This window comes from Mesorhizobium sp. BE184 (assembly GCF_031457045.1).
In the GTDB taxonomy this organism is placed as follows: Bacteria; Pseudomonadota; Alphaproteobacteria; order Rhizobiales; family Rhizobiaceae; genus Mesorhizobium.
This window is the reverse complement of sequence record NZ_JAVDVU010000001.1, coordinates 1,463,040-1,519,217: the sequence shown is the minus strand read 5'-3', so window position 1 is coordinate 1,519,217 and position 56,178 is coordinate 1,463,040. Positions and strand designations below refer to the sequence as shown.

Sequence of the window (56,178 nt, the reverse complement as noted above, 5' to 3'; positions counted from 1 at the left end):
GCGGCCCACATCACCAGCGTCGCGGCGAGGGTGGTGGCGGTGCGCAGCAACAGGATGGACCAGGCCTCGCCGTCGCCCAGCCTGATGAGGGGGATGTCGAACGTCAGCGTCAACCCGCCTACCACAGCCAGCAGCAGGCCCTTCGAATGTTCTGTGTGAACGGGCATATCGAGCTCATGAATGGGTTGGGCGCAGTGCGGCGGGTGTCGGCAGATAGCATCAGATGCCTGTCCGGACCAGCGCTGCAGCCGTTGAAACAGATTATGGGTTCTGTCGGAAGGGATCGAAGCGCCGCTAGAGGGCTTCCTCGTCGTAGCGTTCCCAGCCCTTGGGGCCGAGATGCTCCTGGGGGGTGAAGCGCATCTTGTAGTTCATCTTGCGCGAGCCGTTGACCCAATAGCCCAGATAAACGTGCGGCAGGCCCATGGCCCTGGCGCGGGCGATATGGTCGAGGATCATGAAGGTGCCGAGCGAGCGATCCTCCATTTCAGGATCGAAATAGGAATAGACCATGGATAGGCCGTCGGCCATCTGGTCGGTCAACGCCACGGCGATCAATTCGCCCCGGCCCTTGCCGGTGACGAAGGTGTCGGGACCCCGTCGCCGGTATTCGATGACCTTGGTGTCGACATGCGTGTCCTCCACCATCATGGCGTAGTCGAGCACCGTCATGTCCGACATGCCGCCCTTGCGGTGACGTGCGTCGAGATAGGCGCGGAACAGCGAATACTGCTCGGTGGATGGTTCGGCGTCGTGCATGAAGCCGACGAGATCGGAATTTTGCTGCGTCACCCGGCGCATGTTGCGGCTGGGTGTGAAATCATTGGCCAGGATGCGCACCGACACGCAGGCGCGGCATGTCTCGCAGGCAGGGCGGTAAGCGATGTTCTGCGACCGTCTGAACCCGCCCTGCGTCAGCAGGTCGTTCATCTCCGACGCTTTGTCGCCGACCAGGTGGGTGAAGACCTTGCGCTCGAACTGACCCTCCAGATACGGGCATGGCGAAGGCGCTGTCAGGAAGAACTGCGGAGACTGGGTCGGGTGCTGCGTCATCGAGCCTGGAAAGCACTCCCACGATTCACCATACCTTTGGCCCGGTTGGTGAAAAATTCAACAGGATTATGACCGCCGGCGGTGCGCCGGCGTTCACAATTGAGGATAAACGGTGCATAGGGCGGCCCGTCGGGCCGCTCAGGGATCGGAGCGGATCACGACGGTGCCCAAAAGCAGGTCGTGCAAGGTGCGCTTGCGGTCGGTGAAAAGCGTAACCAACAACACCAGCGGCGTCAGGATGACGTTGCCAGCCCAGAATAGGACCGAATGCACCACCGCCGTCAGGCCGTCGATTCGCGTCCCGTCGAGCCGTTCCAGCCGGATGCCCATGGCTTTCATACCAAGGGTGGCCTGGTTCCTGCCGCCAAGCGTGTTCCACACATAGACGATGGCGATGGCGGGAACGAGGGCGCCGAATAGCATCCAGCCAAGCCCGAGCGTCAAGATACCGAGCAAAAACACCAGTATGCCGAAGGGTATGGTGAGCAGTCCGACGATCAGATAGTCGATGACGCAGGCGAATATCCGGCGCGTGCGCACGCCATCATAGGCGCGGGCATCGTCCAGCCTCGTGGTGATGATCTCGCCATCCAGCGCGCGTGCTTCCATTTCCGTCCTCATATCTCCACCGGTCAAAGAAGCCGGCCAGTTATAATCGAAATGGTGCCGGAAAGGTTGCCATTCAAGGCTTAGGCGAAGCTGTTCCCGCTCTATGGGCATCGCGCTCTCCCAGCCAGCGCCGGGCGATCGCCGCATCCTCGGCGCCGAATTCGTGCCCGAGCGGCACGGTCTGGGCTTCCACGGCAGCGCCTTGGCTTTCCAGAAGATCAGCGAGCGCAGGCGTATATTGCCCGTAGGTCTCGTCCGCCGCACCGCCGATCACCAGAATGCGGGTGCCAGCGAGATTTGTGACGGGCGTTTCGTCAAGCACCGGCATCGCGCGCAGTAGAATCGCCTGCCGGATGAGGCCGGGATGGAGAAGCATGGCGCTCGAGATCAGGTTGGCCCCGTTGGAATAGCCGAGGAAGACGGTTCGCGAGAGGTCGAGCCGCTCAGCGAAACTCATTTCCGCGATGAAGTCGGCGAAGTCCGCGGCTTCGGAGCGGATGCTCTTCTGATCAAATCGGGTCGGCGTGATTCGCGCGAACCAGCGCATTCCGCCTTCCTGGGGAACGCGGCCGCGCACCGCCATCAGGGCATCGTCCGGGCCGATCTGGCGAGCCAGCGGAACAAGCGTCGTTTCGTCGACGCCGGAACCGTGAAGCAAAACAAGCGTGCGTCCGCCTGGATCTTCGGCCGGGTAAAGCCGGTAGGCAAAAGCCTCTTCCACCAGCAATTCCGGGGCTTCCAGCGGGATTCCGCCCTCTTTGCCATCATCATGTTTTTGCATCGTATTTCCTCGTTTTGCCGGCTTCAAAACGAAATATTTTCGACATGGCCCAAAGTTGATCCACGCCGACGCAATTCGAGCGGCTTTCGGCTGGATACGGACTTTTCCTTCGTCCGCAAAGCAATATCTGGGCGGAGCGGGATTCGTTCGAGAATGCAGTTTGAGGGAAATCTGATGATCACGACAGTCCCGGCGGAGCGGGACACGCGCATAGACGTGCTGCGTGCCCTTGCGCTCCTGATGATCTACATCGATCACGTTCCCGGAACGATTTTCGAGACCCTCACCTACAAGAATTTCGGATTCTCCGATGCGGCGGAAGCATTCGTGCTGATTTCCGGCATGTCGGTGGCGCTGGCTTATGGCGGCAAATTCCAACCGGGCAACCGGCTGTTCGCGACGCTGAAGATGTGGCGGCGGACCGGCGTTCTTTACGCTTCGCATATCGTCGCCTCGGTCGCGTCCGTCGCGATCTTCTGCGCCGCCGGGATCTTCTTCAAACGTCCCGATCTTCTGTGGCCGAACAATATCGGCGCGCTGATATCGAATCCGCCGGAAGCGCTGCTCGGGCTCGCCACACTTGGACACCAGATCGGCTACAACAACATCCTGTCGCTTTATGCCGTGCTTCTGTTCCTCGCTCCGGCGATCCTGCTGCTGACCGGCTATGGGACCGTGCTCGTGCTGGCGCTGTCAGGCGGCCTGTGGCTCGTTGCCGGCCTTTGGCAGATCGCGCCCCCAAACTATCCGGAACCGGGCTTCTGGTTCCTCAACCCGCTCTCATGGCAGTTTCTGTTCACCATCGGCATGGTGAGCGTGCTGCACGTTCGGCGTGGTGGCCGCATAGGGGTAAACCGCTGGCTGGTCGGCGCGGCGCTGTTTTATGTGGCTGCGGCTCTCGTCTGGGTGCACAGCCCATTGTGGGGCAGGGAGAACTGGCTGGGGCTTCCCGCGGTGATCACCGGCTTCGACAAGACGTTCCTGTCGCTGCCGCGGCTGCTGCACATACTCGCGGTCTCCTATCTGGTCGTCGCCATCCCCGCCATTTCACGGCTCTTCCGGCGCCGGACCGATCATCCGCTCGCCATTCTGGGCAAGCGGTCGCTGCCCATTTTCATCGCCGGCACGGTCATCGCGATGGTGGCTCAGGTCATCCGAATCGTCAGCCCCGGCAACCTCCTGGACGACACGCTGCTCATCGTCACCGGAATCGCGATGCAGTTCGCGCTCGCCTACTATCTGGAATGGGTGTCGCGGCTCGGCTGGTCCGACAAGGTCAAGCCGGTGCGCGAGCCGCATCCGGTCCTTGCAGCGGCCCCTTTGCCGGCGATGACGAGCGTTCGGTAATGCTAGTCAGCCGCTCTGGCGGTAGACCCTCTCACGAGCAATTCCACGGGCAGCATCTGGCGGCGGATTGTCCCGTCGTGCTGCAGGATCGCCTCGACGGCCAGCCGGCCCATTTCGCTGGTGGGCTGCGCGATCGTCGTCAGCGAGGGGTTTGAGACGGCGCTTTCCGGCACGCCGTCGAAGCCGACGATCGAGACTTCACGCGGCACGGAGATGCCGCGCACGCGCAGCCAGTCGAGCGCGTGGAGCGCGATGCGGTCGGACATGGCGAGCAGCGCCGTCGGCTTTGCCGGCTGGCTGAACAGATGCTCGAGACCTGCGTGGACGGTCGCCTCGTCATTGGCGGTCTCATAGGTTGGCACCTTACCCGTATCGACGCCGAATTCCCTCAGCACATCGAAATAGCCGTGGAGCCGGTCGCGCGTGCCTGAATAGATGGCCTTGTCGACGCGGTCGGGCGAAACCGGGCCATAGGTGTCGTCATCCGAAAAGGGCATGGACAGAACGCCGAAGCGCCGGTGGCCGAGCTCGGTCAAATGCCTCGCCGCCAATTGCGCCCCGGCGCGATCGTCGACGCCGATGGCGGCGATGGTCTCATCATCGAAGCCAAAGTCGAGCGCCACGAAGGGCAGCTTGCGTTCGCGGGTGAGTTCCACCAGCCGCGAACCGCCTTCGACGCAGAACACGATGAAGCCGTCCACCAGCGCGCTCTGGATGTTCCAGGCGATCTGTTCGCTGTTGGCGGCCGAGACGAGCGATATGCCGGCCCCGGTGGCGTCGCAGGCCTGGGTGATGCCGGACATGACGGCGCGGGCGAACGGGTCATCGAAGAAATAGGAGAGGGGCTCCGCCGTGGCGACGCCGATGGCGTTGACCTTGCCGGCACGCAGCAGCCTGCCTTTTGGATCAGGACCGTTATAACCCAGCTTGTCGGCCGCGGCCTTCACGCGTTCGCGCACTTCCTCGCGAACGATATCGGGATGGCTGAAGACGTTGGATGCGGTGCCGTGCGATACGCCGGCCTCCTTCGCCACGTCGGCAAGTCGTATCGGTCTGACGGTTTCGGCGGCGTATTTAGGCATCAATGCTCTCTAGCCCCTGCCGCGCTCTAGCACAAATCTTGGATCGATCCAAGTTTTGCTTGACATTTTGCTGAACGGGTCTATTTTTGAATCGATCCAATCGGCGCAATGGCCGATTAAATTGAATCGATCCAATCAGGAGAAAAAGATGCATCCCGTCGATTATCTGTTCGAAGACATCTATCGCAACTATTGGGGCATCTCGCCCGTGAAGGATGCAAGCGCGCCACCGCGCCGTACAAAGCCGGCAAGGCTGGCTGCGCGGTCGCTTTTCAAAAGCGACCGTCGCTGATCGCGACGCTGGTCAGTGCGCCGGATCAGGCCGCCGCAAGGTCCAGTTCGATGGCCACCGGCACATGGTCCGATGGCTTCTCCCAAGCCCGTACATGCTTTTCGATGAACGCCGACGAGAAACGGTTCGCAGCTTCCGGCGACAGCAGCAGATGGTCTATGCGGATGCCGTTGTTCTTCTGCCAGGCGCCGGCCTGATAGTCCCAGAAGGTGTAGGTATCCGGCGCGTCGGTCACGGCGCGGACCGCTTCGGTGAAACCCAAATTCACGAGCCTGCGGAATGATTGCCGCGTTTGCGGCTGGAACAGCGCATCGTTGACCCAGTTCTCCGGATGCCGGGCGTCGATCGGCTCGGGAATGACGTTGTAGTCGCCCGCCAGAACCAAGGCCTCCTCGAGCGCCAGCCGCTCGGCTGCCCAGCGTTCCAGCCGTGCCATCCACGATAATTTGTAGGGGAACTTCACCGCGTCATCGATGGGGTTGCCGTTCGGCAGATAGAGCGAAACGACCCGCAGCGCGCCCTTGGTGGTGGAAAACACGCCCTCGATGAAGCGCGCCTGTTCGTCGGCATCGTCGCCCGGCAGGCCGCGGTTGACCTCGTCGAACCGCAGCTTCGACAGGATGGCGACGCCGTTGAAGCCTTTCTGGCCATGCGTCTCGACATTGTAGCCGAGCGCCTCGATCTCGGCGCGCGGGAACTGGTCGTCGACCGTCTTGATCTCCTGCAGGCAGACGATGTCGGGCGCACTCTCATTCAGCCAGTGAAGGAGGTTGCCGATACGGGCCCTGACGCCATTGATGTTCCAGGTGACGATTTTCATGAAAAACCTGCGAGTATTTCAAATACTTCTTGATAGCGGACGCGGCGGTTGACGGCGATCCTGCACTATCCTTCGCGCGAAGGAAACCGGTTCTGGTCGGCATACCGAAGCGGTCAACAAATAAGGGGAACAATGCCATGTCATCCACGTCACATCCCGTGGACGAGGTGCTGCCCGCACCTCGTCTTGCTGCGCTGGGCATCCAGCATGTGCTGGTCATGTACGCCGGCGCCATCGCCGTTCCGCTCATCATCGGCCGGGCGCTGAAGCTCAGCCCGGAAGACGTCGCCTTCCTGATTTCCGCAGACCTGTTCGTCTGTGGCCTCGTCACGCTGATACAGTCGTTCGGCGCAACGCAATGGTTCGGCATCAAGCTGCCGGTCATGATGGGCGTAACTTTCGCCGCGGTCGGGCCGATGGCGGCGATGGCCGGCTCGCATCCGGGGCCGGACGGGGCGCGGATGATCTTCGGCGCCATCATCGGCGCCGGCATCGTCGCCATGCTGATCGCGCCTGCGGTCAGCCGGATGCTGCGCTTCTTTCCGCCGGTGGTGACCGGCACCATCATCGTGGTGATCGGCGCGTCGCTGATGCGCATCGGCATCAACTGGATATTCGGCAACCCGGTCGGGCCGACCGCGCCGAAGCTGGTGGCGCCGGAAAACGCCGCCTGGCTGAAGGCGGTCGCCGATCTCGCCGCGCAGCCGGGTTCGACCGTGCCGCCGGTGCCGCCTGGCCTGGGTCTTGCCGCCTCGATGCCGAATGCCGCCTACGCGCCCGTGGCCGGCGTCGCCATCTCCGCTGTCGTGCTGGTGGCGATCCTGCTGATCGCCCGCTTCGGCAGGGGCTTCGTCGCCAACATCGCCGTGCTGCTCGGCATCATCATTGGTGGTGTGCTGACCGCTGCGCTCGGCATGATGCATTTCGAGAAGGTCGGGCAGGCGGGCTGGTTCGCGCTGATCGAACCGCTGCGCTTCGGCATCCCGATCTTCGACCCCATCCTTATCCTGACCATGACGCTGGTGATGATCGTGGTCATGATCGAATCGACCGGCATGTTCCTGGCGCTCGGTGAGATGACCGGCAAGAAGGTGACGCAGCCGATGCTTTCGGCCGGCCTGCGCACCGACGGTCTCGGCACGCTGATCGGCGGGCTGTTCAACACATTTCCCTACACATCGTTCTCGCAGAATGTCGGTCTCGTCGGCGTCACCGGCGTGAAGAGCCGCTTCGTCTGCGTCGCCGGCGGCGTCGTGCTGATGGTGCTCGGGCTGGTGCCGAAGATGGGCGCGCTGGTCGAGGCGCTGCCGACCTTCGTGCTCGGCGGGGCAGGGCTGGTCATGTTCGGCATGGTGGCAGCCACTGGCATCCGCATCCTGTCGAATGTCGACTTCCGCACCAACCGCAACAATCTGTTCGTGGTGGCGGTGTCGGTCGGCTTCGGCATGATTCCGCTGGTGGCGCCGGACTTCAAGATGTGGATGCCGCATGTGCTGCATCCGCTGCTCGAATCCGGCATCCTGCTGGCTTCGGTTTCGGCGGTGGTGCTGAATGCCTTCTTCAACGGCATGGCGGCCGACACGCACGATGCCCGTGAGGCGGCAATGGCGGCGGACGCCTAGCGCCTTCGGCAAGGACGCGCGAAAGCGGCTGCGATGTCAGCCGCTTTTGCGTTCCACGAGGCCGATTGTGTTGCCGCCGGGGTCTTTCAGGAACGCCATCCACTCGCTCTCGCCGGCCGGGCCGAAAAGCCCTTCCGTGTCATGGTGGACGAGCGCAGGCGCAGTCGTGAACGGCACTCCACCAGCCGCGGCGGCTGCGTGAAATCCGTCAAGATCGGACATGTCGAGATAGACGGTTCCGGGCTGCACGCCGTCGGTGAACAGCAGCCTTGTGTCTCCGGCTATGATAAACGCTATGCCGGGCGGATCGAAGCGGGAATGGACGCCCATGCCCAACACCGCGCTCCAGAACGCCAGCGTTGCGTCGAGATCGCGCCCGGCCGAGAGCGCGACCTGCCGGACCGCGCCGATGGCCGGCATGGCTACAGGGAAAAACTCGTGCCGCAGCCGCAGGATGCGACAGCGTTGGGGTTCCTGATCTGGAACGACTGGCCCATCAGATCATCCACGAAATCGATCACCGAACCGCCCATATAGACGAGCGACAGATCGTCGATGAGCACGGTTGCGCCATCTTTTTCGATGGCGACGTCGTCGTCGTTGCGGTTTTCCACCAGGTCGAACTTGTAGGAAAAGCCTGAACAGCCGCCGCCTTCGACGGAAACGCGCAGCGCCGTCTTGCCCGGGTCGCCGGACACAATTCTAGCGATCCGCTTCGCAGCGGCATCGGTCATTTCAACTTTCATGGCGGTCTTGGCATCCGCGCCCATCGGCGTCACCTTGCGTTCGGTTGCATCTGATAGGTATGAACCCGGACGGGGCAAGTCAACAGCATCGGCCAGCGAGATGAACGAAGAGCGCAAAGCCGGGGAGGCTCTCGGCGATATCGGATTTGGGTATCGTCCGCGCGCGTCCTATGCTTGCGATCCGGCGCGAACCCGCGGACGCCTGTTCGCCGAGCCCGAAAGCCCGACGCGCACGCCGTTCCAGCGCGACCGCGACCGGATCATCCATTCGACCGCCTTCCGCCGCCTCAAGCACAAGACGCAGGTGTTTGTCGCGCATGAAGGTGACCATTACCGCACCCGGCTCACCCATACGATCGAGGTGGCGCAGATCGCGCGGGCTCTGGCGCGCGCCTTGCGGGTGGACGAGGACCTCGCCGAGGCGGTGGCGCTGGTGCACGATTTCGGCCACACGCCGTTCGGCCATACCGGCGAGGATGCTCTCAACGACAAGATGAAGGCCTGGGGCGGCTTCGACCACAACGCCCAGTCGCTGCGGATCGTGACGCGGCTGGAGCGCCGCTATGCCGAGTTCGACGGACTGAACCTCAGCTGGGAGACGCTGGAAGGCCTGGTCAAGCACAATGGCCCGCTGACGGACGGTCACGGGAAGGGCCTGCACGGCCCGGTGCCGCAGGCGATCCGCGACTATAACGAGCTGGATAGTCTCGAACTGAGCCGTTTTGCCGGAATTGAAGCGCAGTGCGCGGCGATAGCCGATGACATCGCCTACAACACCCATGACATAGACGACGGTCTGCGCTCCGGTTTGCTGACGCTCGACATGCTGGAGGGGCTGGCATTGCCGGGCTCGATCCTGGCTGCGGTGCGGCAGCGCTATCCCGGGCTGGATGACGTGCGCAGCGGTCATGAACTGATGCGGCGGCAGATCACCGCGATGGTCGAGGATACAATCGTGACCGCCGGCGAAAACCTGGCCCGCCTGAATCCGCAGAGCCCGGACGACGTCCGTGGCGCAGGGCAAAAGGTGGTCGGTTTTTCGCCGGCCATGGCAGCAGGCGAGAAGGAGCTGAAATCCTTCCTCTACAAGCATCTCTATCGCCATGCCGAGGTCATGCGGGTGCGGGCCGATGCGGAAAAAGTCGTGACCGACCTGTTCGACGCCTATTTCGCCGACCCGCGGGCGATGCCGGACGGCTGGCGCGAGGGGCTGGACAGGGCCGAGGACCGCATCAAGGCGCGAAGCGTCGCCGATTTCCTGGCCGGTATGACGGACACCTACGCGCTGAAGGAACACCGCCGCCTGTTTGACCGGACACCGGATTTGAGCTAGGGCGGGCCAAAATCCGCATTTAAGTTGAAATCACGGAAAACGTGAAATTTCGGCCTGATATTTTCTACGAAAGCCAGTCATGAACATCTTCGCCGATTTCAGTGCGCGAATCATAAAAGCCGTCGAAGCCTTTGATCTCAAAGGCAAAGATGGCGCTATGCTGGATCTTTCGCGCGTGGCCGTCGAGCCGCCGCGCGATGCCAGTCACGGCGATCTCGCCACCAATGCCGCGATGGTGCTGGCCAAGCCGGCGGGAAAGAACCCGCGTGCGCTGGCCGAGCGCCTCGTCGAAGCGTTGAAGGGGGACGGCGACGTCGCCAGTGCCGAGGTCGCCGGTCCGGGCTTCGTCAATCTCAGGCTGACGGACAGCTTCTGGCAGACGCATCTGGCCGACTTGCTGGCGGAAGGCCGTAATTACGGGCGTTCGACGGTCGGGAAGGGCCGCCGGGCCAATGTCGAGTATGTCTCGGCCAATCCGACCGGCCCGATGCATGTGGGGCACTGCCGGGGCGCCGTGGTCGGCGACACGCTCGCCAATCTCATGGCTTTCGCCGGCTATGAGGTGACAAAGGAATACCTCATCAACGATGCGGGCGCGCAGATCGATGTGCTCGGCCGTTCGGCGCTGCTTCGCTACCGGGAAGCGCTGGGCGACGACATCGGTGAAATCCCTGCCGGCCTCTATCCGGGCGACTATCTTGTTCCGGTCGGACAGGCGCTGGCGCAGGAGTTCGGCCGGGCGCTGCTGCAGATGCCGGATGACGAGGCGCTTGCCATCGTCAAAGACAAGACCATCGATGCGATGATGGCGATGATCCGGGATGACCTCGCCCTCCTCAACGTCAAACATGACCTGTTCGTGTCCGAGCGTTCGCTGCACGCCGACAATGCCAAGGCAATCCGGTCGGCTATCGCCGACCTGACGCTCAAGGGCCATATCTACAAGGGCAAGCTGCCACCGCCGAAAGGTGAAAGGCCGGACGACTGGGAAGATCGCGAGCAGACGCTGTTTCGCTCCACCGACGTCGGGGACGACCTCGACCGGGCGCTGATCAAGTCCGACGGTTCGTTCACTTATTTCGCCGCCGACGTCGCCTATCTCAAGGACAAGGTGGATCGCGGCTTCGATGATCTGATCTATGTACTCGGCGCTGACCATGGCGGTTACGTCAAGCGGCTGGAAGCGCTGGCGCGCGCCGTTGCCGGCGACAAGGTCAAGCTCACAGTGCTGCTTTGCCAGTTGGTCCGCTTGTTCCGCGACGGCGAGCCGGTGCGGATGTCGAAGCGTTCGGGCGATTTCGTGACGCTGCGCGAAGTGGTGGAGGAGGTGGGCCGCGACCCGATCCGCTTCATGATGCTCTATCGCAAGAACGACGCGCCGCTCGATTTCGATTTCGCCAAGGTCACCGAGCAGTCGAAGGACAACCCGGTTTTCTATGTACAGTACGCATCGGCGCGCTGCCATTCCGTATTCCGGCAGGCGGCGGAGCAGTTTCCACGCGACAGTTTCAGCCGCGAGGTTCTGGCGCCGGAGCTGCCATCGCTGACTGACGAAGGTGAGATCGGTCTCATCCGCAAGCTCGCCGAATACCCGCGGCTGATCGAGCAGGCAGCGCTTTCGCTGGAGCCGCATAGGCTTGCATTCTATCTCTACGATCTCGCCAGCACCTTCCATGCGCATTGGAACAGGGGCACGGAAAATCCGGACTTACGTTTTGTTAAGGTTAACGACCGACAATCAACCTATGCCAGACTAGGGCTGGTGCAGGCCGTTTCGGATGTTTTGACATCCGGCCTGACGTTGATCGGGGCTGATGCGCCCACGGAGATGCGTTAGGTCCGACCCCGGAACCCTGACACCTTTTGCCCACATTGCGCTGGTAAAGGCCAACCCTGCGCGACGTCCATGGCGTCCGAATGAGTATGAGTTCGGGAACGATAATGGCAGAGAGAAATCACCTTAAGATCGCCAGTCAAAACGATATCGCGGACGATGATCCGTTCGCCGAATTGACCAAGATCATGGGCTTCGACCCACGCGAGCCTTCCAGGCCGCAGGCGGCCCAGGTACCTGAGGGCGACGGGTTCGATATCGACCTCGAGAAGGAATTGATGGGCGAGTTCGACGCACTCGATGCGTTGGACGAACAGCCTGCGCCTGTCGAAAATCGTGTCGGTGATCGCCATGAACCGGCTGTTTTTGATGCCGCGGACGACAGCGCGGTCGAGGAAGGCGCCGACGAGCTTTCCCTGTCGCTCGACGACGAATTCCTGCTGGATGAGCCCGATGCTGCTGCCGGAGAGATTCGCGGGGCAGCTTCCGATGCATTCGCATTGCCCGAGACTGAACAGGCTGAGACCGGCCCGATCGAGGATGACTTCGAGGACGCAGTCGCCCGTTCGTTTGAAAGCGATTTCAATGCGCCGGCCCAGGCGCCGCTTCAGTTTGATGCTGACGAGGACGATTTCGATGCCGAGCCCGAGGCTTTGGCCGGGCCTGGCTTCGCGCAGCCTGCCGATCCGGCAGCGTCCGAACCGTCCGAGGACGATTTCGACGAAGCTGTCTTTGACGATTTGGAGTTCGACGCCGAACAGCCTGCGCAGCAGGCCGTGCATGCGTCCGTGCAGGGCGACGATCGTTCGCTCGACAGCGCAATGGCCGATGTCGATATGGATTTCGACATGCCTTCGCTTGAGCTTGCCGGGGAATCCGCGCTTGAGGCGGAGGACGCCGTGGCTGAAGGGGACGACGCCATGCTGCCGGCGAACGCCCAATCGACGGAGTTGGCCGACGATCTCGACCTCGGCATGGACCTCGACGATGCCTTTGCCGATCTCGGCGAGCCGGAAGTCGAGCCCGTGCAAACGGTGGCTCCCGTCTATGCCGCGCCAGCCTATGCCGCTCCGGTCGAGCCGGCAGCGGCTGCTGCCGTGACCGAAGACGACAATTCGCTTGAAGACGAACTCAATGCGCTTTTGAACCGCATGAGCGCGCGTCCCGTTGTGCAGCCTGAAGTGGTTGAAGCACCGCCTGTTACCGCTTCCGAGGAAACGGCCGCGCCAGTCGTCGCCGAAGCCGATCCGATCGACGATTTCGATGCGGCGGCCTGGGACCTCGATATCGCAGCCGATCAGGGTGAATCGCGGGCCGACATCGAGGAAGACATTGACCCGGCATTGCTGGTCGATCTGGAAGCGGTCGATTTCAGCGATATGGAGATCGATGCCGCAGAAGCCGATGACAGCGAAGCAGGCGAGGGCGTAGCCCAGGGTGCTGCGGATGCCGATTTCGACGAAAACGATTTTGACGCCGAACTGGACAAGCATTTCGGGTCGGTTGGGGTGGTTGCGCCTGCCGTGGCCTCGGCCGCGGCGATTTCGGCTGCCGCGATGCCTGCCTGGCAGACGCCCACGCAGCCGCGCGCTGACACCTCCTGGCAAACGGCAGCGGCGTCTTCCACGGCAACGCCGCCTGTATCCGCTGCGGCGTCTTATCCAGCAAGCACGCCCGCGGCCAGAGCCCCGCGATATGAAGACATGCCCGATGTCGAGACTATCGACGTTCCCGAGCGTGTCGTGGCGCTGGCCGACGATCTCGACCTCCCCGAAGTCGCCTTCGAGGAAGCCAGGACTGACGCCGCGTCCTATGACGATCTGGATGCGGAGTTCAGCAGCATTCTCAACGAGATGAATGCTGGCGAACCTTCATCTGCCGCGCCAGCTGCCAGCTCTTACGACGACGATGCCTATGGCGCCGGCTACCAGCGTGGCGCTACCGCGAGTGTCTACGCCGGGGCGCCGGATGCCGCGACAGCAAACCGTTCGGCGGCCAACGATCCGCTGGACGATTTCGATCTCGATTCCTTTGGCGGAAATCGCGCCGCCGCGGCCGACGACGATGCGTTCGACTACGATCCGGATCTCGACCAGTCGATGGATATCGCGGCGGCTTCGGAGGCCGAGCAGGCGAGGCCGCGCAACCGGCTGCTCTTGTGGGCAGGGGCTGTCGCTGCCATTGCCGTCGTCGGTGGTGTCGGCGCCTTTGCCCTTTCCTTTGGGGGCGGCAGCGGCAGCGAGGCTCCGGCTATCGTCAAAGCGGACAACCAGCCGATCAAGGTGAAGCCGGAAAACCCGGGCGGCGCCGTTATTCCGAACCAGGACAACAAGGTCTACGACGCAGTGTCGAAGGGTGCTGCGCCGAGCGAACCGTCGCAGCAGAATCTTGTGACCAATACGGAAGAACCGATCGACGTGACGGCCAAGGCTGAACCGCGCATCGTCGGAGCCAATCCGGAGACGGACGAGGCGGCTGCGCCGACGGGCAAGTCCGAGGACCGCATCGAGCAGGTATTGCAGGAAGACGCCGCGAATGGCAGCCAGGAAACAGCGCTGGTAACGCCGCGCAAGGTTCGCACCATGGTGGTGAAGCCCGACGGTTCGCTGGTGCCGCGCGAGGATCCCGCTCCCGCACAGGTTTCCGCCTCGGAGCCTGCCGATCCGGCCCCGCAACTCGTGGCGACCGTGCCCGACGCCACCGGCGCGGTTAACCCGCAGACCAATATCAATGAACTGAAGCCGGCCGCACCGCAGGGCGAAGCCGCACCGCAGGGCGAGGGCGTAGCGCCGGTTGCCGCGAATGCGCCGGAGGCTGCCGGACAGTCGGCCCTGACGCCTTCCATCGCGCCGATTGCCCCTCAGCGTCCGTCCGATCAGCCGATCGATGTGGTCGGTGAAGTCAAGGCGGATCAGGTTGCGGCAATCAACACAGTGGCCTCCACGGCTGCCGGCGGCGCGTGGTCGATGCAGATCGCCTCGCAGCCGACCGCCGACAGCGCCCAGTCGACCTATCAGGATCTGGCCCGTCGCTATTCCAGCGTTCTCAACGGCCGTGGCGTCAATATCGTCAAGGCTGAGATTGCCGGCAAGGGCACGTTCTACCGGGTTCGCGTGCCGGCCCCGTCGCGCAACGATGCGGTCGAACTTTGCACGAGCTACAAGGCTGCGGGCGGCAACTGCTTCGTTTCCAAGTAGATTCTCTTAGCCTCGGCAAAAACCAGACGGCGCGGCTTCGGCCGCGCCGTTTTCGTTTAGGCAACTGATGATTGTTGGATGTCATGCCGCAGCGAGCATCTGCGGTGTGTCCCCAATGCAAACCTGAACCGGCCATGGCCGGAAGCAAGGTGCTTTCGCTTGCTCCGAGCGGCGCTGCGGAGGCCTGGCTGCCAGGCGAATGAAGCACGGTTCTTGAAATGCAGGGCGGGCAGGAGAAGCGAGCCGTCTTCCCTTGCCCAAAGAAAAAGGGCCGGACTTTTGTCCGGCCCTTCGATCTTTCGACGGATGCCTTCCGGAATATTCCGAAAGGCATCGTTCCGCGTCAGGTCAGCTCGGCGCCCTTCTTTTCCGGGATGAGGAAAAGCATTGCCAGGATGTCGATGACGTAAAGAGCCGCAAGCAGCGCGATCGCCAGCTCGAAACTATACGCAGCGGCAATAGCGCCAACGACCAGCGGTCCGAACCCGCCGAAGCCCCGTCCGATGTTGAACAGGACGTTCTGCGCGGTCGCCCGGGCGGCGGTCGGATAGAGTTCGCTCATCAGAGCGCCATAACCGCCGATCATGCCGTTGACGAAGAAGCCCATTACCGCGCCGGCGATCAGCAATGCTGTCGGATCGGTGAGTTGCGAATAGACGATCACCATGACGGCCGCACCGGCCATGTAGCCGACAAAGGTCGGCCGTCTGCCAAGCCTGTCGGCAATGTGGCCGAAGAGATAAACGCCGACGATCATGCCGCCGATGGTTACCGCGGTCCAGATGGCGGATTGAGTGAGGGCGAAGCCGAAACGGGTCGAAAGGTAGTTCGGCAGCCAGATCATGACGCCGTAATAGCCGAAGTTCTGCACCGAACAGAGAATGACCATGCCGATGCTGATCTTCGTCGTGTCCCAGTCTTTCACCAGCAGCTTCAACGGCGATTCGTGGACTTTGCCTTTTACCTTGGCGACGAAGATCTCCGGCTCATGCAGCGAATGGCGGATCCAGTACGCAACAAAGGCAGGAATGATGCCAACGGCGAACATGCCGCGCCAGCCGATATGGGGAAGCAGGAGCGGCGCCGCGATCGCGGCGGCGAGAACGCCGAACTGCCAGCCTAGGCCGACATAGGAGGAGGCGCGGGCACGCTTGTTGGCCGGCCATGCCTCGGCGACCAACGCCATGCCGATGCCGAATTCGCCACCCAACCCGATCCCGGCGACGGTGCGGTAGAAAAGAAGATCCCAATAGCCTTGCGCGAGGGCGCACAGGCCGGTGAAAACCGCAAACAGCACGATGGTCCATGTCAGCACGCGGACTCGCCCGATCCGGTCGGACAGCATGCCGAAAAGAATGCCGCCGAGAACGGCGCCGATGAGGGTGGCGGTGACCAGCGAGGCGGCTTGCGCCTGGGTCAACGCCAGCTCCGCGCTGATGGCCTTGAGCATGAAGCCCAGGATCAGCAGGTCGAAGCCATCCATCGCATAGCCTATGGCCGCGCCCCACATGGCCTTCTTGGCCTTGCTGTCAACCGGCGACGCATCGCCCGGGCTGAACGGAGCGACACTTTCATTGCTAGACATAGTAAATTCCTCCCGTCTGGTATTCCAAAATAGCCCGCAAAATTGTCACGGTGATGTCTCAATCACAAGATAAATCTCAATTTTGCGATTTGGCTGCGTATATTCAGTTGGCTAAATACGCAAGCTCCGTGGCCGACTCTCACGGGAAAGTGCATCGCCAGCAGTGGAAAACCGTCCCGCGTTTTCAGTGGGAAAAGGCCGGGCGATTCCCTTCACGCACATAAGCCCCTAAACTCCCGATATGACCGAATCACGTTCACTCATCCTCGGCTGCGCCGGAAAATCGCTCTCCCGGGACGAGGCATCTTTCTACGGTGGCGAAGCGCCGTGGGGCTTCATCCTGTTCGCCCGCAATATCGGCGAGCCGGAACAGATCAAGGATCTGGTGGCGCATATGCGCGATTGCGTCGGCTGGCATGCGCCGGTTTTCATCGATCAGGAAGGCGGCAGGGTGCAGCGCCTGCGTCCGCCGCTGGCGCCGAATTATCCGGCGGGAGCGGCGCTTGGCGCGCTTTACCGTGACGACGAGGAGGCTGGACTGCGCGCTGCCTGGCTGCTGGCGCGGCTGCATGCTTTCGACCTGCTGCGGCTGGGCATCAACGCCGATTGCCTGCCGGTGCTGGACGTGCCCGTCGAGGGCGCCAGCGACGTTATCGGCGCGCGCGCCTACGGCAAGGAACCCAAGATCGTGACGGCGCTCGGCCGGGCGAGCGCCGAGGGCCTGATGTCGGGCGGCGTCATGCCGGTGATGAAGCATATACCCGGTCACGGCCGGGCTGTTGCCGATACGCATTTCGAGCTGCCGACCGTTACCACCTCACTCAAAGACCTGCGCAAGCATGATTTTGCACCCTTCACCGCCTTGAACGATCTGCCGATGGCGATGACCGCGCATGTCATCTACAGCGCCATCGATCCGAACGCGCCGGCCACGACATCCGGCAAGGTGGTCGAGGAAATCATCCGCGGCGAGATCGGATTCGACGGCCTTCTGGTCAGCGACGACACATCGATGAAGGCGCTTTCTGGGGATTTCCAGACAAAGGCCGCCGCCATCCTTGCGGCGGGCGTCGATATCGTTCTTCACTGCAATGGCGACATGGACGAAATGCGGGCCGTGGCTTCGCGGGCAAAGCCACTCGAAGGCAAGGCTCTCGAACGCGCCAGGCGGGCGCTTTCTTCCGTTCGGGGCGCGGACCGGAAGGACGAAACCGAGCTGCGCGCCGAGTTCGCGGATTATTTCGAGGCGATTGCCTAACAGGAGAACGGACGGAACGGTGGCAGAAACGCCCAACAGCAGGGCCGGGGAGAACAAGCCCGAAAAGGCCGCGCCGATGGACCGCCTCTGGGCGGAGAACGACGATGCGCGCCTGACGGGCGAGCCGGAACTGCTCGTCGATGTCGCCGGCTTCGAGGGGCCGCTCGATCTGCTGCTGCATCTCGCCCGCAACCAGAAGGTCGATCTGGCGCGCATTTCGATCCTGGCGCTGGCCGAGCAGTACCTCTCCTTCGTCGAAAAAGTTCGAGCGCTACGACTGGAACTCGCCGCCGACTATCTGGTGATGGCGGCGTGGCTGGCCTTCCTGAAATCCAAGCTTTTAATCCCGAAGCAGCCCGGCGAGGAGGAAAGCGGCGAGGAATTGGCGGCGGTGCTGCAGTTTCGCCTGCGCCGCCTCGAAGCGATGCGCGACGCGGCGGCGCGTCTGGTGAACCGCAACCGGCTCGGACGCGACGTCTTCCAGCGCGGCATGCCGGAAATGGTCATCGTCGAAAAACGCAACGAGTACTCCGCATCGCTCTACGATCTTCTGACCGCCTACGCCTCGCAGCGCCAGCGGCTGGCGATCACCAATGTCACCATTGCCAAGCGGGGCGTCTGGTCGCTCAAGGATGCCCGCTCGCTGCTGGCGCGGCTGATCGGCTCAACTGGCGACTGGACCGCGCTGGACAGTTTCCTGATCGAATATCTGGCCTCGCCCGAGGAGAAACGCACGGCAATGGCCTCTTCGTTCGCCGCGACGCTGGAGATGGTGCGCGAGGGCAGCCTGGAAATGCGTCAGCAGGAGGTTTTCGCACCGATCTATCTGCGTGGACGGCAGCGCATCAAGGCAGTCGAGGTGGCATCATGAGCGACAGCATCGGCGCTTCGGTCATTCCCTTCAAGGTTGGCGACGAGCCTGAGGGGCAGGAAGGCGAGGGGGCTGTGACCCAGAACCCGGCAGAGCGGCTGCACATCGCCGAAGCCATGCGAATGGCCGAGGCCATTGTCTTCGCCAGCGCCGAGCCGGTGAGCGAAAAGCAGCTCACGGCGCGCCTGCCCGACGGGATAAACATTGCGGCCGCCATGGCCGAGCTGCAGCAAATCTACTCCCGGCGCGGCGTCAATCTGGTCAAGGTAGGCGACGGTTGGGCATTCCGCACCGCCGGCGATCTCGCTTTCCTGATGAGCCGCGACACGGTGCAGCAGAAAAAGCTGTCGCGCGCGGCGCTGGAGGTGCTCGCCATCATCGCCTATCACCAGCCTGTCACTCGGGCTGAGATCGAGGACATCCGCGGCGTCGAGACCTCGAAAGGCACGCTCGATACGCTGATGGAGACGGAATGGGTGCGAATGCGGGGACGCCGTCGCACGCCAGGCCGCCCGGTGACCTATGGCACCACGGAAAAATTCCTCGACCATTTCGCTCTTGAAGAAATCCGCGATCTACCCGGCATCGAGGAACTGAAGGGCGCCGGCCTGCTTTCGGCGCGGATGCCGGCCAATTTCGCCATGCCGCTGCCGCCGGCCGATCCCGACGAACTGACCGAGGACGAAGACCCTCTGACGGATATCGATCTTGAGGAACTCGGCCTGCTGACGCCGCGCGTCACGGAAGATTGAGCGCCAAATCTCTTTTGCCGTTGCCCGCTCGGAGGACATGCGTCATATGGGCGCAACGACATTTGCGGTTCTGTTTGAAACCGGACGCGAAAGCGCATAGATCAAGGTTCAGCAAACCGCTTGGGAGAGATTTGCAATGGGTTCGTTTTCGATCTGGCACTGGGTGATCGTTCTGGTCATCGTGCTTCTTGTGTTCGGCCGCGGCAAGATTCCGGAGCTGATGGGCGACATGGCCAAGGGCATCAAGAGCTTCAAGAAGGGCATGGCTGACGACGAAGAGCCGGTGGCCGAGGACAAGCGCACCGTCGAGCATCGCGCCGACGAGACCGTTTCGACGCCGCGCGAAAAGGCCACCAAGAGCTGAACATCGCCGCTAGCCGGAACGCATAGCCATGTTGGAAGTCGGCTGGACTGAAATGCTGGTCATCGCGATCGTCATGATCGTGGTGGTCGGGCCGAAGGATTTGCCCGGAATGTTGCGCACTTTCGGGCGGTTCGCCGCCAAGGCGCGCGGCATGGCTGGCGATTTCCAGCGTCAGTTCAACGATGCGTTGAAAGAGGCCGAGCTCGACGACGTGAAGAAATCCGTCGATGCGTTGCGTGACCTCAACCCCGCCGCCCAGATACGCAAGCAGCTCAATCCGTTCGAGCAGGCCGCCGCCGACGTGCGCGCCGGGGTGGATTCGGCGATGAAGCCGAAGCCGGCCGAACCGCCGAAGGTGGAATCCGCCGACGCCGCCGCACAACCGGCCGAGCCGGTAAAGGGTGGCGCGACCGCCATGCCCGGCGTGAACGGTCCCGATACGATGCCGCCCCCGGTGGTGTTTCCGGCGATGAGCGATGCTTCGGTGACACCGCCCGCAGCGACAGGCGCCGGTTCTGGCAAGGCGGTTGCCAAACCCGCCGCCGGCGCGAAGAAAAGCGCCGCGGCAAAGCCGTCCAAGGCTGCCGCCTCAAGCGCCAGGGCTTCCGTGAAGACCGCGCCTGCCGTTCCTGCAAAGGCTGTCATGAAGGCCGCGCCTGCCAAGGCTACAAGCGCCAAAGTTCCTGCGACGAAGGCTTCTCCCGTCAAAGCGAGCCCCGCCAAGCCGATTGCCGACAAGAAGACGCCAGCCAAGGCTGTTGCCGCCAAGAAGACTCCCGCCAAAGCCGTTGCCGCCAAAGCCATCCCGCCCAAGAAAACGACGAGGGCGAAGTGAGCCTTTCCGAAAAGGAAGACATGGACAAGTCGGCAGCGCCGCTGATGGAACATCTGATCGAGTTGCGCCGGCGGCTGATCTGGTCGATCGGCGGCTTCTTCATCGCCTTCCTTGTCTGCTTCTTCTTTGCCAAGCCGCTGTTCAATTTCCTGGTCGTTCCGTTCAAGCGTGCGACGGAATGGGCCGGGCTCGATCCGCAGAAGGTCGAACTGATCTATACGGCCCCGCAGGAGTTCTTCTTCACGCAGGTGAAGCTCGCCATGTTCGGCGGCATGGTCATCGCCTTTCCGCTGATTGCGACGCAGATCTACAAATTCATCGCACCCGGCCTCTACAAGAACGAGCGCGCCGCCTTCCTGCCGTTTTTGATCGCGTCGCCGCTTTTGTTCCTGCTCGGCGCGGCGCTGGTCTATTTCTTCTTCACGCCGATGGTGATGTGGTTCTTCCTGTCGATGCAGCAGGGCGGCGGCGACGGCCAGGTGCAGATTTCGCTGCTGCCCAAGGTGTCGGAATATCTCAGCCTGATCATGACGCTGATCTTCTCCTTCGGTCTGGTGTTCCAGTTGCCGGTGGTGACCAGCCTGATGGCGCGCGTCGGGATCGTCTCGGCCAAGGCGCTGGCCGAAAAGCGCAAATGGGCGATCGTCATCGCCTTCGTGGTCGCGGCGGTGCTGACCCCGCCCGATCCGCTCAGCCAGATCGGCCTGGCGCTGCCGACAATCATTCTCTACGAGATTTCGATCATCACGGCGCGCATGATCGAGCGCAGCCGCGAAAAGGAACGTGTCGCCAAGGAACGCGCGGAAGCCGCCGAAGCGGTTGCCGAGAATGCGGCGAAGGCTGAGAAGGCGGCGAACGACAAGGCCGCCGAGAGCGCTTCCTAGCCAGGGACAATGACGTGGCGTGCGCCACGTCCATCCTGGAACTTCAGCGGCAACCCTCATACGCCAAAGAGCAGGTCTTGCATCGACCGCCGTTGCGGTTTACCCCGCTGTGCGCCGTTTCAGGATTGGTTTCCCATGCTCGACATCAAATGGATTCGCGAAAACCCGCAGGCTCTGGTCGATGCGCTTTCGAAGCGTCCGTCCTACGCGGAGGCCGCGCAGTCCACCGTCGATGAGCTGATCGCCAGGGACGAGGCGCGCCGCCAGCACCTCACCGACCTTCAGTCGAAGCAGGAGCGCCGCAACGCCGCCTCGAAGGAGATCGGCAACGCCATGCGCGACAAGGACATGGCGCTGGCGGAGCGGCTGAAAAGCGAGGTCAACGAGATCAAGGCGTTCATCCAGAACGGCGAGAAGCGCGAGCGCGAACTCGACAAGGCGCTGAACGACGAGCTGGCCTTGCTGCCGAACATCCCGCTGGACGACGTGCCGGTGGGCGCAGACGAGAACGACAATGTCGAGGTGCGCCGCTTCGGTGACGAACTGATCACGGCGCGCCAGCCTCGGATGGGGAACATGCCGAAGGAGCATTTCGAGATTGGCGAGCGGCTCGGCCAGATGGATTTCGAACGCGCTGCCAAGCTTTCGGGCGCGCGCTTCACGGTGCTGAAGGGCGGTCTGGCGCGGCTCGACCGGGCGCTCGGCCAGTTCATGCTCGACCTGCATACGGTGGAGCATGGCTACACCGAAGTGCAGGTGCCGCTGATGGTGCGTTCTGATGCCATGTTTGGCACCGGACAATTGCCCAAATTCGAAGAAGATTTGTTTTCCGTGCACACGGATTTGGACAAACTTGAAACCGAACTGACGGTTCAGAATCGAATGGCCGACGTTTACAAGATTGAGTTTGAGCGGTCGTTCAATTTTCTGATGGGCATCATCGAAAACGATTCATTCGATCCAGAAACTCGACTCGCTATAGATAAACTCTATGAAAATACCTTGCGTAAGGAAGCCAGTCAAAATCTGGAAACTATGAAGGCCAATCTGGAGCTGGCCCGAGAGCGATATCAAGAATTGAAAAAAGGGGGGGTGCAAGATCGTTACCTCATCCCCACCGCCGAAGTCCCGCTCACAAACCTCGTTCGCGACGAGATCACCGCGCACGACAAGCTCCCCCTGCGGATGACGGCGCTGACGCCGTGCTTCCGTTCCGAGGCAGGGTCGGCCGGGCGCGATACGCGCGGCATGTTGCGCCAGCACCAGTTCTACAAGGTGGAGCTTGTCTCGATCACCGATCAGGACAGTTCGCTGGCCGAGCATGAGCGCATGACGGAATGCGCCGAGGCCGTGCTGAAGAAGCTTGAGCTGCCGTTCCGCACCGTGGCGCTGTCCACCGGCGACATGGGCTTCGGCGCACGCAAGACCTACGATATCGAGGTCTGGCTGCCCGGCCAGAACGCCTATCGCGAAATCTCGTCCTGTTCGGTCTGCGGCGATTTCCAGGCCCGGCGCATGAACGCCCGCTACAAGGACCGCGACGGCAAGGGCAATCTCTTCGTCCACACGCTGAACGGCTCGGGCACCGCTGTCGGGCGCGCGCTGATCGCCGTCATCGAGAACTACCAGAACGAGGACGGCAGCGTAACGATTCCTGAAGCGCTGCGGCCTTACATGGGCGGTCTGGAAAGAATTGAAGCATGATGGCAGCCGGAGCGGTGCAGCGCTTTACCCTCCCCCTTGTGGGGAGGGTCGGCGAGCGGTCGTTGCGGAGCAGCGATCGGGAGACGGGGTGGGGGTGCGCTGCCGCCGGCGTCTGCTTGCCCCCACCCCGCTCCGCTGCGCGGATCGACCCTCCCCACAAGGGGGAGGGTAAATAATGCGCATTCTCCTCACCAATGATGACGGCATCCATGCCGAGGGGCTTGCCTCGCTGGAACGCATCGCGCGCACGCTGTCCGACGATGTCTGGGTGGTGGCCCCGGAAAACGACCAGTCCGGCTACGCGCATTCGCTGTCGCTGTCGGAGCCGCTCAGGCTGCGGAAGATCGGCGAGAAGCACTTCGCCGTGCGCGGCACGCCGACCGATTGCGTCATCATGGGCGCCAAGAAGCTGATGCCCGGCCTGCCGGACCTGGTGCTGTCGGGCGTCAATTCCGGCGCCAACCTTGCCGACGACGTGACCTATTCCGGCACCGTCGCCGGGGCCATGGAGGGCGCGTTGCTCGGCGTTCGGTCCATCGCGCTCAGCCAGGTCTACCGCTATGTCGGCGACGACCGGGTGGTTCCTTATGAGACCGCCGAGGCGCTGGCTCCGGCGCTGCTCCAAAAGCTGATCGCGGCGTCGCTGCCGGACAACGTGCTCGTCAACGTCAATTTTCCTGTCTGCAAGCCGGAGGAAGTCGCCGGCGCGCTGGTCACCGCGCAGGGCAAGGTGGCGCACAGCGTGTCGGTCGATGAGCGGCGCGACGGGCGCGGCCTGCCGTATTACTGGCTGCGCTTCGCGCGCGAGCCGTCGGAGACGGCGGAGGGCACGGATGTCCACGCCGTCCGCAACAATTTCGTTTCCGTGACGCCGCTGCAGCTGGACCTGACGGCGCACCGGCTGCGCGACGATCTGAGCAAGGCGCTTTCATGAATGCGATCATCGAGGAACGGGAGGCGTTCGCCGCTTTCCTGCTGCGGCTGCGTGGCAAGGGCACCGTCCCCAAGCAATTGATCGCGGCGTTCGAGGCGACGCCGCGCCGCGGCTTCCTGTCCGGCCACCTGCACCCAGCCGCGTGGTCCGACCGCATGCTGCCGATCGAATGCGGTGAAGCAATCGAGGGGGCCGATCTGCAGGCCGCCGTCATCGCGGCGCTTGCCATCGAGCCCGGCAACCGGGTTCTGGAGATCGGCACCGGCTCGGGTTTCACATCGGCCGTCATCTCGCGGCTGGCGGGTCGGGTCGTCACCATCGACCGCTACAGGACGCTTGTCGAGCAGGCTCGCCAGCGGCTCGAGGCGCTCGGCATCACCAACGTCATCGCACGGCAGGCCGACGGCTCGAACGGATTGGGCCAGGAGGGTCCGTTCGACCGCATCGTGGTATGGGCCGCGTTCGAGACGCTGCCGCGCTTCCTGCTCGACCAGTTGTCGAGCGGCGGCATCGTGATTGCGCCCATCGGGCCGGAAGAGGGCGAGCAGGTGGTGGCCAAGCTGACCAAGGTCGGCAGCCGTTTCGACCGCGAGGATATTGGCGTCGTGCGGCTGCAGCCGATCCTTGCCGGGACCGCCGCCGTAATCTGACCGAATGTTTTAAGAAAAATTTCGACAGATTCTAACGGTTTAACCGACCAGTAACATTAACGCGCTTTAATCCAACCCAGTGAGTACCGGGTATATGCGGGTTAGTGCGATGCATCTGAGTGTTTTCAAGGCCAACGGACGCAATCTGGCGCGCGGATGCGCAATGGTCCTGGTGATCGGGGCGGTATCCGGGTGCAGTTCCCAGGTGGCGCGATTCGGCGGGGTCGATGACTACGCCACCGCGTCGACCTCCAACCAGCGCGCCATCATCGACAAGCGGACGCCACAGCCCTATCCGGGCGATGTGGCCCAGGCGGCGCCATCGATCTCACCCGCACCGGCCAACGGCAGCTATTCGCAGTCGGTCACCCGCTCCAGCCTCGAACCGGTGTCGGTCAAGCCGCTGCCGCCCGTCGCGCAGGCCGAGCCCGCGCCGGTATCGAAGCCGATCCGCACGGCGGTCGCCGCGCCGAAACTCGACAGCACGACAACTGGCACCGTCGCTTCGACCAAGCCGTTCAAGCAGGCCGCGCCGGAAGAGCCGCAGATGGCATCCGCCGACAGCGAGCCGCATGGCTGGTCGCGGGCAGGGGGCACCCAGATCACCGCCAAGGAAGGCGAGACGGTGTACAATCTGTCGCGCCGCTTCGGCGTTCCGGCCGATGTCATCATGAAGACCAACGGCCTCTCCAGCGCCAACGGCCTGCAGGTCGGCCAGAAAGTCGTCATCCCGACCTATGTCTATTCCAGCAAGGCGCCTGTTTCGGCGCCGGACAGCGATCCTAATGTCGCCGACGCCAAATCGTCGCGCGGCACGAAATACGACGTGCCTGCCAACAAGGTGCCGCTGCCGGCCAACGCGCCCTCACAGAAAGTCGCCGTTCTGCCGCAGCAGCCCAAGCTCAAGGAAGGGCAGGCCGAAACTACCGCCGGAAACACGGCCTCGGCCAGCGATCCGAAGCAGAAGCCGGCAAAGCAGGTCGCCGAGGCAAGTCAGCCTGGAACCTACAAGGTTCAGTCCGGCGACACGCTCTCTGCCGTGGCCCGCAAGACCGGCGTCAGCGTCACCGCGCTCAAGCAGGCCAACGGCATGCAGGACGGCATATTGCGCATCGGCCAGACGTTGAAAGTGCCGAGCGCCGGAGCCACCACCGTCGCGGCAGCGAAGCCTGTAGCGCTCGACCCGGTGAAGACCGCATCGACCCCGCCGCCCGAAAAGGCGACGCAGACGCTGGCGTCCTATACCCCGCCCAAGCAGGACGCCAAGGTCATCCAGCAGGCCGAGAAGGAAGATGTCGATGCGCCGGATTCGACCGGCATCGGCAAGATGCGCTGGCCGGTCCGGGGCCGCGTCATCTCCGGCTTTGGCGGCAAGGGCGGCGACGGCATCGACATCGCCGTGCCGGAAGGCACGCCGGTCAAGGCGGCTGAGAACGGCGTCGTCATCTATGCCGGCAACGGTCTCAAGGAATTCGGCAACACCGTGCTTGTGCGCCACGAGAATGGCCTGGTCACGGTCTACGGCCATGCCAGCAACATCGAGGTGCAGCGCGGACAGAAGGTCAAGCGCGGCCAGGAAATTGCCCAGTCGGGCATGAGCGGCACGACGGACTCGCCGAAGCTGCATTTCGAGGTGCGCAAGAACTCCGCGCCGATCGACCCTTCGACCTTCCTTGAATAGAAAACAGAAACGATTGCGGGCCGCCTGACCTCCAGTCCGGCCCGCCGGCTTGGCCCGTCTCGCAAGAGGCGGGCTTTTTAGCACTCGCGTCCGGGACGACTTCAGTCCAGCGGCTTGCCGAGCCGGCCGGCGAGGTCCTGGGTGAACTGCCAGGCGACGCGGCCGGAACGGCTGCCGCGCGTGGTCGCCCATTCCAGCGCTTCGGCCCGCAATGCTTCCGGATCGACGTCGAGGCCGAAATGGCTGGCGTAGCCGTTGACCATGTCGAGATAGTCGTCCTGCGAGCATTTGTGGAAGCCGAGCCACAGGCCGAAACGGTCCGACAGCGAAACCTTTTCCTCGACCGCCTCCGACGGGTTGATCGCCGTCGAGCGTTCATTGTCGATCATGTCGCGGGGCAACAGATGCCGCCGGTTCGAGGTGGCGTAGAAGATGACATTGGCCGGACGGCCCTCGACGCCGCCTTCGAGCGCCGCCTTGAGCGATTTGTATGACGTGTCGTCATGGTCGAAGGACAGGTCGTCGCAGAACAGGATGAAGCGATAGGACGCGGCCTTGAGCAGCGTCATCAGCTTTGGCAGCGTGTCGATGTCCTCGCGGTGGATCTCGATCAGCTTGAGCGGGCCGTCGGTCTTGCCCGAGGCGTTGATCTGGGCATGAACCGCTTTCACCAGCGAGGATTTTCCCATGCCGCGCGCGCCCCACAGCAGCACGTTGTTGGCCGCGAACCCCAGGGCAAAGCGCTCTGTGTTGTCGTGCAGGATATCGCGGACGCGATCGACGCCGCGGATCAGGCCGATGTCGACGCGATTGACCTTGGCTATGGGTTCCAGATAGCCGGGTTCGGCCTGCCAGACGAAACAGTCGGCGGTGGAAATGTCGGTCTCCGGCGGGGAGGATGGCGCCAGGCGCGTCACTGCTTCGATCAGCCGGTCGAGTTTCGCGTTCAAGGCGTCGAGGGTACTGTCGGTCATAATCTGTCTTTTTATCGTTGCATCGGGGAGACCTGTGACGCTCTAACACGGGTCAGAGGGCTGGAAAAGCGCCAGAAACCCCGGTTCATCCAGTTGCAATGGTAAGTTTACCGACTATATTCCGGCCAAATTTCACGCAGCCGGTTGCGGCTTTTTCTACGGTCAGGAGTTTGAAATGTTCGTAACACCGGCATACGCCCAGGGCATCGGCGCTTCTCCCGACATGTTCATCAGCATTTTGCCGTTTGTGCTGATTTTTGTGATCATGTATTTTCTGATCATCCGGCCGCAGCGCACGCAGCTGAAGAAGCGCGGCGAGATGCTGGCGGCGATCAGGCGTGGCGACACGGTCGTCACCGGCGGCGGCTTCGTCGGCAAGGTCACCAAGGTGATCGACGACAACGAGCTGGAAATCGATCTCGGCGGCTCGAAAGTGACCGCGCTTCGCTCGACCATCGCCGACGTCAGGGTGAAGGGTGAGCCGGTGGCGAACCAGAACGCCAAGAAATAACCGCCAGGAAATAGCCGCAAAGTGCGCGGACTGCGGCCACTACGGCTGATTGGATAACGGACTATGCTCTATTTTTCGCGCTGGAAGACGATTGGGATCTGGGCCGTCGTCTTGCTTGGCTTGTTGTTCGCGCTGCCGAACCTGTTCCCGCAATCAGTTTTGGCGAAACTGCCGGACTGGCTGCCGAAGAAGCAGATGACGCTCGGCCTCGATCTGCAGGGCGGCTCGCACATCCTGCTCAAGATCGAACCGAACGACCTGATCAAGGACAGGCTGGACACCAGCCGCGATGAGATCAGGACGCTGCTGCGGGACGCCAAGATCGGCTACACCGGCCTTTCCGGTTCGGGCAAGGTCGTGCAGGTCCGCATTCGCGACACCAATCAGGTGGCCGCGGCGAAAGAGGCGCTGAAACAGCTCGTCGCCCCGATTTCTTCTGGCCTGTTCACCGGCGGTTCCGTCGTCGAGATGGAGCAGGACGAGCCGGAACCCGGCCTTCTCCGCTACACGATGACCGACGCCGGCATCAAATACCGGACGTCGACCGCGCTGCAGCAGTCCATCGAAGTCGTCGGTCGGCGCGTCAACGAACTCGGCACGACCGAGCCTGTGGTCCAGCGCCAGGGCGATGATCGCATTCTCGTGCAGGTCCCGGGTCTGCAGGACCCGCAGCGGCTGAAGGACATCCTTGGCCAGACGGCGAAACTGACGTTCCAGATGGTCGACCAGACAATGCCGGTGCAGGATGCCCTCAATGGCCGTCCACCGGCCGGCTCCACCATCATGTATTCGCAGGACGAGCCGGCGGTTCCCTATCTCATCGAAAACCGGGTCATCGTTGCCGGCGAGAATCTGGTTGATGCGCAGGCGACGTTCGACCAGCGCACCAATGAGCCGGTCGTCTCGTTCCGTTTCGACGCCAAGGGCGCGGCGCGCTTCGGCCAGGCGACCCAGCAGAATGTCGGCAAGCTGTTCGCCATTATCCTGGACAACAAGGTGATTTCCGCGCCGCAGATCCGCGAGCCGATCCTTGGCGGCACGGGTCAGATTTCCGGCAATTTCACCGCCCAGAGCGCCAACGACCTGGCCGTGCTGCTGCGCGCCGGCGCCTTGCCGGCGACCCTGACGGTCATCGAAGAGCGGACGGTCGGTCCAGGTCTCGGTCAGGATTCCATCGACGCGGGCAAAATGTCGTCGATTGTGGGTTCGATCCTCGTCGTCGTCTTCATGGTGGCCGCCTACGGTACGCTGGGCTGGATCGCCAACGTCGCCCTCGTGGCGAACGTGGCGATGATCGTGGCGATCCTTTCGCTGGTCGGCGCGACGCTGACCTTGCCGGGCATCGCCGGCATCGTGCTGACCGTCGGCATGGCGGTGGACTCCAACGTTCTGATCTATGAACGAATACGCGAAGAACGGCGAGCGGGACGCTCGATCGTGCAGTCCATCGACACCGGCTTCCAGAAGGCGCTGGCGACGATTTTGGACTCGAACATCACGACGCTGATCGCGGCGGTGGTGCTGTTTTTCCTTGGCTCCGGCCCGGTGCGGGGCTTCGCGGTAACGCTTGCGGTCGGTATCGTCACCACCGTTTTCACCGCCTTCACGCTGACGCGCTGGCTGGTTGCCGTATGGCTTCGCCGCGTCAAGCCGAAGGAACTGCCCAAGGGCTATGTCCGGCTGGTGCCGGAGGTTACACGCATACCGTTCATGCGCATTCGCCTGCAGGCCTTCGTTATATCTATGTTCCTGTGCGTCGCTTCCGTCTTCCTGCTGTTCACCCAGGGGCTGAATTTCGGCATCGACTTCACCGGCGGTACCATTATGGAGGTGCGGGCGAAGTCCGGAGCGGCTGATCTTGCCGACATCCGCGAGAAGCTGACATCTACCGGCATCAAGGAAATCCAGGTCCAGGGCTTCGGTAATGAAAGCGACGTGCTGATCAGGCTTGGCGCCACTGCTGACGAAGGCGATGAAGCTGGCGCCATTGTCGTCCAGAAGGCGCAACAGTCATTGAGCGCGGATTACGACATTCGTCGCACCGAACTGGTCGGGCCGACAGTATCGGGCGAACTTGCGTGGATAGCGGTCCTCGGCGTCGTGGCTGCGTTGGGCGCGATCCTGGTCTATGTGTGGATCCGGTTCGAGTGGCAGTTCGCGCTTGGCTCCATCGTGGCAACGATCAACGATATTCTGCTGACCCTCGGCTTCCTTGTGGTCACCCAGCTACAGTTCGATCTATCGACGGTGGCCGCAATCCTGACGATCGTCGGTTTCTCGTTGAACGATACGGTCGTCATCTATGACCGCGTGCGCGAGAATCTGAGGCGCTTCAAGAAGATGCCGCTCGGGCAGTTGCTCGACCTTTCCGACAACGAGATGCTGTCACGCACGACGATGACCGCGATCACCACCTTCCTGGCTCTGCTGGCACTGTTCCTGCTCGGCGGCGAGGTTATCCGGTCATTCGTTGCCGCGATGCTCTTCGGCGTTTTCATCGGCACACTGTCCTCGATCTTCATCGCTGCGCCGATCCTCATCATCTTCAAGCTGCGTCCGACCTCTGCAGTACCCGCCTCCGACAAGGAAGCGCCGGTCGAAGGTGATATCGGCCGGCAGCTGCCGGCGAAGTGACGAAAGCCGGCATCATCATGCGCGAGGCCCATTTTCCGGGCCGCGCGCAGATCGAGGCCTACGGCAATGGCGGCTTCCGCTTCGCCGACATGTCGCATCGCGGCTCCCTGCTGTGCCTGCCGTCGGGCATTCATGGCTGGAAGCCGGTCGACCCTGCCGTCCTGACCGTCGCCGATTTCGACAAGGTCTTGGCGGAGGCCAACGCGATCGAGATCCTGCTTGTCGGCATGGGCCGGGAGTTGCGTCCATTGCCGGCGGCGCTGCGGGCAGCGCTGAAGGAAGCAGGGATTGGCGCCGACCCGATGTCGACGGGCGCCGCTGTGCGCACCTACAATGTTCTGCTCGCTGAAAACCGCGCCGTCGCCGCCGCCTTCATCGCTGTTGACTGATGGACACGCCAGCCAAGATCGTCATGGAGGCGGTACGAACCGCCGACCATGACCGCTATCTGTCGGCGCTCTATGCGCCAGCGGACAAGCGCGAGGCGCTTTTTTCCCTTTACGCCTTCAACGCCGAGATCGCCGGCGTGCGCGATCGCATCCGCGAGGCGCTGCCCGGCGAGGTGCGCCTGCAATGGTGGCGGGATGTCATTGCGGCCGACGATCCGGAGGCCGGCGCGGGGCACCCGCTGGCGCAGGCGCTGCTACGGACGATCTCCGAACACAATTTGCCGAAGGCCGCATTCGATAATTATCTCGAGGCGCGGATTTTCGACCTCTACGACGATCCGATGCCATCGCGAACGGACCTCGAAGGCTATTGCGGTGAAACGGCTTCGGCGATCCTGCAGCTGAGCGCTCTCGTGCTCGATCCTGCAGCGGCGTCCCGGTTTGCCGAACTCGCCGGCCATGCCGGATGCGCGCAAGGCATAGCGGGGGTGCTGCTGCTGCTGCCGCTGCATCGGAGAAGGGGCCAGTGCTACATCCCCGCCGACATACTGGCGGCGGCGGGAACGTCATCTGACGCGTTTCTTGCGGGAGAAGGCGACCCTGCCGCCGGGCGCGCGGTCGAGGCCATGGTGGCCTTGGGGCGGGAGCATCTGGCGATCTTCAAAGACGGCGCGAGGGCGCTGCCGGCGTCGCTGCGTCCCGCATTCCTGCCTCTGGCGCTAACGCAAGCCTATCTGGCGAAAATGGCTGGTTCGGCCCAGGCACTGGCCGGCTTCGGCGTTCGGATTTCAGCGATCCGGAAGCACTGGCTGCTGTTCCGCTACGCGACGCGCGGCTGGAGCTGAGCGCGGCTATTCGGCCGCCTGAGCCGCACTTTCGAGGCCGAGCCATGCGCGGCAATCCTGAAGCGCCCGCGCCGTCATTGCCTTCTTCCGGGCTATCGACTTGTCCTTGCCGCGGAAGCGTCCCTCGAAACCTTCCGGTTTGAGTTTTGTGCCGGCCTCGAGCGGCGGGAACAGGCCGAAATTGATGTTCATCGGCTGGAAGGAACGCTTGCCAGGCTCGTCATCGGACACGATGTGCCCGCCGGTGATGTGATTGAGCAGCGCCCCGAAGGCCGTCGTCACCGGCGGTGGCGCAACGGGATGGCCAAGGCGCTCGCCGGCGGCGAAGCGCCCGGCAAGCAGGCCGATCGCGGCGCTCTCGACATAGCCTTCGCAGCCGGTGATCTGTCCGGCAAAGCGCAGGCCGGGCCGCGATTTCAGTTGCAGCGTAGCATCCAGCAGGGTCGGCGAATTGATGTAGGTGTTTCTGTGCAGGCCGCCCAGCCGGGCAAATTCGGCGTTCTCCAAACCGGGAATGGTTCGGAAGATGCGCACCTGCTCGGCATGCTTCAGCTTGGTCTGGAAGCCGACCATATTGTAGAGCGTGCCGAGCGCATTGTCCTGCCGGAGCTGCACCACCGCATAGGCCTTGACCGTCGGATTGTGCGCGTTGGTCAGGCCCATCGGCTTCATCGGGCCGTGGCGCAGCGTTTCGACGCCGCGCTCAGCCATAATCTCGATCGGCAGGCAGCCGTCGAAATAGGGCGTGCCTTCCCACTGCTTGAACTCGGTCTTGCCGCCGTCGAGCAGCGCCTGGACGAAAGCCTCGTACTGGTCCTTGTCGAGCGGGCAGTTGATATAATCCTTGCCGGTGCCGCCGGGTCCAACCTTGTCGTAGCGTGACTGGAACCAGGCCTTGTCCATGTCGATCGTGTCGAAATGGACGATGGGTGCGATGGCGTCGAAGAAGGCCAGCGCATCGGCGCCGGTGGCGTCGGCGATGGATTGCGCGAGCGCGGGCGCGGTCAGCGGGCCGGTTGCGACGATCGTCTGCTGCCAGTCGGCGGGCGGCAGGCCGGGAACTTCCTCGCGGACGATGGTGATCAGAGGGTGGGCTTCGAGCCTGGCGGTCACCGCCTGCGAAAAGCCGTCGCGGTCGACGGCCAGCGCGCTGCCGGCCGGCACCTGGTGCGCGTCGCCGGAAGCCATCACCAGCGAGCCAGCCAGCCGCATTTCGGCATGAAGCAGGCCGACCGCGTTGGTCTCGGCGTCGTCGGAACGGAAGGAGTTCGAGCAGACCAGCTCGGCGAGGTCTTGGGTCTTGTGGGCGTCGGTGCCGCGCACCGGGCGCATTTCGTGCAGGATGACGGGCACGCCGGCCTCGGCCGCCTGCCAGGCCGCTTCAGAACCGGCGAGACCGCCGCCGACGATATGGATGGGTTCAAGGCTCATGGGCGGGACATAATCGCTTGCCATTCACAATGCAATTCGACGCAAGCGCTTCGCGACAGCGAGCAGCAAAAACAACAATGCCCGCCGGGGGAGGATCCGGCGGGCATCGTTTTGATGGTCAATCCCCGGGAGGAGGTGAGGACCGACCGTATTCGTCATTGCCGGGGAGGAGGTCGGCTTTGACGAAATTCCTTTCGCCGTTGAAGGGGGCGAAACCCTTTCCGGTAACAACGCCCGCCGAGGGAGGAGGTTCGGCGGGCGCCGTTTCGGTGGTCAATCCCCGGGAGGAGGTGAGGATCGACCGTATCCGTCAGGTCGGGGAGGAGGTCGACGCTGACGAAATTCCGTTAGAGACCCTTGCGGGCGACCTGCTTGATCTCGTCGCGGACGAGGCCAAGATCATGAAGCTGGCGGTTGGACAGGCGACCCAGTTCGTTCACCGTGTCGCGGTAGACGCGCCAATTGCGGTAGTTGCGGATCAGGTTCATTTCAGTATCTCTTCTCAAAAACTCCGGTCCATCGACCGGATTCAGGAACTCTTGCGGGCTACGTAAGGAATGTCGCCGCGGCTGATGCCGAGGTCACTCAACTCGCGATTGCTCAGTTGGCGCAGCTCGGAGACGGTCTCCATATAGCGCCGCCAGTTGCGGTAATTGCGGATCAGGTTCATCTCAGTGCTCGTTTCGTCTTTCTTTCGGATTGTCTTGTCTTTCCGAATGATCAGAAGGTAAGTGCGCTCATATCGATTTAAAAGCGCTATTGGTGCATGGCAGCATTGCGTTTTGTGCAATGCAGCATTAACGGCTTTGCTCTGATCCGGCAGGGGTGAAATTTGTCGTAGCATCAAGCGCTTGCGAGACCTTGGCACCTGCGCTGGATGGGATATCTATGCCATTCACCTGCCAGTGAGCCAAAAATAACGAAAAAGGGCGGCTCAAAGAATCGCTAGCCGAGCCGCGTCTCAGCAGCTTTATTGCGCATGCCGCCGATCTGGCGGCTTTCCTGAAGGGTGAGAGCATGGCTAAGTTCGTCTTTGGAATGAACCAGTCCCTGGACGGCTATGTCGACCACTTGCAAATGCAGACCGGTCCGGCGCTCTTTCGTCATTGGATAGAGCATGTGCGCGACCTGACCGGCAGTGTCTATGGTCGCCGCATATACGAACTCATGCGTTATTGGGATGAAGATCGTCCTGAGTGGAGTGCCGAACAACACGAGTTCGCAGCGGCGTGGCGGAGCCAACCGAAATGGGTTGTGTCGCGCACGCTGAAGTCCGTCGGTCCCAATGCAACACTTGTATCGGATGACGTCGAGGCGGTGATGCGTGACCTGAAAGACCGGCTCACTGGCGAGATTGCAGTTTCGGGACCGGAGCTAGCAAGGAGCCTGACCGAACTTGGTCTTATTGATGAGTATCGACTCTATTTCCACCCCGTCGTGCTCGGTCGCGGCACGCCTTTCTTTGCCGGCCCGCGCCCGCCGCTTCGGCTTGTTTCCATCGATCCTGTTGGCGAGGACACGGTAAGACTGACATATGCTCCCGCCTGATGTTGGGGGATGCGTATTCCATACATTTCAAATCGGGGCGTCACCGCTTCTGGGTTTTGACCCTGGGCTGTATGATGTTTGTGGCAAAGGGAGGGGTGCATGGCGAGCTATTCGTCGAAAGTGCGGCAGGATATCGCGCGCTGGACCGAAACCGGCATGATCGACGCCGCGACGGCGCAGGCGATGATCCGCGATATCGACAGCCGTGAACGCCGGTCGCTGAGCTTCGGCTCGATCCTGGCGATGATGGCGGCGCTGCTGTTCGCCACCGCGTTGCTGATCCTCGTGGCTGCCAACTGGGAGCTCATTCCACGATTGGCGCGCGTGGTGTCGCTGTTCGCGGTCATCCTCGCCGGATATGTCGGTGGCGCGCTCTTGAAGACCCGCGGTCACCCGATGATCGGCGAGGCGCTCTGGATCGTGGCGGTCGCGGCGTTTGGCGGGTCGATCGCCCTGGTCGGCCAGATGTATCATCTGTCAGGCGACGAATCGTCAGCCATGCTGACCTGGTGCGCCGGCACGGCTCTTGCCGCCGCCGTGCTGCGTTCCAATCCCCTGACGGTCGCCGCCGTCGGCATCGCCGACGCCTGGGTATTCATCAAGCTCTCCAACGGGTTCAATCTGTTTCGCAGTTTCGATTTCCCGCATATGTTCGTAGCCGTCGTGGCAGTGTTGTTCGGGCTGTCCTATTGGACACGTAGCCAGCCGGCCCGGCATCTCATCATCCTCTCGCTCATCGCCTATGCGGTGCTTGTCGCCGTCGACAATGGCCTGCCCGGCGTGTCTTTCGCGCTGGCGGCGATATCCGCCGTGTTGTTCCTCGCTGGAGTGCTGGCGCGGGAACCCGTCGACAGGATCGTGCAACTGGGCGGACGCCTGCCGCTGCATGGGCTGATCGGCTTCCTGACCGGCATGGCGCTGATCCAGTTCGAACTGTCAGACAGCGGCCTCTTCGTGCCCGTGGCTGCTATCGCGCTGGCGGGGATAGCCGCCGCCATCGTGCTGGGCGGGCGCGAGAGCCGGAGGCTGCGCTGGGTCGCCTATCTCGGCTTCGCCTTCGAGCTCTGCTTCATCTATGCGGAGACGATGCAGACCATGCTTGGGACGGCGGGCTTTTTCTTGGCGGCCGCGGTCATCCTGGGCATTCTCGCCATCGTCATCATCCGCGTCGAAAAGCGGCTTCGCCCTGCCAGCGAGGGAGCGGTGTCATGAAAGGGAAGGGGCTCATCGTTTCGGCGCTGGTGCTGGCGCTTGTGCAGATCGGCTTCCTGAGCTGGATCATCGCCGGGCGCGCGGCGATCCTGCGCAACGGGCAGGAGGTGCTGCTGAAGGTGGAGCCGGTCGATCCGCATGACCTTCTGCGCGGCGACTATGTTTTCCTCAGCTATGAAATCTCGCGCATCCCGGTCGAAGTGATCGCCGACGTCCCGGTAGGCAAACTGACGACCGACGACGGCCGGCTTACGGTGCGGATCAAGAAGGCCGACGACGGCTACTGGCGTCCTGCCGCCGCCTGGCTGGGCACGCCGTCGTCGCCGCCCGGCGCCGAGGAAGCCGATATTGCCGGCCATATCGCAGCCGGCTGGCAACTGACGCCCGGCACGACCCTCTCGCCCGACTATGGAATCGAACGCTTCTATCTGCCGGAGGGCGAAGGGCTGGCGATCGAAAAAGACATGCGCGTGCGGCCATTCGGCATCCGCGCCGCGATCGCGGCCAACGGCACAGCGCAGATCAAGGCGCTGGTAGATGGTGAGAGGACGCTTTTCGAGGAGCCGATGTATTAGGAGGTTCCGACCCGAAATTCTGGTTCATTTCAGCAGGCGGAGCCGTGCAATAGCCGACGAACGCAAAGGGGTTCGCAAGGGCGGCCGCCAGTCGACCGTCAGGCCGCCCCATCGGAGCGGTGAGCGAAGCGAACTCGCGCGAGATGGGGAATGGTGCGGATGAGAGGACTCGAACCTCCACGCCTTTCGGCACTGGAACCTAAATCCAGGGCGTCTACCAGTTCCGCCACATCCGCTTCCGCACCGGCAATCCCATGCGGCCATCATTCTGTCAATGTCGGCGCGGATACCGGGCTGTGCAGCAGCGCGAAGATGGTTGAAAATTGGGCTCGCGTGTGACAAAAGGCGGGTCGAATGTGACGGGACGCGACTATCCGCTTCTGCAAGATGTGAAAAGAAGTAGGAAAAACAAAGACTTATTCACATTTTGGAGCGTTTTCCGGATGATTTGGACCGCCTAAAAGGGGTCCAGGCGCTGGTTCCCGCACCGAAAGCCATTCCCGGCAGGATATCCGGCAGGCGGTTACGGCAGCAGCCGTTGAACTGCCTCATTGTTGGAAACAAAGGTTAGATGATGCAGGTCACGGAAACGCTCAACTCCGGTCTCAAGCGCGAGATCAAGGTCACAGTGCCGGCCGGCGATATGGAAGCCAAGCTTCTGGCGCGGCTTTCGGATGCGAAGGACAAGGTTCGCATCAACGGCTTCCGCCCCGGCAAGGTGCCGGTGCAGCACCTGCGCAAGGTCTACGGCAAGTCGTTCATGGCCGAAGTGGTCAACGAGATTTTGAACGACGCCCGCTCGATCATCACGGACCGGGGCGAGAAAGCCGCCATGCAGCCCGAAGTCGTCATGACCGAGGACGAGAAGGAAGCCGAGAAGATCCTCGCCGGCGGCGCCGATTTCGAATTCCATCTGAACTACGAGGTCATTCCGCCGATCGAGATCAAGGATTTCTCGGACATCAAGGTGACCCGCCCCGTCTATGACGTGCCGGACTCCGAGATCGACGAACAGGTCCAGCGAGTTGCTGAATCGTCGCGGTCCTATGAGCCGAAGGACGGCAAGGCCGCCGAAGGCGACCGCGTCACCATCGACTATGTCGGCAAGATCGACGGCGAAGCATTCTCCGGCGGCGCCGGCAACGATCAGCCGCTGGTGCTCGGCTCGAAGGAATTCATTCCCGGCTTCGAGGACCAGCTCATCGGCGCCAAGGCCGGCGACGAGCGGCTCGTGACCGTGACGTTCCCTGAGAACTACCAGGCGGCGCATCTGGCCGGCAAGGAAGCCACCTTCGACGTCACCGTCAAGGAAGTGGCGAAGCCCGGCAAGCTGGAGATCAACGACGAGACCGCCAAGACCCTCGGCCTCGAATCGCTCGAGCGTCTGCGCGAAGTCGTGCGTGGCCAGATCGAGAACCAGTTCGGCTCCATGACCCGCCAGAAGGTCAAGCGCCAGCTGCTCGACCAGCTCGACGCGTCCTACGCCTTCGAAGCGCCTTCCAAGCTGGTCGATGCCGAGTTCAACAACATCTGGGCGCAGGTCAACCGCGACCTCGAGGCCGCCGGCAAGACCTTCGCCGACGAGGACACCACGGAAGAAGAAGCGCGCGCCGAATATCTGCGTCTTGCCGAGCGTCGCGTGCGCCTTGGCCTCGTTCTCGCCGAGATCGGTGAAAAGGCCGGCGTCACGGTTTCCGACGAGGAACTGCAGCGCGGCCTGTTCGAGCAGGTGCGGCGCTTCCCGGGCAACCAGCAGCAGGAAGTGTTCGAGTTCTACCGGTCCAACCCGGAGGCGCTCAATACGCTGCGCGCGCCGATGTTCGAGGAGAAGGTCGTCGACCATCTGCTCGGCCAGGTCTCGGTCACCGACAACAAGGTGACCAAGGAAGAGCTGATGGCCGAGGACGACGAAGAGACGGACACCAAGGCAAAGAAACCCGCCAAGAAGGCGGCGGCCAAGAAGGCCGATGACGCCGAGGCGGGCGAGCCTAAGAAGAAGGCGGCGCCGAAGAAGAAAGCCGCTGAAAAGGCGGAGTGATTTCGGACAATCGACTGTGAAAAGGCCGCCCAAGGGCGGCCTTTTTGATTCTAACCCTTATCCGGCCTCCCCGGTGGCTCGGATAGGGGGGAACCAGTCAGATCAGCAGCAGCCCCTTCATCGACGCATGTCCCTTCTTGCCGATGATGATGTGATCGTGCACGGCGATGCCCAGCCGCTTGCCCGTCTCGACGATCTCCCTGGTCATGTCGATGTCGGCGCGCGACGGCGTCGGATCGCCGGAGGGATGGTTGTGGACGAGGATGATCGCCGTGGCTGAAAGCTCGAGCGCCCGCTTGATGACCTCGCGCGGATAGACCGGCGTGTGGTCGACCGTACCGGTCTGCTGTACCTCGTCGGCGATCAGCACGTTCTTCTTGTCCAGGAAGAGAATGCGGAACTGCTCGCGCGCCTCGAAGGCCATGGCAGCGCGGCAATAGTCGAGGACCTGTGTCCAGGACGACAGGGTTTCACGGTCTTTCAGCTCACTGCGCAGCATACGGTGAGAGGCAGCCGCAATCACCTTGAGATCGAGCGCCACGGCGGGACCGATCCCCTTCACCTCCCGCAGGAGCGTTTCCGGCGCGCCCAGAACCTCCGCCAGCGTGCCGAAACGGGCAAGCAGCGCCTTGGCGACCGGTTTGGTGTCGGCGCGGGGTATCAGCCTGAAAAGCAGCAGTTCCAGCAGTTCGTAATCGGGCAGGGCGGCATGGCCGGCGGCGGAAAAACGTTCGCGCAGCCGGTCGCGATGGCCGAGATAATGCGGCCTGCCGCCTTCGGCGTCGTCTCGCCCGGTCTTGTTCTTGTCGAGCAGCGGAAGCGCCTGCTCCGCCAGCCCCCGCCTTTTGTCTTCGCCCACTTGTCCTGCTCCCGCCCCGAGCGAATGATAAGCCAAGTCGAGGTGGCAGTGAAATGCCGGCCGCGCATTTTTCAAATGAGGATTCTGCCAGCGAAGCCTCGGCTCGCGTCAGCCGGGAAGGCCGGGGCGGTCCAGGCCACCGGGCGACAGCGTGAACACCTCGCAGCCTGTCGATGTGACGCCAACGGTGTGCTCATACTGAGCCGACAGCGAACGGTCCCTTGTGACAGCCGTCCAGCCGTCCGACAGGACCTTCACATGCGGACGGCCGAGATTGATCATCGGCTCGATGGTGAAAATCATGCCCGGGCGCATCTCGACGCCCTCATGGGTGCTGCCATAGTGCAGGATGTTCGGCGCATCGTGGAACAGCAGGCCGACGCCGTGGCCGCAGAAGTCGCGCACCACCGAGCAGCGTTCGCCCTCGGCATAGGACTGGATCGCAGCGCCGATGGCGCCGGTGCGGACGCCTGGCTTCACGGCGGCGATGCCGCGCATCAGGCATTCATGCGTGACTTCCAGAAGCCGTTCGGCGGCGCGCTTGATCGTCCCGACCGGATACATGCGGCTGGAATCGCCGTGCCAACCGTCCAGAATATAGGTCACGTCGATGTTGACGATATCGCCTTCGCGCAGCGGCTTGTCGTCCGGGATGCCGTGGCAGACGACGTGGTTGATCGAGGTGCAGGACGACTTCGTATAGCCGCGATAGTTGAGCGTGGCGGGCAGCGCGCCATGGTCCATGCCGTATTCGAAGACAAAGCGGTCGATCGCATTGGTGGTCACGCCGGGCTGCACCATGGCGGCCAGTTCATCCAGGCAACGGGCGGTGAGCTGGCAGGCCTTGCGCATGCCGGCGAAGGCCGCCTCGTCGTAAAGACGGATTTGTCCGGTGTTGCGAAGAGGCGCGGCGGCTGCGTCGAGATAGGTCGTCATTGAGGGTCCAAGATCGTGAAAGGCAGATTTGGCATCTGAACCGGCGCTGTTCAAGCAATAAGTGCCCTTCAGAACCTGCTCTGCCACCGATCACGGCGTTTTGTGCGGTTTCGACTGTGCCGGATCGGGGGCGGCGATACCTTGTGAATTGCCGAAAGATCAAGCCCCGATACCGCAGTCGCGACACAATTCGGAGCCATGGATGGACCAATCCCCTTGCAACCTTAAACCGCCGCCGGCGTTGCCTCGATCTGAGGCCGCTGGTCCGGAGATTTGAAATGGACGAACTGCAATTTGCCATTCCTGTGCGGGTGAAGTTGTCGGATGGGCAACCCGTTGAGGAAGTCTACGGCGTGGATCAGGCTCTGGAAATCCTGAGCGAGTGGCCGTCAGGACGCCAGGGCCCGCTCTACCAGGCCGCCTTCAACGCCTGCTTTGGTGCGTCGGTGGGCGTCACCGGGGCCGAAGACGCATGTCGCGCCTTTTCCGCCTTTTGCAGGGTCAGCGGTATTCTGGCGCCCGAGATGCACCTGCAGGGTGTCCATCGTGAAAAGGAGACCGGGCATCGCCTTCGTGTCTAGCGAAATGCGTTGTCCCCGTTTGGGACGCTGAATATTTGCTTGGAGAGTTGGTACGCCCAAGGGGAATCGAACCCCTGTTACCGCCGTGAAAGGGCGGTGTCCTAACCGCTAGACGATGGGCGCAGCTGAACGAAGCGGGTTATAGTTGCGTTGCGCGCGCCCGGCAACCCGTTCTCCCGCCGGAAAGACAACTTTTTTGCAGGCTATTTCCGGCGCCGGCAGCGCCAGTTCCAATCGCGCTCGGGGCCGACATCCACGTGCACGGAATTGGTGTGGCAATAGGTGCCGACGCCGCCCCGTCCCGGCATGGTGCGCAGGTAGCTCGCCAGTTCCCATTTGCCGACGCCCGGCACCTGCACGTCGGCGGCGGCGCAATACATATGCAGCGAGTTCTTCGCGCCGCGGGCGCGCCGGTTGCGGTCGGGATTGCGGTAACCGGACGTCACAACAAGCTTCTTGCCGTAGTGACCCTCGATCAATTTGAGCACGCGCACGAGCGACGGCTTCAGGCAGGCGACATCGACGCCTTCCGTCTGCTTCAGCAGGCCATTGGGAGCAAGGCGGGCTAGGCCGGCGGCGGATGCCACCTGATAGGCGCCGCCTTCATCCTCATTGAGATCGACGTCGCTGTCGTCGTCGATGCCGGATTTGCGGCGGATTTCGAATAGCGCGGTCTGGCGCACGCCCGGCAGCGAATCGGAACCGATTCCGGACCCTACTGAAGCCAGCGCCAGCGGCTTTTGCGAAGACGAGGCGGATGCCAGCGTGATGAGCGGTTTCGCCGGCTCGTCGTCGTTGGCGATGTTCTCTTGTGCAGGTTTCGGGGGCGTCTTGGGCTGTGGAGCCGGAGCCGCCTGCGCCGGGGTCGCGCCGAACAAGGAAGCCAGGAAGCCCTTCTTCTTTGGCGCTATCGGCTGGGAAGGCATTTCGCCGGCGGTCACATAAACCTGGCTCTCGCCGGTGGGCGCTGCCGCTGCGGTTTCCGTTTCAGCTTTCTTCGGCGCGGTTGCCGCGGCATCGCCGGCTGCGATTTTTGCGGCGGCCTCTGTTGTCTGCGCGGCGGTCTGCAATTGCGGCTGTAGCGCCTGCGGGAGCTTTTCGCCGATTGCCTGTGCGCCATCCGGCGACGCGACCGCCGGGAAACCGGCATCTGGCTTCGACGTCGGCAGATAAGCGACCTGCACCGGCAGTTCAGTGCTGCCTTCGGCGCTCATCAGAGGCTGGGGGGCAGCCGGCGCTGACGAATCAAGGTCCTGGGTCTGGGCGGAGGCCGAGGCGGCCGCTATATCGCCCGGCTTGGCGTTGTAGCCGGCCATGCCTACGGAAAGCGTTGGATCGGTGGTGGAGGTGCAGGACGCGAGAAGCACAGAGAAAAGTGCTGCCGCAACAGCGCGGCACTCCCCCCTCGCGAAACGCGATCCTCTTGATTTCAAAACCAAATTCCCCCTCGCTATTCCGTCCCGAAAATGATTGATGCGGCGCTTGCGCCCCCGCGCCTGTCAATCGTGTCACCGGGCCCGGAAAGGAGACCTGTGTCAAATGCGCAAGCCTTGGACGGAATCGTACGCGAACAAAGGATTCCATCAACTTGGCAGTTGACGTAACCATTTCGCTCGCTTTAGCGCTGAGGTCAACTCACCAGACATTACAGTCTGTTACACACGCGTCCTGACATAATCGCCGGGCGCATTTCCCAGTGTTTTCAAATGCTTGCCGGGCTCGCGCGCGGGAACCCGCTTGTCGTCCCTGGCTTCGATCCATTTCTGCCAGTGAGGCCACCAGGAACCCGGGTGTTCAGCTGCCGCGGTAACCCAATCTTCGAAAGCACCCTCGGGCTGTCCGCCGGTCCAGTACTGGTATTTCTTCAAGCCGGGCGGGTTGACGACGCCGGCGATATGGCCGGACCCGGCCATGACGTACTGAACGTCGCCGCCAAAGTACCGGCAGCCGAGGAAGACCGACTTCGCCGGCGCGATGTGATCTTCCTTCGAGGCGAGGTTGTAGACAGGGATGGTGATGTCGGCGAGCGAAACGGTGCGGCCGGCGAGTTCCATGCGCCCATTGGCCAGATTGTTCTCCAGATAGCAGTTGCGCAGATAGTAGGAATGGTTGGCGGCGCTCATGCGGGTGGAGTCGGCGTTCCAGTAGAGAAGGTCGAAGGGCAGGGGATCCTTGCCGCGCATGTAATTGTTGATGACATAAGGCCAGATCAGGTCGCCCGACCGCAACATGTTGAAGGCGGTGGCCATCTTGGTGCCGTCCAGAAAGCCCTTTTCGCTCATCGCCTGTTCGAGAGCGGCGATCTGCTCCTCATCGACAAAGACCTTTAGATCGCCGGCATAGGTGAAATCGACCTGCGTGGTGAAGAAGGTGGCCGAGCGGATGCGATGGTCGCCTTCCTGCGCCAGAAGCGCCAGCGCCGCCGCCAGCAGCGTGCCGCCGACGCAATAGCCGATCGCGTTGACCTCATTCTCGCCCGTCGTCTTTTCGACTATGTCGAGCCCGTATTGCAGGCCTTCGCGAATGTAGGCTTCCCAGCCCTTGGTTCCGTGGCGTTCGTCGGGATTGATCCAGGAGATGACGAAGACCGTGTGGCCCTGGTCGACCGCCCAGCGGATGAACGATTTTTCCGGATTGAGGTCGAGAATGTAGAACTTGTTGATCCATGGCGGGCAGATGAGCAGCGGCCGCTTGAGCACCGTCTCGGTTGTCGGATCGTACTGGATGATCTCGGCCACGTCGCTGCGGCCGACGACCTTTCCGGAACTCACGGCGATGTTCTTGCCGATCTCGAAGCGGGAATAATCGGCCTGCCTGAGCTTCAAATCGCCCTTGCCGGCGGCGATATCCTCGGCCAGCATCTTCATGCCGCGCACCAGGTTCTCGCCGTTCGAGGCCACCGTCTCACGGAAGATCTCGGGATTGGTGAGAATGAAATTCGACGGCGAAATGGCGTTGGTGACCTGCTTGACGTAGAAGCCGGCCTTGTGGCGGGTGTGTTCGTCCAGGCCGTCAGCGTGCTCTACCAGGTCCGAAGCCCAGCGCGCGGTGACGAGATAGGTCTGCTTGAGGAAGTCGAAAAAGGCGTTTTTGGCCCATTCGGGGTCCTGGAAGCGGCGGTCGCCGCGTTCGGGTTGCACCGGGTTCTGCGGCTCGGCATCGGCATCGCCGCCAAGGCGCTGAACGGCCCCGGCCCATACGCCCATATAGCCCGAAAACAGCCGCGTCTGCGCCTCGAGCGCGCGCTGCGGGTCGGCCAGCCAGTATTCCGTCAGCTTCGAGAAGGTCTTGACCATATCGGTCATGGGCTCGGCGACATGGTCGCGGGCCTCGCCTTTCTCGCGCGGTTGGGCCCATGCCGAGGCGGCCTTGCCGGCCTGCTCGATCATGCGGGCCATGTTCAGCGCGAAGCGCTCCGGGTCCTTGACCAGATATTGCTCGACAGACGAAGTTTCGGATGCTTCCGTTTTGTCCGAATCGGATGTTTTGGACATGATGGACGCTGTTCCTCTGGAAGCGTTTTCTTGACATATTACCATGCGATGCCGAATAGGGTCCAACGCGCTCTATTCGGCCGACGGGAAAACAATATGACACATAGTATTGGTTGGCCTCTTTTTTCGGTTTCCGGGAACTTTTGCCGCACCGTTGCGATGGTGGGGCTGGTCGCCATCAGCGGATGTTCGAGCACGAGCGGCGAGGACAGCGCGGCGCAATCTCTGGAAGCCGGACCGAAGAACACCGGAAGCTTTCCCAATCTGAACATCGTGCCGAAGCCGGCGAGCACCCAGTTCACCGCTGCGCAAAGAGCATCCAAAATGTCTGAGCTGGCCTCTGACCGCCAGCAGGCGCAGGGCAGCGGCGGCGCTGCTCCGCCGCCCGGCGATACGGCGGAGATGAACAAGCTCGCGAAAAATCACGCCAGGGATGCGCTCAAGCAGATCGAGAGCAACTGCGATGCCGCCCTCGACCCGACGTGCAAATAAGTATATATCGCGCGGCTAAATCCTGACCCTGGATAACGCCTCCCATCGCCTGGAACTGACATGGAAGAATTTCACAAGGTCCGCCGGCTTCCGCCGTATGTTTTCGAGCAGGTCAACCGGCTGAAGGCCAGCGCCCGTTCGCGCGGCGCAGACATCATCGACCTTGGCATGGGCAATCCCGATCTGCCGACGCCGAAAGCGATTGTCGACAAGCTGTGCGAGGTCGTGCGCGATCCGCGGACACACCGCTATTCTTCCTCACGCGGCATTCCCGGACTGCGCCGGGCGCAGGCGAACTATTATGCCCGTCGTTTCGGCGTGAAGCTCAACCCCGATACGCAGGTCGTGGCGACCCTTGGCTCGAAGGAAGGCTTCGCCAATATGGCGCAGGCCATCACCGCGCCCGGCGATGTGATCCTGTGCCCGAATCCGACCTATCCGATCCATGCCTTCGGCTTCATCATGTCGGGCGGCGTCATCCGCTCGCTGCAGGTCGAGCCGGACGACAAGTTCATCCCGGCGGTGGAGCGCGGCATCCGCCACTCCATTCCGAAGCCGCTGGCGCTGATCCTGAATTATCCGTCCAACCCGACGGCGCTGGTGGCATCGCTGGATTTCTACAAGGACGTCGTCGCCTTCGCCAAGAAGAACGACATCATCATCCTGTCCGATCTCGCCTATTCCGAGATTTATTTCGACGGGAACCCGCCGCCCTCGGTGCTGCAGGTTCCGGGCGCGATGGATATAGCGGTGGAATTCACCTCGATGTCGAAGACGTTCTCGATGCCGGGCTGGCGCATGGGATTCGCCGTCGGCAACGAACGGCTGATCTCGGCTCTGACGCGGGTCAAGTCCTATCTCGACTATGGCGCGTTCACGCCGATCCAGGTAGCCGCGACGGCGGCCTTGAACGGCGACGGCGCGGATGTCGCCGAAGTGCGCGAGATCTATCACCGCCGCCGTGACGCCATGGTCGAAGCCTTCGGCCGCGCTGGCTGGACGATTCCCGCGCCGGCTGCCTCGATGTTCGCCTGGGCGCCGATCCCGGAGCAGTTCAAACATCTCGGCTCGCTGGAATATTCCAAGCTGCTGATCGAGCATGCGGACGTCGCGGTGGCGCCGGGCGTCGGCTTCGGCGAACATGGCGACGACTATGTGCGTTTGGCTTTCGTCGAGAACGAGCACCGCATCCGCCAGGCGGCGCGGAACATCAAGAAATTCCTCGCCACCAGCGCAAAGCAGCCGAACAATGTGGTGCCGCTGGCCGCGCATCGCTGAGGCTGTTCGCCGGATTTAATCAGAACTGACTGGGGGCTTACATGACCGAAGCGTTGCGTGTCGGGATCGCCGGCCTCGGCACCGTTGGGGCCTCGGTAGCCCGCGTCCTGCGGGACAAGGCGGCCGAGCTGACGCGCCAGTGCGGCCGGCCGGTGACGGTGACGGCGGTTTCGGCGCGCGACGCCAGGCGTGACCGCGGCGTCGATCTCTCCGGCGCGCAATGGTTCGAAGATCCGGTCAAGCTGGCGCAGTCCGGCGACATCGACGTCTTCGTCGAACTGATCGGCGGCGACGAGGGGCCGGCGCGGGCTTCCGTGAAGGCGGCGCTGGAAGCCGGTCGCCATGTCGTCACCGCCAACAAGGCGCTGCTGGCGCGCCATGGCGTCGCGCTCGCCGAAATCGCCGAGAAGAAGGGCGTTCTGCTCAACTACGAAGCTGCGGTGGCTGGCGGCATTCCGGTCATCAAGACGATGCGCGAGGCGATGGCCGGCAACAGCGTCAACCGCGTGTTCGGCATCCTCAACGGCACCTGCAACTATATCCTGACCCGTATGGAAGCCGAGGGCCTGACGTTCGAGGCCTGCCTGGAGGACGCGCAGCGGCTGGGCTATGCCGAGGCCGATCCGACATTTGACATCGAGGGCAACGACACGGCGCACAAGCTGTCGATCCTCACCAGTCTTGCCTTCGGCACGAAAATCGCTGCCGACGACATCTATCTCGAAGGCATTTCCAACATCACGCAGGCCGATATCCGCGCGGCGGGCGAACTCGGCTACCGTATCAAGCTGCTCGGCGTCGCGCAGCGGACGGACAGCGGCATCGAGCAGCGCGTGCATCCGACCATGGTGCCGACCGCTTCGGTGATCGCGCAGGTTCATGGCGTCACCAACGCGGTGGCGATCGAGACCGACATTCTGGGCGAACTGCTGCTGTCCGGTCCCGGCGCCGGCGGCAATGCGACGGCGTCCGCCGTCGTGGGCGACATCGCCGACATCGCCAAGAGCCGCCCCGGTTTCCAGCACGGCCCGGTATTCGGCCGTCCGGCGAAGGAGTTGCGCCCTTACAAGAAGGCGCAGATGCGCAGCCATGCCGGCGGCTATTTCATCCGGCTGACCATGCATGACCGTGTCGGCGTGTTCGCAGCCGTCGCCAAGCGCATGGCCGACAACGACATTTCGCTGGAATCGATCGTGCAGCATTCCGTCGGCGCCGAAGAGACCGACCGCAAGACGGTGATTCTGGTGACGCACGAGACGACGGAAGCGGCGGTGCGCAAGGCGGTTGACGGCATCACCAGGGACGGCCATCTGATCGACAAGCCGCAGGTCATCCGTATCGAGCGCGCCGGCTGACGGCAAAGCCTTGAAAAATTTTGATTTCTTGTGCCCGGCCGTCGCATAGTGCGGAGGATGAGAGTTGTCTGCACGACACCGCGAATGAATGGGCACCGATGACGGGAGACCGGCGTTTCTTTCTGGACGTGCGGCGCTCGGCGACGGGCGTCGCGTGGGTGCATCGTCTGACGGAGCGGCAGGACATGGCGGCGCTTGCCATCGCTCAGGGCCACGGCGTGCCGGATATCGTCGCGCGCGTGCTCGCCGGACGCGGGGTGCTGGCTATGGACACGGCGCGCTTCCTCGATCCAACGATCCGGGAGTTGCTGCCCGACCCTTCCTCGCTGACGGATATGGAAAAAGCGGCTGGGCGCATCGCCGACGCCGTCGTTCGCGGCGAGAAGGTCGCAATATTCGGCGACTATGATGTCGACGGCGCCGCCTCGTCGGCGCTGCTAAAGCGTTTCCTGGCGCATTTCTCGATCGCCAGCGAAATCTACATTCCCGACCGCATCTTCGAAGGCTATGGGCCCAACCCCGACGCCATGCGGGATCTCGTCGCGCGCGGCGCGCAGCTGATCGTGACGGTCGATTGCGGCACCAACAGCGCCGCTGCCATCGACGCGGCGAAAGAGGCCGGCGCCGATGTCGTGGTGCTGGACCATCACCAGGTCGGCGGGGCGCTGCCCGCGGCCGACGCGATCGTCAATCCAAACCGGGAGGACGATCTGTCGGGGCAAGGGCATCTGTGCGCCGCCGGGGTCGTGTTCCTGACACTGGTGCAGACGGCCAAGATCCTGCGGGGCAGACTACCGGACGCCACGCAGCCGGATCTGTTGTCGCTGCTGGACCTGGTGGCGCTGGCGACTGTCTGCGATGTCGTGCCGCTCACCGGCGTCAACCGCGCCTTCGTCGTCAAAGGGCTTCTGGCGATCCGCCAGCAGAAGAATGCCGGCCTGGCGGCGTTGGCGCAGGTGTCTCGCATTGGCGAGCCGATCAGCGTCTTTCACCTGTCGTTCCTGATCGGGCCGCGCATCAATGCCGGTGGCCGCATCGGCGACGCGGCGTTGGGCAGCCGGTTGCTGGCCACCGATGATCCTGTCGAGGCCCGCACCATCGCCGAGACGCTGGACAGGTTGAACCAGGAACGCCAGGCCATGGAGCAGGCGATGCTGGCGGAGGCGCGCGCCGAGGCGGAAGCTGAACTGGCCGGGGGCAACGGCCCAGCCATCGTGGTAACCGCAAGTTCGAACTGGCATCCGGGCATCGTCGGGCTGATCGCTTCGCGGCTGAAGGACCATGCGCGGCGGCCGGCCTTCGCCATCGCCTTCAATGCCAACGGTGTCGGCACCGGATCGGGCCGGTCGGTGCCGGGATTCGATCTCGGCCGTCTGGTGCGCGAAGCCGCCGATGCCGGCCTGATCGTCAAGGGCGGAGGGCACGCCATGGCGGCCGGCATCACTGTCGAGCGTGAGAGGCTGGGGGCGCTGCGGGCCTTCTTCGAGGAACGCGCCGCGGCGGACATTTTCCGGCTGCAGGACGAGGAAAGTCTGCTCATCGACGGAGCCTTGGCGGCGGAGGGCGCGACCATCGACCTTTTGGATGCGCTGGAGAAGGCAGGGCCTTTCGGTACCGGTCATGTTCAGCCGCTGTTCGTGCTGCCGCGCCACCGACTGGCCGATGTGCGCCCGGTGGGGACCAACCATCTGCGCATTGGCTTGACGTCGGAAGGCGGCGGGCGTGTCCAGGCTATGGCGTTCCGCGCGGTCGATACGCCGCTTGGCGATTTCCTGTTCAAGAACCGGGGAAACATGCTGCATGTCGCAGGCTCGCTGTCCGGCAACTACTGGAACGGCAACCGCTCGGTGCAGTTCCGCATCGTCGATGCGGCATTGGCCTGAACCGCTTTCTGGAAGATGCTAGACGAGCACTTCCTGCAGCCGCTTCAGTTCGGCGATATGGACCATGGTGCTTTCGTAGCCCAATCTGATCGCTTCGTCGGCGCGATGGAACTCGGTCAGGCCGATGTGGCTGAGCTTCGGCTGCAGCGACATGTCCGGCGGGTCGCCGGCGAGACGAGCGCGCGAGATGCGATCCTGAATGATGTTGAAGGCCTCGACCATGACGCCGGTGATGCCGAGCTTGGTTTCATGCACCTGCCGGCCGGGTATCGCCGCGGCGGGCGCATCCTTCTCGACGGTCAGTTCGCCGGCATTGTGCTTGATGACGGCTGCGCGGCCGAACAGATCGTAGTGCAGGTTCACCGCCACCACCAATTGCTGCTCATAGGCGCGGCAGACCGAAACCGGGACCGGATTGACCAAGGCGCCATCCATCAGGATGCGGCCATTGACTTTGACCGGTTCAAACACGCCGGGTAGCGCGTAGGAAGCGCGCATGGCCGTCACCAACGAGCCGTTCGACAGCCAGATTTCGTGGCCGGTGCGGATTTCCGCGGCGACGCAGACGAAAGGCTTTGGGAGATCCTCGAAACGGATGCCGGACATGTGTTCGCGCAGCCGGGCGTCGAGCTTCAGGCCACCCAGCAGACCATTTCCGCCAAAGCGGAAATCGAGCAACCCGAAGATGCGCCGCTTGGTCAGGCTGCGGGCGAATTCCTCGAGCTCATCCAACTTGCCGGCAAGATAGCAGCCGCCGACCAGCGCGCCGATCGACGTTCCGGCGATCATCGAAATCTCGATGCCGGCCTCGTCCAGCGCGCGCAGGACGCCGATATGCGCCCAGCCTCGGGCGCACCCGCCGCCGAGCGCCAGCGAAATGCCGGCTTTCCTGAAAGGCCCGGAATCGGCTGTGCCGCCGGGAGAGGAATGGCCGTTGGCCTCCCGAACATCGGTCTTGCTCAGCAATGACGCCCATTCGAGCATCACATTCTCCCTCGTCTCGCCACAAGTCTAACGCAGTGCCGTATCGAAATCATGAATCTGTGTGGTGAGATTGGGGCAGACGGGTTCACGGTATTTTTCGATAGGTTTCCTTGGCGTCGAACATGGGATTGCTGCCGTCATCGACCAGCGTCGCCTTGCCGTCAGTCAGCCCTACTGTCCGATAGAAACATGAACGCCGGCCGGTGTGACAGGTTGCATGGTGACCCGAGACTTTAACGCGCAGCCAGATGGCGTCCTGATCGCAGTCGGTGCGCATCTCGACGACCTGCTGCAAGTTTCCCGATGTCTCGCCCTTTTTCCAGATTTCGCCGCGCGAGCGGGACCAGTAGTGGGCGATGCCGGTTTCGAGCGTGAGCGCCAGCGCTTCGGCGTTCATATGCGCGACCATGAGCAATCCGCCTTCATCGGCATCCGTGACAACGGCAGTCACAAGCCCGGCCGCGTCGAAGCGCGGCGAGAAGACGGCGCCTTCTTCCAGCGAAGCCTTGTTCGCGGAAGGGGTTGCGAATTCGATTGCCGACATGGATGTTCTGCTTTTCCTGCGCTCAGCCAGCGCTGCCGCGAACCATGGTCACGAAGCGCACCTGCTCCTCCGGCGAATCCCGGAAGACGCCGGTGAACGTCGAGGTGAGCGTGGTGGAACCCTGCTTGCGGATGCCGCGCATGGCCATGCACATATGCTCGGCCTCGATCATCACGGCGACGCCGCGGGGATTGAGCACGTCCTGGATGACGCTGGCGATCTGCGCGGTCATCGCTTCCTGGGTCTGCAGGCGATGGGCGAAAATATCGACGACGCGGGCGATCTTCGACAGGCCGACGACCTTGCCGTCCGGCAGATAGCCGACATGCGCCTTGCCGATGATTGGCACCATGTGGTGCTCGCAATGCGAGTGGAACTGGATGTCCTTGACCAGCACGAGATCGTCGTAGCCGGCGACTTCCTCGAAGGTGCGGCCAAGCTCGTCAGCCGGGCATTTGTCATAGCCGCCGAACATTTCCCGGTATGCCTTGGCCACGCGCTGAGGCGTGTCCAACAAGCCTTCGCGGTCGGGATTGTCGCCGGTCCAGCGGATCAGCGTGCGCACAGCGGCCTCGACTTCCTCCTGGCTGGGGCGGTCGGTGACCGGCTTGTCCATGTAGGCGGACTGGGGCATGATTTTCTTGAACACGGCATCCATTAGCGCGTCTCCCGTAGTTCCCCTCGCTGGAGGAACGAGTTGAACGGACCACGGCCTCCTGGGTGTCGGAAAATTCGAGCCCGAAAGCGACGTGAACTGGTCCGGCAGTACAGGCTTTGCTGTCGCCTTGTCGATACCGGGCAGTCATCATTATATATGGTCATGCCGAGCGAATGAAAGGCCGCTTGCGGTAAAGCTTGTTCGGCTTGCGGCAGCGGATCGGAAAATAATGATCGACGACGTCTATAATGCGAAAATACTTGGTTTTGCCGGAAACATCGAACGGATCGGCAGGCTGGAGCATCCGGACGCCAGCGCCAAGGCGCATTCCAAGCTTTGCGGTTCGACGGTGACCATCGATCTCAGCATGAAGGACGGCGTGGTGACGGATTTCGCCCATGAGGTGAAGGCCTGCGCGCTCGGCCAGGCGTCGTCCTCGATCATGGCGCGTCATGTCGTGGGCGCGAATGCGGAAGAACTGCGCGCGGTGCGCGAGGCAATGCTGAAAATGCTGAAGGAGAACGGCGCGCCGCCGCAAGGCCGCTTCGCCGACCTCAAATACCTTGAGCCGGTGCGCGACTACAAGGCGCGCCACGCCTCGACCATGCTGACCTTCGACGCCGTGGTCGACGCCATCGGCCAGATCGAAAAGAAGCAGGCAGAAGAAAAGGCGGCCTGAGCCGCCTCGTCCTTTCCGGAAAAATGCCGCCTAAGCTGCTTCGTCCTTTTCCGCCAAAAGCTCCCTCACCATCGGAATGACCTTGGTGCCGTAGAGTTCGATGCTCTTCATCATCTTCTCGTGCGACGTCGTTCCCGACGAGTATTTGAGGTCGAAGCGATCGGCCCCGAGAGCCCTGACGGTCGCGGCGATCTTCCGGGCCACGGTTTCGGGCGAACCGGCATAGGTGGAGCCACGCTCGATCTCGCCGAGGAAGCCTTCCTTCGTCGTCGCCGGCCAGCCGCGCTCGCGGCCGATCCTGTCATGCATCGCCTTGTAGCCGGGCCAAAGCTCCTCGCGCGCCTGCTCGTCGGTCTCGGCGACATAACCCGGCGAGTGGACGCCAAGCGGCATCGCGTCGCCGCCGAGCTGAGCCTGCGCGCGCTTGTAGAGATCGACGAAGGGCAGGAAGCGTTTCGGATCGCCGCCGATGATCGCCAGCGTCATCGGAATGCTGTAACGCACGGAACGGATAACCGATTCCGGGCTGCCGCCGACGCCGATCCAGGCGCTGAGCTTGCCGGTCTCGATCTGCGGATAGACCGTGACGTCCTGCAGCGGCGGCCGCATCTTGCCCTGCCAGGTCACCGGACCGTTGGTGAGAAGGGCCGCGAACAGGTCGAGCTTCTCCTCGAAAAGCGCCTCGTAGTCGTTGAGCTTGAAGCCGAACAGCGGGAAGGATTCGGTAAACGAACCGCGACCCAGAATGACCTCGGCGCGGCCGTTGGAAAGCGCGTTGACCGTGGAGAACCGTTCGAAGACGCGGATCGGGTCATCGGACGAGAGCACGGTCACCGCCGAGCCGAGCTTGATGCGCTTTGTCCTGGTGGCGATGCCCGCCAGCAGAACTTCCGGTGCGGAAACGGCGAAATCGGAGCGGTGATGCTCACCAACGCCGATGAAATCGACACCAACTTCGTCGGCAAGGACGGCTTCGTCCAGTACGTTGCGGATGACTTGCGCCTGCGGCAGCAACTGGCCGTCAGACCCGACGGTGACATCGCCGAATGTGTCCATGCCGAATTCGATGGTCTTGCTCATTGTCAGTCTCGATCCGCGGGAAATCCGGCGGTAGCCGGTCGCGAGAGGCGCTTGGCCGGGTCTTCGGCAAGCATGGGTTGGTTGGGCGATAAATAGGATAGGCCGCGCCACTGCGCAAATTGAACAACCTCTACTCACTGTTCAGTCGTGGTTGACAACGCGGCCGACGGGAAATCATTCGATGGCCTCGAAAACCTGACCGAAATCCTTATCTTGGCAGCAGGACCATTTGGGATTTCGCTTGCACGATTCACACAAGCCGCCAGCACGGCAAGGCCGCAACTATTCCGGCCCGTGGCCGAAAACGCCAACTCGGCTTTTCGGCATCGGACTGGTGCGGCTTTATCAACTGACGCTTTCAGGTTTTGTCGGCAACACCTGCCGGCATATGCCGACCTGTTCCGAATACGCCTATGAGGCGATCGCGCGGCATGGGTTGTGGGCAGGCGGATGGATGGGAGCGTTCCGGTTCATGCGCTGCGGGCCAGGCGGAACGCATGGCATCGACAATGTGCCGGAAAGGCTCGAAGGGCGATATCGGTGGTTTCTGCCCTGGCGCTACTGGGGGATCGGAAAGTAGGGTTTCGAGCCGCTGCAACAGGTGCGCGCGTTTCTGCATTCGCAGCGATTCTTCCAGCAAATTCATGGTGATCTGAAGCAGACCCCGCAACGTTTTAGTTTGCGTTGCTCATATTCCGATTTACAAGTCGTAACGGAATTTCGGGGGGAATTCACAATGTTCAGATCTGCGATCACTTATCTTGGTATGACGGTCGCCATCGCTCTTTTCGCCATGGTGTTAGGAGTTACTGGCGCGATCGTTGCTGGTGGCGACTCGTCTCGTTCCGGCTTGGTCCTTCTCGGCGGGCTGATCTTCTTCTTCAGCCCGGTCATTTCCGGGGCATGGTTCTGGTTCAGGCGCCGCAAGGCGCGATCGCATGCCTTTTTGCTTCAGGCGGAGCAAAACGCGATGCTTCACAGACTGGCGAAAGAGGAAAGCGACAGGGACTTTTTGCGGCGACGTTTTCTGGAAAGGCAACGGCTGATCGACGCTGTGGACCGGCATCGGGTCGCCCTGACCAGAAATCTGCAGCGCGCGGTCACGAAAAATGATTACGGGTCGATCGTGTCCGATTCCACCCATGAAGCGCTGCGCGAGTTTTTTGCCAGCATTGCCCTCGACGAGGCCGCTATCGGAAGAACGGAAGCGTCCGAACTGGTTTTTGAGCAACTGGATTTCCGCAGAGCCCAGGATCGGGAATTGGGATTCGACCCCGGGAACATCCCGTTTGACGGCCATTCCTTCGAAAATTGGGTTGCCGAAGCCCTGGTCGCGTTTGGCTGGCAGTCAGAGATTACAGCGGCCTCGGGAGATCAGGGCATCGACGTCGTGGCTTCGAAAAACGGCAAACGGCTGGGGCTTCAATGCAAGCTCCATAGCGCGGCGGTCGGAAACAAGGCGATTCAGGAAGCTCACGCGGGCAAGGTGTACTACCGGCTCGATGCGGCCGCCGTGGTCACAAACGCCAACTTTACGTCAAGCGCTCGAGACCTGGCGACCGCAACCGGGGTCTGGCTGCTCTCGCATCACGACATTCCCCTTGTTTACGAGAAGGTTTTCGGCGCTCGCTAAGAATGGCAGCCGTCGTCACTCCCAATCCGCTTCACATCCGGGATTTTTCGGTTTATGTCGCCAACTCAACCACCCGCGTTCGTATGCGGGACTGGATAGGAGAAGACCGATGGCTCAAGTTTCCCTGACATTCCCCGACGGTTCCGTCCGCGACTACGACGCGGCTATGACCGGCGCTGCGCTCGCCGAGTCGATTTCCAAGTCGCTGGCCAAGAAGGCCGTCGCGCTAGCCATCGACGGCGAACTGCGCGACCTGTCCGATCCGCTGCGGAAATCCGGCAAGGTGGAGATTGTCACTCGCGACGATCCGCGGGCGCTGGAACTGATCCGCCACGATGCCGCGCACGTGCTGGCCGAAGCGGTGCAGGAATTGTGGCCGGGCACGCAGGTGACCATCGGCCCGGTGATCGAGAACGGCTTCTATTACGACTTCGCCCGCAACGAGCCCTTCACGCCGGAGGACTTTCCCGCCATCGAGAAGAAGATGCGCGAGATCATCGGCCGCAACAAGCCGTTCACCAAGCAGGTCTGGGATCGCGCCAAGGCGAAAAAAGTGTTCGGCGACAAGGGCGAGCGCTACAAGCTGGAATTGATCGACGCCATTCCCGACGACCAGGACCTGAAGATTTATGCGCAGGGCGACTGGTTCGATCTGTGCCGCGGTCCGCATATGGCCTCCACCGGGCAGATCGGTTCGGCGTTCAAGCTGATGAAGGTGGCCGGCGCCTATTGGCGCGGCGACAGCAACAATCCGATGCTGACACGCATCTACGGCACTGCCTGGGCAGATCAGGCGCAGCTCGACCAATACATGCATATGCTGGAAGAAGCGGAGAAGCGCGACCACCGCCGCCTCGGCCGGGAGATGGACCTATTCCATTTCCAGGAGGAAGGGCCGGGCGTCGTCTTCTGGCACGCCAAGGGCTGGAAGATGTTCCAGAACCTGATTTCCTACATGCGCCGCCGGCTTGGCGACGACTACCAGGAGGTCAACGCGCCGCAGGTGCTCGACAAATCGCTGTGGGAGACGTCCGGGCACTGGGGCTGGTACCAGGAGAACATGTTCGCGGTGAAGAGCGCGCACGCATTCACGCACCCTGACGATCCGGACGCCGACCAGCGCATCTTCGCGCTCAAGCCGATGAACTGCCCCGGCCATGTGCAGATCTTCAAGCATGGCTTGAAGTCTTATCGCGATCTGCCGATCCGGCTTGCGGAATTTGGTAATGTGCATCGCTATGAGGCATCCGGCGCGCTGCACGGGCTGATGCGCGTGCGCGCCTTCACCCAGGACGATGCGCATATTTTCTGCACCGAAGAACAGCTCGAGG

General features: G+C 62.7%; 54 protein-coding genes and 2 tRNA genes (2 of these 56 running past the window's edge). 33 read left to right on the top strand and 23 right to left on the bottom strand.

The features are described from left to right. The 4 genes from J2X35_RS07440 to J2X35_RS07425 form a co-directional block, all read right to left on the bottom strand. Positions 1-167: the beginning of a DMT family transporter gene (locus J2X35_RS07440; RefSeq protein ID WP_310183389.1), read on the bottom strand. The gene continues 730 nt to the left of window position 1, outside the view; 167 of the gene's 897 nt are visible here — the first part of the coding sequence; it begins with the start codon at positions 165-167; its stop codon lies off the left edge, out of view. Positions 168-294: 127 nt separating this feature from the next. Beyond that, entirely contained in the window at positions 295-1,053 is a 759-nt protein-coding gene (locus tag J2X35_RS07435) for an arginyltransferase (protein WP_056110059.1), read from the bottom strand. Positions 1,054-1,191: 138 nt separating this feature from the next. Then, positions 1,192-1,662: an RDD family protein gene (locus J2X35_RS07430; protein ID WP_310183387.1), complete on the bottom strand. Its 471-nt coding sequence runs from the start codon at positions 1,660-1,662 to the stop codon at positions 1,192-1,194. 73 nt (positions 1,663-1,735) lie between these two features. Next, complete coding sequence (locus J2X35_RS07425) at positions 1,736-2,701, bottom strand: alpha/beta hydrolase (RefSeq protein ID WP_310183384.1); 966 nt, start codon at positions 2,699-2,701, stop codon at positions 1,736-1,738. On the opposite strand from J2X35_RS07425, the gene J2X35_RS07420 reads away from it, so the two are divergent. Further along, positions 2,618-3,790 carry an OpgC domain-containing protein gene (locus J2X35_RS07420; RefSeq protein ID WP_310183382.1) on the top strand — a complete coding sequence of 391 codons (1,173 nt, stop codon included), beginning with the start codon at positions 2,618-2,620 and terminating at the stop codon, positions 3,788-3,790. The genes J2X35_RS07425 and J2X35_RS07420 overlap by 84 nt on opposite strands. 2 nt (positions 3,791-3,792) lie before the next feature. Here J2X35_RS07420 and J2X35_RS07415 read toward each other — a convergent pair whose 3' ends face one another. Further along, positions 3,793-4,872: a LacI family DNA-binding transcriptional regulator gene (locus tag J2X35_RS07415; protein WP_310183380.1), complete on the bottom strand. Its 1,080-nt coding sequence runs from the start codon at positions 4,870-4,872 to the stop codon at positions 3,793-3,795. A 148-nt stretch (positions 4,873-5,020) separates the two neighbouring features. On the opposite strand from J2X35_RS07415, the gene J2X35_RS07410 reads away from it, so the two are divergent. Next, on the top strand, positions 5,021-5,164 hold the full coding sequence (locus J2X35_RS07410) for a hypothetical protein (RefSeq protein ID WP_310183377.1): 144 nt from the start codon (positions 5,021-5,023) through the stop codon (positions 5,162-5,164). Positions 5,165-5,189: 25 nt separating this feature from the next. Here the strand turns inward: J2X35_RS07410 and xth are convergent, their stop codons facing one another. Then, on the bottom strand, positions 5,190-5,984 hold the full coding sequence (gene xth, locus J2X35_RS07405) for an exodeoxyribonuclease III (protein WP_310183374.1): 795 nt from the start codon (positions 5,982-5,984) through the stop codon (positions 5,190-5,192). Positions 5,985-6,121: 137 nt separating this feature from the next. On the opposite strand from xth, the gene J2X35_RS07400 reads away from it, so the two are divergent. Then, a complete protein-coding gene (locus tag J2X35_RS07400; protein WP_056110048.1) occupies positions 6,122-7,606 on the top strand; it encodes a nucleobase:cation symporter-2 family protein in 1,485 nt (494 codons plus the stop codon). 36 nt (positions 7,607-7,642) lie between these two features. On the opposite strand, the gene J2X35_RS07395 is transcribed toward J2X35_RS07400, so the two are convergent. Together J2X35_RS07395 and erpA are read right to left on the bottom strand one after the other, a co-directional pair. After that, complete coding sequence (locus tag J2X35_RS07395; RefSeq protein WP_310183371.1) at positions 7,643-8,026, bottom strand: VOC family protein; 384 nt, start codon at positions 8,024-8,026, stop codon at positions 7,643-7,645. Positions 8,027-8,028: 2 nt separating this feature from the next. Further along, on the bottom strand, positions 8,029-8,376 hold the full coding sequence (gene erpA, locus J2X35_RS07390; RefSeq protein ID WP_056110044.1) for an iron-sulfur cluster insertion protein ErpA: 348 nt from the start codon (positions 8,374-8,376) through the stop codon (positions 8,029-8,031). 76 nt (positions 8,377-8,452) lie between these two features. Between erpA and J2X35_RS07385 the strand changes: the two genes are divergently transcribed. From J2X35_RS07385 to J2X35_RS07375, 3 genes are all read left to right on the top strand, one after another. Beyond that, a complete protein-coding gene (locus J2X35_RS07385) occupies positions 8,453-9,685 on the top strand; it encodes a deoxyguanosinetriphosphate triphosphohydrolase (RefSeq protein ID WP_310183369.1) in 1,233 nt (410 codons plus the stop codon). A gap of 79 nt (positions 9,686-9,764) precedes the next feature. Beyond that, complete coding sequence (gene argS, locus J2X35_RS07380) at positions 9,765-11,522, top strand: arginine--tRNA ligase (RefSeq protein ID WP_310183367.1); 1,758 nt, start codon at positions 9,765-9,767, stop codon at positions 11,520-11,522. A gap of 104 nt (positions 11,523-11,626) precedes the next feature. Continuing rightward, positions 11,627-14,716 carry an SPOR domain-containing protein gene (locus J2X35_RS07375; RefSeq protein ID WP_310183365.1) on the top strand — a complete coding sequence of 1,030 codons (3,090 nt, stop codon included), beginning with the start codon at positions 11,627-11,629 and terminating at the stop codon, positions 14,714-14,716. A 343-nt stretch (positions 14,717-15,059) separates the two neighbouring features. Here J2X35_RS07375 and J2X35_RS07370 read toward each other — a convergent pair whose 3' ends face one another. After that, a complete protein-coding gene (locus tag J2X35_RS07370) occupies positions 15,060-16,301 on the bottom strand; it encodes an MFS transporter (RefSeq protein WP_056110037.1) in 1,242 nt (413 codons plus the stop codon). Positions 16,302-16,542: 241 nt separating this feature from the next. On the opposite strand from J2X35_RS07370, the gene nagZ reads away from it, so the two are divergent. From nagZ to J2X35_RS07320, 10 genes are all read left to right on the top strand, one after another. Further along, the gene (nagZ, locus tag J2X35_RS07365) at positions 16,543-17,559 is read left to right on the top strand and encodes a beta-N-acetylhexosaminidase (protein ID WP_310183363.1); all 1,017 of its coding nucleotides are present in this window, start codon (positions 16,543-16,545) and stop codon (positions 17,557-17,559) included. A gap of 76 nt (positions 17,560-17,635) precedes the next feature. Further along, positions 17,636-18,430: a ScpA family protein gene (locus tag J2X35_RS07360; RefSeq protein WP_310183762.1), complete on the top strand. Its 795-nt coding sequence runs from the start codon at positions 17,636-17,638 to the stop codon at positions 18,428-18,430. Further along, on the top strand, positions 18,427-19,182 hold the full coding sequence (scpB, locus tag J2X35_RS07355) for an SMC-Scp complex subunit ScpB (protein ID WP_310183361.1): 756 nt from the start codon (positions 18,427-18,429) through the stop codon (positions 19,180-19,182). Before J2X35_RS07360 ends, scpB begins: the two co-directional genes overlap by 4 nt. A gap of 136 nt (positions 19,183-19,318) precedes the next feature. Then, a complete protein-coding gene (locus J2X35_RS07350) occupies positions 19,319-19,546 on the top strand; it encodes a twin-arginine translocase TatA/TatE family subunit (RefSeq protein WP_056110030.1) in 228 nt (75 codons plus the stop codon). 28 nt (positions 19,547-19,574) lie between these two features. After that, on the top strand, positions 19,575-20,381 hold the full coding sequence (gene tatB / locus J2X35_RS07345; RefSeq protein WP_310183360.1) for a Sec-independent protein translocase protein TatB: 807 nt from the start codon (positions 19,575-19,577) through the stop codon (positions 20,379-20,381). 20 nt (positions 20,382-20,401) lie between these two features. Beyond that, positions 20,402-21,265 (top strand): twin-arginine translocase subunit TatC, encoded by an 864-nt coding sequence (gene tatC, locus J2X35_RS07340; RefSeq protein WP_056115594.1) that lies wholly within the window; start codon positions 20,402-20,404, stop codon positions 21,263-21,265. Between the two features lie 135 nt (positions 21,266-21,400). Continuing rightward, entirely contained in the window at positions 21,401-22,969 is a 1,569-nt protein-coding gene (serS, locus tag J2X35_RS07335) for a serine--tRNA ligase (RefSeq protein ID WP_310183358.1), read from the top strand. Between the two features lie 175 nt (positions 22,970-23,144). After that, the gene (surE, locus tag J2X35_RS07330) at positions 23,145-23,903 is read left to right on the top strand and encodes a 5'/3'-nucleotidase SurE (RefSeq protein WP_310183357.1); all 759 of its coding nucleotides are present in this window, start codon (positions 23,145-23,147) and stop codon (positions 23,901-23,903) included. Beyond that, complete coding sequence (locus J2X35_RS07325) at positions 23,900-24,553, top strand: protein-L-isoaspartate(D-aspartate) O-methyltransferase (RefSeq protein WP_310183354.1); 654 nt, start codon at positions 23,900-23,902, stop codon at positions 24,551-24,553. The genes surE and J2X35_RS07325 overlap by 4 nt, the downstream gene beginning before the upstream one ends. A 109-nt stretch (positions 24,554-24,662) precedes the next feature. Beyond that, a complete protein-coding gene (locus J2X35_RS07320; protein WP_310183352.1) occupies positions 24,663-26,234 on the top strand; it encodes a peptidoglycan DD-metalloendopeptidase family protein in 1,572 nt (523 codons plus the stop codon). Between the two features lie 101 nt (positions 26,235-26,335). Here the strand turns inward: J2X35_RS07320 and J2X35_RS07315 are convergent, their stop codons facing one another. Next, positions 26,336-27,208, bottom strand: coding sequence for an ATP-binding protein (locus tag J2X35_RS07315; protein ID WP_310183351.1), 873 nt, complete (start codon positions 27,206-27,208; stop codon positions 26,336-26,338). A 175-nt stretch (positions 27,209-27,383) separates the two neighbouring features. Between J2X35_RS07315 and yajC the strand changes: the two genes are divergently transcribed. The 4 genes from yajC (at position 27,384) to J2X35_RS07295 (ending at position 31,587) form a co-directional block, all read left to right on the top strand. Continuing rightward, positions 27,384-27,719, top strand: a complete 336-nt coding sequence (gene yajC / locus J2X35_RS07310; RefSeq protein ID WP_056110015.1) for a preprotein translocase subunit YajC — start codon at positions 27,384-27,386, stop codon at positions 27,717-27,719. A 63-nt stretch (positions 27,720-27,782) separates the two neighbouring features. Then, the gene (gene secDF / locus J2X35_RS07305) at positions 27,783-30,353 is read left to right on the top strand and encodes a protein translocase subunit SecDF (RefSeq protein ID WP_310183350.1); all 2,571 of its coding nucleotides are present in this window, start codon (positions 27,783-27,785) and stop codon (positions 30,351-30,353) included. A 17-nt stretch (positions 30,354-30,370) separates the two neighbouring features. Then, entirely contained in the window at positions 30,371-30,742 is a 372-nt protein-coding gene (locus tag J2X35_RS07300; RefSeq protein WP_310183760.1) for an Mth938-like domain-containing protein, read from the top strand. After that, positions 30,742-31,587, top strand: a complete 846-nt coding sequence (locus J2X35_RS07295; RefSeq protein WP_310183349.1) for a phytoene/squalene synthase family protein — start codon at positions 30,742-30,744, stop codon at positions 31,585-31,587. The genes J2X35_RS07300 and J2X35_RS07295 overlap by 1 nt, the downstream gene beginning before the upstream one ends. Before the next feature lie 6 nt (positions 31,588-31,593). Here the strand turns inward: J2X35_RS07295 and trmFO are convergent, their stop codons facing one another. The 3 genes from trmFO to J2X35_RS07280 all read right to left on the bottom strand — a co-directional run bounded on the left by trmFO (position 31,594) and on the right by J2X35_RS07280 (position 33,688). Beyond that, a complete protein-coding gene (gene trmFO, locus J2X35_RS07290; RefSeq protein WP_310183346.1) occupies positions 31,594-33,018 on the bottom strand; it encodes a methylenetetrahydrofolate--tRNA-(uracil(54)-C(5))-methyltransferase (FADH(2)-oxidizing) TrmFO in 1,425 nt (474 codons plus the stop codon). A gap of 347 nt (positions 33,019-33,365) precedes the next feature. Continuing rightward, a complete protein-coding gene (locus tag J2X35_RS07285) occupies positions 33,366-33,506 on the bottom strand; it encodes a DUF1127 domain-containing protein (protein ID WP_082542398.1) in 141 nt (46 codons plus the stop codon). Between the two features lie 41 nt (positions 33,507-33,547). Then, positions 33,548-33,688 carry a DUF1127 domain-containing protein gene (locus J2X35_RS07280; protein ID WP_082542397.1) on the bottom strand — a complete coding sequence of 47 codons (141 nt, stop codon included), beginning with the start codon at positions 33,686-33,688 and terminating at the stop codon, positions 33,548-33,550. 347 nt (positions 33,689-34,035) lie between these two features. On the opposite strand from J2X35_RS07280, the gene J2X35_RS07275 reads away from it, so the two are divergent. The 3 genes from J2X35_RS07275 (at position 34,036) to J2X35_RS07265 (ending at position 36,353) form a co-directional block, all read left to right on the top strand. Further along, entirely contained in the window at positions 34,036-34,566 is a 531-nt protein-coding gene (locus J2X35_RS07275) for a dihydrofolate reductase family protein (RefSeq protein WP_310183343.1), read from the top strand. Positions 34,567-34,665: 99 nt separating this feature from the next. Next, positions 34,666-35,778 (top strand): DUF2157 domain-containing protein, encoded by a 1,113-nt coding sequence (locus J2X35_RS07270; RefSeq protein WP_310183341.1) that lies wholly within the window; start codon positions 34,666-34,668, stop codon positions 35,776-35,778. Further along, positions 35,775-36,353, top strand: a complete 579-nt coding sequence (locus tag J2X35_RS07265; protein WP_310183339.1) for a GDYXXLXY domain-containing protein — start codon at positions 35,775-35,777, stop codon at positions 36,351-36,353. Before J2X35_RS07270 ends, J2X35_RS07265 begins: the two co-directional genes overlap by 4 nt. 151 nt (positions 36,354-36,504) lie before the next feature. Here the strand turns inward: J2X35_RS07265 and J2X35_RS07260 are convergent. Next, positions 36,505-36,589 (bottom strand) — tRNA-Leu (locus J2X35_RS07260). Between the two features lie 338 nt (positions 36,590-36,927). On the opposite strand from J2X35_RS07260, the gene tig reads away from it, so the two are divergent. Further along, positions 36,928-38,391: a trigger factor gene (gene tig / locus J2X35_RS07255; protein WP_310183758.1), complete on the top strand. Its 1,464-nt coding sequence runs from the start codon at positions 36,928-36,930 to the stop codon at positions 38,389-38,391. Between the two features lie 97 nt (positions 38,392-38,488). Here the strand turns inward: tig and radC are convergent, their stop codons facing one another. After that, on the bottom strand, positions 38,489-39,205 hold the full coding sequence (radC, locus tag J2X35_RS07250; protein WP_310183757.1) for a DNA repair protein RadC: 717 nt from the start codon (positions 39,203-39,205) through the stop codon (positions 38,489-38,491). Positions 39,206-39,358: 153 nt separating this feature from the next. Beyond that, positions 39,359-40,186 (bottom strand): type I methionyl aminopeptidase, encoded by an 828-nt coding sequence (map, locus tag J2X35_RS07245; RefSeq protein ID WP_056110005.1) that lies wholly within the window; start codon positions 40,184-40,186, stop codon positions 39,359-39,361. 278 nt (positions 40,187-40,464) lie between these two features. Between map and J2X35_RS07240 the strand changes: the two genes are divergently transcribed. Next, positions 40,465-40,767, top strand: a complete 303-nt coding sequence (locus J2X35_RS07240) for a DUF982 domain-containing protein (RefSeq protein ID WP_056110002.1) — start codon at positions 40,465-40,467, stop codon at positions 40,765-40,767. 48 nt (positions 40,768-40,815) lie between these two features. Here J2X35_RS07240 and J2X35_RS07235 read toward each other — a convergent pair. The 3 genes from J2X35_RS07235 to J2X35_RS07225 all read right to left on the bottom strand — a co-directional run bounded on the left by J2X35_RS07235 (position 40,816) and on the right by J2X35_RS07225 (position 44,261). Further along, positions 40,816-40,890: transfer RNA gene (locus tag J2X35_RS07235), tRNA-Glu, on the bottom strand. A gap of 80 nt (positions 40,891-40,970) precedes the next feature. Next, a complete protein-coding gene (locus J2X35_RS07230) occupies positions 40,971-42,206 on the bottom strand; it encodes a YcbK family protein (RefSeq protein ID WP_056110000.1) in 1,236 nt (411 codons plus the stop codon). 216 nt (positions 42,207-42,422) lie between these two features. Next, on the bottom strand, positions 42,423-44,261 hold the full coding sequence (locus J2X35_RS07225) for a class I poly(R)-hydroxyalkanoic acid synthase (protein ID WP_310183334.1): 1,839 nt from the start codon (positions 44,259-44,261) through the stop codon (positions 42,423-42,425). Positions 44,262-44,420: 159 nt separating this feature from the next. Between J2X35_RS07225 and J2X35_RS07220 the strand changes: the two genes are divergently transcribed. The 4 genes from J2X35_RS07220 to recJ all read left to right on the top strand — a co-directional run bounded on the left by J2X35_RS07220 (position 44,421) and on the right by recJ (position 49,269). Then, positions 44,421-44,753: a hypothetical protein gene (locus J2X35_RS07220; protein ID WP_310183333.1), complete on the top strand. Its 333-nt coding sequence runs from the start codon at positions 44,421-44,423 to the stop codon at positions 44,751-44,753. A gap of 60 nt (positions 44,754-44,813) precedes the next feature. Next, a complete protein-coding gene (locus J2X35_RS07215; protein ID WP_056109994.1) occupies positions 44,814-46,031 on the top strand; it encodes an LL-diaminopimelate aminotransferase in 1,218 nt (405 codons plus the stop codon). A 41-nt stretch (positions 46,032-46,072) separates the two neighbouring features. Beyond that, entirely contained in the window at positions 46,073-47,386 is a 1,314-nt protein-coding gene (locus tag J2X35_RS07210) for a homoserine dehydrogenase (protein ID WP_310183331.1), read from the top strand. Positions 47,387-47,484: 98 nt separating this feature from the next. Further along, a complete protein-coding gene (gene recJ, locus J2X35_RS07205; RefSeq protein WP_310183330.1) occupies positions 47,485-49,269 on the top strand; it encodes a single-stranded-DNA-specific exonuclease RecJ in 1,785 nt (594 codons plus the stop codon). 18 nt (positions 49,270-49,287) lie between these two features. On the opposite strand, the gene J2X35_RS07200 is transcribed toward recJ, so the two are convergent. From J2X35_RS07200 to folE, 3 genes are all read right to left on the bottom strand, one after another. Further along, entirely contained in the window at positions 49,288-50,253 is a 966-nt protein-coding gene (locus J2X35_RS07200; protein WP_310183329.1) for a patatin-like phospholipase family protein, read from the bottom strand. A gap of 85 nt (positions 50,254-50,338) precedes the next feature. After that, positions 50,339-50,797, bottom strand: coding sequence for a phosphoribosyl-AMP cyclohydrolase (gene hisI, locus J2X35_RS07195; RefSeq protein ID WP_310183327.1), 459 nt, complete (start codon positions 50,795-50,797; stop codon positions 50,339-50,341). Positions 50,798-50,819: 22 nt separating this feature from the next. Then, the gene (gene folE / locus J2X35_RS07190) at positions 50,820-51,455 is read right to left on the bottom strand and encodes a GTP cyclohydrolase I FolE (RefSeq protein WP_056109983.1); all 636 of its coding nucleotides are present in this window, start codon (positions 51,453-51,455) and stop codon (positions 50,820-50,822) included. Positions 51,456-51,684: 229 nt separating this feature from the next. On the opposite strand from folE, the gene J2X35_RS07185 reads away from it, so the two are divergent. Then, positions 51,685-52,134, top strand: coding sequence for an iron-sulfur cluster assembly scaffold protein (locus tag J2X35_RS07185; protein WP_056109981.1), 450 nt, complete (start codon positions 51,685-51,687; stop codon positions 52,132-52,134). Between the two features lie 30 nt (positions 52,135-52,164). Here the strand turns inward: J2X35_RS07185 and J2X35_RS07180 are convergent, their stop codons facing one another. Further along, on the bottom strand, positions 52,165-53,214 hold the full coding sequence (locus J2X35_RS07180; protein WP_310183324.1) for an LLM class flavin-dependent oxidoreductase: 1,050 nt from the start codon (positions 53,212-53,214) through the stop codon (positions 52,165-52,167). 241 nt (positions 53,215-53,455) lie between these two features. Here J2X35_RS07180 and yidD point away from each other — a divergent pair, with 241 nt between their 5' ends. The 3 genes from yidD to thrS form a co-directional block, all read left to right on the top strand. Next, on the top strand, positions 53,456-53,794 hold the full coding sequence (yidD, locus tag J2X35_RS07175) for a membrane protein insertion efficiency factor YidD (protein WP_310183322.1): 339 nt from the start codon (positions 53,456-53,458) through the stop codon (positions 53,792-53,794). Between the two features lie 156 nt (positions 53,795-53,950). Then, positions 53,951-54,847 (top strand): restriction endonuclease, encoded by an 897-nt coding sequence (locus J2X35_RS07170; RefSeq protein WP_310183320.1) that lies wholly within the window; start codon positions 53,951-53,953, stop codon positions 54,845-54,847. Between the two features lie 109 nt (positions 54,848-54,956). After that, positions 54,957-56,178, top strand: partial view of a threonine--tRNA ligase gene (gene thrS, locus J2X35_RS07165; RefSeq protein WP_310183319.1) — the 5' portion only. It continues 770 nt past the right edge of the window; 1,222 of the gene's 1,992 nt are visible here — the first part of the coding sequence; the start codon lies at positions 54,957-54,959; its stop codon lies off the right edge, out of view.

Bases quoted from the DNA above. Each gene is read 5' to 3' on its own strand.
- J2X35_RS07180 (WP_310183324.1), bottom strand. From the start codon at position 53,214: ATGAGCAAGACCATCGAATTCGGCATGGACACATTCGGCGATGTCACC.
- J2X35_RS07435 (WP_056110059.1), bottom strand. From the start codon at position 1,053: ATGACGCAGCACCCGACCCAGTCTCCGCAGTTCTTCCTGACAGCGCCT.
- J2X35_RS07300 (WP_310183760.1), top strand. From the start codon at position 30,371: ATGCGCGAGGCCCATTTTCCGGGCCGCGCGCAGATCGAGGCCTACGGC.
- surE (WP_310183357.1), top strand. From the start codon at position 23,145: ATGCGCATTCTCCTCACCAATGATGACGGCATCCATGCCGAGGGGCTT.
- scpB (WP_310183361.1), top strand. From the start codon at position 18,427: ATGAGCGACAGCATCGGCGCTTCGGTCATTCCCTTCAAGGTTGGCGAC.
- J2X35_RS07295 (WP_310183349.1), top strand. From the start codon at position 30,742: ATGGACACGCCAGCCAAGATCGTCATGGAGGCGGTACGAACCGCCGAC.
- nagZ (WP_310183363.1), top strand. From the start codon at position 16,543: ATGACCGAATCACGTTCACTCATCCTCGGCTGCGCCGGAAAATCGCTC.
- J2X35_RS07395 (WP_310183371.1), bottom strand. From the start codon at position 8,026: ATGCCGGCCATCGGCGCGGTCCGGCAGGTCGCGCTCTCGGCCGGGCGC.
- J2X35_RS07350 (WP_056110030.1), top strand. From the start codon at position 19,319: ATGGGTTCGTTTTCGATCTGGCACTGGGTGATCGTTCTGGTCATCGTG.
- tatB (WP_310183360.1), top strand. From the start codon at position 19,575: ATGTTGGAAGTCGGCTGGACTGAAATGCTGGTCATCGCGATCGTCATG.
- J2X35_RS07210 (WP_310183331.1), top strand. From the start codon at position 46,073: ATGACCGAAGCGTTGCGTGTCGGGATCGCCGGCCTCGGCACCGTTGGG.
- J2X35_RS07315 (WP_310183351.1), bottom strand. From the start codon at position 27,208: ATGACCGACAGTACCCTCGACGCCTTGAACGCGAAACTCGACCGGCTG.
- J2X35_RS07215 (WP_056109994.1), top strand. From the start codon at position 44,814: ATGGAAGAATTTCACAAGGTCCGCCGGCTTCCGCCGTATGTTTTCGAG.
- J2X35_RS07275 (WP_310183343.1), top strand. From the start codon at position 34,036: ATGGCTAAGTTCGTCTTTGGAATGAACCAGTCCCTGGACGGCTATGTC.
- J2X35_RS07280 (WP_082542397.1), bottom strand. From the start codon at position 33,688: ATGAACCTGATCCGCAATTACCGCAACTGGCGGCGCTATATGGAGACC.
- J2X35_RS07220 (WP_310183333.1), top strand. From the start codon at position 44,421: ATGGTGGGGCTGGTCGCCATCAGCGGATGTTCGAGCACGAGCGGCGAG.
- J2X35_RS07270 (WP_310183341.1), top strand. From the start codon at position 34,666: ATGGCGAGCTATTCGTCGAAAGTGCGGCAGGATATCGCGCGCTGGACC.
- J2X35_RS07360 (WP_310183762.1), top strand. From the start codon at position 17,636: ATGGACCGCCTCTGGGCGGAGAACGACGATGCGCGCCTGACGGGCGAG.
- J2X35_RS07420 (WP_310183382.1), top strand. From the start codon at position 2,618: ATGATCACGACAGTCCCGGCGGAGCGGGACACGCGCATAGACGTGCTG.
- xth (WP_310183374.1), bottom strand. From the start codon at position 5,984: ATGAAAATCGTCACCTGGAACATCAATGGCGTCAGGGCCCGTATCGGC.
- serS (WP_310183358.1), top strand. From the start codon at position 21,401: ATGCTCGACATCAAATGGATTCGCGAAAACCCGCAGGCTCTGGTCGAT.
- J2X35_RS07385 (WP_310183369.1), top strand. From the start codon at position 8,453: ATGAACGAAGAGCGCAAAGCCGGGGAGGCTCTCGGCGATATCGGATTT.
- J2X35_RS07415 (WP_310183380.1), bottom strand. From the start codon at position 4,872: ATGCCTAAATACGCCGCCGAAACCGTCAGACCGATACGACTTGCCGAC.
- tatC (WP_056115594.1), top strand. From the start codon at position 20,402: ATGGACAAGTCGGCAGCGCCGCTGATGGAACATCTGATCGAGTTGCGC.
- secDF (WP_310183350.1), top strand. From the start codon at position 27,783: ATGCTCTATTTTTCGCGCTGGAAGACGATTGGGATCTGGGCCGTCGTC.
- J2X35_RS07370 (WP_056110037.1), bottom strand. From the start codon at position 16,301: ATGTCTAGCAATGAAAGTGTCGCTCCGTTCAGCCCGGGCGATGCGTCG.
- hisI (WP_310183327.1), bottom strand. From the start codon at position 50,797: ATGTCGGCAATCGAATTCGCAACCCCTTCCGCGAACAAGGCTTCGCTG.
- argS (WP_310183367.1), top strand. From the start codon at position 9,765: ATGAACATCTTCGCCGATTTCAGTGCGCGAATCATAAAAGCCGTCGAA.
- J2X35_RS07375 (WP_310183365.1), top strand. From the start codon at position 11,627: ATGGCAGAGAGAAATCACCTTAAGATCGCCAGTCAAAACGATATCGCG.
- folE (WP_056109983.1), bottom strand. From the start codon at position 51,455: ATGGATGCCGTGTTCAAGAAAATCATGCCCCAGTCCGCCTACATGGAC.
- J2X35_RS07225 (WP_310183334.1), bottom strand. From the start codon at position 44,261: ATGTCCAAAACATCCGATTCGGACAAAACGGAAGCATCCGAAACTTCG.
- J2X35_RS07410 (WP_310183377.1), top strand. From the start codon at position 5,021: ATGCATCCCGTCGATTATCTGTTCGAAGACATCTATCGCAACTATTGG.
- J2X35_RS07285 (WP_082542398.1), bottom strand. From the start codon at position 33,506: ATGAACCTGATCCGCAACTACCGCAATTGGCGCGTCTACCGCGACACG.
- J2X35_RS07325 (WP_310183354.1), top strand. From the start codon at position 23,900: ATGAATGCGATCATCGAGGAACGGGAGGCGTTCGCCGCTTTCCTGCTG.
- erpA (WP_056110044.1), bottom strand. From the start codon at position 8,376: ATGGGCGCGGATGCCAAGACCGCCATGAAAGTTGAAATGACCGATGCC.
- map (WP_056110005.1), bottom strand. From the start codon at position 40,186: ATGACGACCTATCTCGACGCAGCCGCCGCGCCTCTTCGCAACACCGGA.
- J2X35_RS07265 (WP_310183339.1), top strand. From the start codon at position 35,775: ATGAAAGGGAAGGGGCTCATCGTTTCGGCGCTGGTGCTGGCGCTTGTG.
- J2X35_RS07170 (WP_310183320.1), top strand. From the start codon at position 53,951: ATGTTCAGATCTGCGATCACTTATCTTGGTATGACGGTCGCCATCGCT.
- J2X35_RS07240 (WP_056110002.1), top strand. From the start codon at position 40,465: ATGGACGAACTGCAATTTGCCATTCCTGTGCGGGTGAAGTTGTCGGAT.
- J2X35_RS07400 (WP_056110048.1), top strand. From the start codon at position 6,122: ATGTCATCCACGTCACATCCCGTGGACGAGGTGCTGCCCGCACCTCGT.
- trmFO (WP_310183346.1), bottom strand. From the start codon at position 33,018: ATGAGCCTTGAACCCATCCATATCGTCGGCGGCGGTCTCGCCGGTTCT.
- tig (WP_310183758.1), top strand. From the start codon at position 36,928: ATGCAGGTCACGGAAACGCTCAACTCCGGTCTCAAGCGCGAGATCAAG.
- J2X35_RS07200 (WP_310183329.1), bottom strand. From the start codon at position 50,253: ATGCTCGAATGGGCGTCATTGCTGAGCAAGACCGATGTTCGGGAGGCC.
- J2X35_RS07320 (WP_310183352.1), top strand. From the start codon at position 24,663: ATGCATCTGAGTGTTTTCAAGGCCAACGGACGCAATCTGGCGCGCGGA.
- J2X35_RS07185 (WP_056109981.1), top strand. From the start codon at position 51,685: ATGATCGACGACGTCTATAATGCGAAAATACTTGGTTTTGCCGGAAAC.
- yajC (WP_056110015.1), top strand. From the start codon at position 27,384: ATGTTCGTAACACCGGCATACGCCCAGGGCATCGGCGCTTCTCCCGAC.
- J2X35_RS07430 (WP_310183387.1), bottom strand. From the start codon at position 1,662: ATGGAAGCACGCGCGCTGGATGGCGAGATCATCACCACGAGGCTGGAC.
- recJ (WP_310183330.1), top strand. From the start codon at position 47,485: ATGACGGGAGACCGGCGTTTCTTTCTGGACGTGCGGCGCTCGGCGACG.